Below are 46656 nucleotides of genomic sequence, written 5' to 3'. Positions count from 1 at the left end.
GGTGTCCAGCGACCTGATGGAGGTGATGGGCATTTCCGACCGCATCCTGGTGCTGTGCGAAGGCGCCATGCGCGGCGAACAACTGCGCGAGCACGCGACTGAATCCAACCTGCTGCAGCTGGCCTTGCCGCGCGGCCTGGCGAACTGAGAGAAGACCATGACCATTCAAAACAACGCGCTGCCTTCGGCACGCAAACCCCTCGATATGCGCGCATTGCTCGACAACTGGGCGATGCTGTTGGCGGCGGTGGGCATCTTCGTGCTGTGCGCGCTGCTGATCGATAACTTCCTCTCGCCACTGAATATGCGCGGGCTGGGCTTGGCGATATCCACGGTGGGCATTGCTGCGTGCACCATGCTGTTCTGCCTGGCGTCGGGGCACTTCGACTTGTCGGTGGGCTCGGTGATCGCTTGTGCCGGTGTGGTGGCGGCGATTGTGATGCGCGATACCGACAGCGTGATGCTGGGCATCGGCGCTGCATTGTTGATGGGCCTGATGGTGGGGCTGATCAACGGCATCGTGATCGCCAAGCTGCGCGTCAATGCCTTGATCACCACCCTGGCGACCATGCAGATCGTGCGCGGCCTGGCGTACATCTTCGCCGACGGCAAAGCGGTGGGTGTGTCTCAGGAACAGTTCTTTGTGTTCGGCAACGGCCAGTTGTTCGGTGTGCCGGTGCCGATCCTGATCACCATCGTGTGCTTTCTGTTTTTTGGTTGGCTGCTCAACTACACCACTTACGGGCGCAACACCATGGCCATCGGCGGCAACCCGGAAGCTGCGTTGTTGGCGGGGGTGAACGTTGATCGCACCAAGATATTGATCTTCGCCGTGCACGGCCTGATCGGCGCCCTGGCTGGAGTGATCCTGGCGTCACGCATGACCTCGGGCCAGCCGATGATCGGCCAAGGCTTCGAGCTGACGGTGATCTCGGCATGCGTGCTGGGCGGAGTATCGCTGAGCGGCGGCATCGGCATGATCCGCCACGTGATCGCCGGGGTATTGATCCTGGCGATCATCGAGAACGCGATGAACCTGAAGAACATCGACACGTTTTACCAGTACGTGATTCGCGGCTCGATCCTGCTTTTGGCCGTCGTTATCGACCGCATGAAACAACGTTGATCCAAGCCATCGGGAGATCAAATGTGGAAGGGCCGGTGCAACGATTCGACTTGCCCCTCCCACATGTTCACCGAGCACGACCCATCCAGACGGGTGGGTGCCGAGGCCGTTACAAAATCAAGCTTGCCCCTGCCTGACCAAATCCACTGCCACGCTTCAAGCGACCAACGGGGGCTTGCGTCACCTCTGTTTAATTGTTAGCTTCTGGCAAAATGTTAACGATAACATTTGCTCTAACAATAAAAACAAAACAGAGACTCACGCCATGAAAATGCTCCCAAAAACCCTGTGTTTACTGGCTGTCGGCATCACCTTCGGTACTCAAGCCTTTGCCGCCACACCGCCCGCGCCCATTCGTATCGGCGCCTCCTTCCAGGAAATCAACAACCCCTATTTCGTCACCATGAAAAACGCTCTGGAAGAAGCCGGCGCGACCATCGGTGCGAAGCTGATCATCACCGACGCCCGCCACGACGTGTCCAAGCAGGTCAGTGACGTCGAAGACATGCTGCAAAAAGGCATCGATATCCTGCTGATCAACCCTACCGATTCGGTCGGCGTGCAGTCCGCCGTCAAGTCGGCCCACGCCGCAGGCGTCGTGGTGGTGGCGGTGGATGCCCAGGCGGACGGCCCGCTGGATTCGTTCGTGGGCTCGAAGAACTTCGACGCGGGCTTCCAGGCGTGTGAATACCTGGCGAAGACCATCGGTGGCAAAGGCAATATCGCCATCCTCGACGGCATCGCCGTGGTGCCGATTCTCGAACGTGTGCGCGGTTGCAAAGAGGCGGTGGCCAAGCACCCGGACATCAAGATCGTCAGCATCCAGAACGGCAAGCAGGAGCGCGACCAGGCGCTGACCGTGACCGAAAACATGCTGCAGGCCCAGCCGACCCTCAAGGGTATTTTCAGCGTGAATGACAACGGCTCCCTCGGTGCGCTCTCGGCCATCGAAGCCAGCGGCATGGACGTGAAACTGGTGAGCGTCGACGGTGCGCCGGAAGCGATCAAGGCGATCCAGAAATCCGGCAGCCATTTCATCGCCACCTCGGCCCAGTACCCCCGCGACCAGATCCGCCTCGCCCTGGGCATTGCCCTGGCCAAAAAGTGGGGCTCTCAAGTCCCGGCCAGCGTGCCGGTGGACATCACCTTGATCGACCAGGCCAAGGCCAGGGACTTCAGCTGGTAAACCCCCAGGCCCCACGCAAACCGTGGGGCCCAGGTCTTCCTTCTGAGCGCGAGGTCGGCGGTATGAGCAGTCTTCTGAAGCTGGAAAACATCTGTAAGCGTTACCCGGGGGTCCAGGCCCTCAAGTCCATCAACCTGCAAGTGGAGCGTGGCGAAATCCATGCCTTGCTGGGGGAAAATGGCGCGGGCAAATCCACCCTGATGAAGATCCTCGGCGGCGTCGAGCATCAGGACGAAGGGCAGATCCTCATTGACGGCCAGGCGCAGCAGTTCGCTACTTACCGCGATGCCATCGCCGCCGGTATCGGCATCGTGTTCCAGGAGTTCAGCCTGATTCCCTACCTCACGGCGGTGGAAAATATCTTCCTCGGCCATGAGTTGAGCAACCGCTTCGGCCTGTTGCGCAAGCGCGAAATGGTCGAGGCGGCGCAGGCGTTGTTCCAGCGTCTCGGGGTGAGTATCGACCTGTATTGCGCGGTCAAGCACCTGAGTGTGGCCGAGCAGCAGTTCGTCGAGATCGCCAAGGCCCTGGCCCTGGACGCACGCCTGCTGGTACTCGATGAACCCACCGCGACGCTGACGCCCAGCGAAGCCGAGCTGCTGTTCGAGATCATGCGCGAACTCAAGCGCCAGGGCGTGGCGGTGATTTTTATCTCGCACCATCTGGAAGAGATTTTCCAGGTGTGTGATCGCATCAGCGTGCTGCGCGACGGCGGCAATGTGGGCGTCACCGACGTGGCCGACAGCGATATCGACCGCCTGGTGGAGATGATGGTGGGGCGCCGCCTGGAGTGCAGTTTCCCGGCCAAGCCCACTTGCGAGCGCGGCCCGCTGTTGCTGGAGGTCAAAGACATCCAGCTGGTGCGCAATGGCCCACACAACAGCTTCCAACTGCACAAGGGCGAAATCCTGGGCTTTGCCGGGCTGGTGGGGTCGGGCCGTACCGAATTGGCCCTGGGCATGATGGGGGCGCTGCCGTCGGTGAGCAAAGAGGTGTGGCTGCGCGGCGAAAAAATCAGCCTTGACGACCCAGCCCAAGCCTTGGCGCACGGCATCGGCCTGCTGCCGGAAAGTCGCAAGAGCGAAGGGCTGATCACCGATTTCAGCATTCGCGAAAACATCTCCCTGAACAACCTGCCCAAATATCAGAACGCCTCGGGTTTGATCGACAAGGCCAAGGAGTGCGCCAGCGTCGAAGCTCTGATGCGCCAGCTGTCGATCAAGGCGCCCAGCGGCGAAAGTCGCGTGCTTAACCTCAGCGGCGGCAATCAGCAAAAAGTCGTGATCGCGCGCTGGATCAACCACCACTGCGAGGTGCTGGTGTTCGACGAGCCCACCCGCGGCATCGACGTCGGCGCCAAGGCGCAGATCTACGCGCTGATGCGCAGCCTCACCGAACAAGGCTACGCAATCATTATGATTTCCTCCGAATTGCCCGAAGTCATCGGCATGTGCGACCGCGTCGCCGTGTTCCACAAGGGCGCGATCGTCAAGGTCCTGGAAGCGTCCGCCGTCAATCCTCAAGAGGTCATGCGCCATGCAACAGGGGGCTCAAGTGAATACGTCCATTAACACCGCCGGCACCGGCCGGTTGCGCCTGAACCTGGCGCGGCTGCTGCGTTCGCCGGCGTTTTATCCCTTTGTCGGGCTGGTGGTGGTGACCCTGGTGATGATCCTCGCCAGTGACACCTTCCTCACCGCCAGCAACCTTTCCAATATCGCTCGCCAGGTATCTATCAACGCGATCATCGCGGTGGGCATGACCTGCGTGATTCTTACCGGTGGCATCGATTTGTCGGTGGGGCCGGTGATGGCGTTATCCGGCACGCTCACGGCAGGTTTGATGGTGGCCGGCGTGCCGCCCGGCCTGGCGATTGGCGCCGGGTTGCTGGTAGGCGTGGCGTTCGGCATCGGCAACGGGCTGTTCGTGGCTTACCTGCACATGCCACCGATCATCGTCACGCTGGCGACCATGGGCATCGCCCGTGGGTTCGGGCTGATGTACACCGACGGCTACCCGATTTCCGGGCTGCCGGAGTGGTTCGCCTTTTTCGGGCGCGGCAGCGTGTTCGGTATGCAGGTGCCGATCCTGATCATGTTGCTCACTTACCTGGCCGCCTATGTGTTGCTGCAACACACGCGTATAGGCCGCTACATCTACGCCATCGGCGGCAATGAAGAAGCGGTGCGTTTGTCCGGGGTGCGTGCGGCGCGCTTCAAGCTGCTGGTGTACGGCATCAGTGGCCTGACCGCGGCGATAGCCGGGCTGGTGCTCACCTCGCGGCTGATGAGCGGCCAGCCCAATGCCGGTGTGTCGTTCGAGCTTGATGCGATTGCCGCCGTGGTACTCGGCGGTGCATCGATCGCCGGCGGGCGCGGGGTGATCGTCGGCACCTTGCTCGGCGCCATGCTGCTGGGCGTGTTGAACAACGGCTTGAACATGCTTGGCGTATCGCCTTACGTACAGAGCGTGATCAAGGGCGGGATCATTTTGCTGGCGATCTTTATCAGCCGTCAGCGCCATCGATAAATACCTCACTACACAGGATCGAACACCATGGACAAGCACACCCACATGCAAGCCGTCGTCTGCCACGGCCCGAAAGACTACCGCCTGGAACGCATCGGCAAACCCCAGGCCCGCGCCAATGAGTTAGTGATTCGCATCGCTGCCTGCGGTATCTGCGCCAGTGATTGCAAGTGCCACTCCGGCGCTGCGATGTTCTGGGGCGGTGACAACCCCTGGGTCAAGGCGCCGGTGGTGCCGGGGCATGAATTTTTCGGCTACGTGGTGGAGGCGGGCGAGGGCGCCGAGGAACACTTCGAGGTCAAGGTCGGTGACAAGGTCATCGCCGAACAGATCGTGCCGTGCGGCAAGTGCCGTTTCTGCAAGTCGGGCAAATACTGGATGTGCGAAGTGCACAACATTTTCGGCTTCCAGCGTGAAGTGGCCGAAGGCGGTATGGCCCAGTACATGCGTATTCCCAAGACTGCCATCGTGCACAAGATCCCTGAGGCGGTGTCCCTGGAAGACTCGGCCCTGGTGGAGCCCATGGCCTGCTCGATCCACACCGTGAACCGCGGCGACATCCAGCTCGATGACGTGGTGGTGATTGCCGGTGCGGGCACCCTTGGCCTGTGCATGGTCCAGGTCGCCGCGTTGAAAACCCCGAAAAAGCTGGTGGTGATCGACATGGTCGACGCGCGCCTGGAACTGGCCAAGCAATTCGGCGCCGATGTGGTGATCAATCCCGCCCGTGACAACGCCCGCGAGATCATCAATGGCCTCACCGACAACTATGGTTGCGATGTCTACATCGAGACCACGGGGGTACCGGCCGGCGTCACCCAGGGCCTGGACCTGATCCGCAAGCTTGGGCGGTTTGTGGAGTTCAGCGTGTTTGGCGCCGAGACCAGCGTGGACTGGTCGATCATCGGCGACCGCAAGGAACTCGACGTACGCGGCGCGCACCTGGGGCCGTATTGCTACCCGATTGCCATCGACCTGTTCGAGCGTGGCCTGGTCACGTCCAAAGGCATCGTCACCCACGATTTCCCGCTGGACGACTGGGCCGAAGCGTTCGAACTGGCGAACTCGACCAAGTCGATCAAGGTGCTGTTGAAACCGGTGCTGCCCGCCCATGAGTAACAACATGAACTACGTCATGGGTGTCGACATCGGCACCCAGAGCACCAAGGCGCTGCTGGCGGATGCCCAAGGCACGATCATTGCCCAGCACAGCCAGGGCTATCGCGTGGATACCCCCAAAGTGCGCTGGGCCGAGCAATGGCCGCAGGTGTGGCTGGACGCTGTGCAAGCCTGCGTTGCCCAGTGCATGGCCAAGGCTGGCGTGCCGGCGGGGCAGGTCAAGGCGCTGTGCATCAGCAGCCTGTACGGCGGCTCGGGGATTGCCGTGGATGCGCAGATGACACCGTTGCACCCGTGCCTGATCTGGATGGACCGCCGCGCTGGCGAGCAGGTCGAGTGGGTGCGTGAGCATGTGGATCTGGAGCGGCTGTTCGCGGTCACCGGTAACTCGGTGGACAGCTACTACGGTTTCACGAAAATGCTCTGGCTCAAGCAGCATCAACCGCAAGTGTGGGCGAACACTCGCTACTTGCTGCCGCCCAACAGCTACATCAACTGGTGCCTGACCGGTGAGTTGGCGGTGGACCACAGCAGCGCCGGCAATATCGGCGGTGTCTACGATGTGGCGGCGCGCAACTGGTCAGGCGAGATGCTGGATGCGCTGGGTATCGCGCGGTCGATGATGCCCGAGCGCTTGGTGTATTCCGGTGAGGTGGTGGGTGGTTTGCTCGCAGACTGGGCCACTCGCCTGGGCTTGCAGGCGGGCACGCCCATCCTGGCCGGTGGCGTTGACGCGGCCATGGCGACCCTGGCCGCAGGCGTGACTCAGCCGGGCAACCATGTGGCGATGATCGGCACCAGCATGTGCTGGGGCTACCTCAACCAGCAGGTGGATGCCCGCCATGGCTTGGTCAGCATGCCCCACGTCTACAACGGCCATCGCGACCTGTACATCTTCGGCGGTGCGATCACCGCCGGAGCGTCGGTCAGCTGGTTTCGCGAGCAGTTCTGCCAGGCCGAAGAGCAGCAGGCCCAGGCAACCGGGCAAGACAGCCTGGTGCTGCTGGAGCAGAGTGCCAGGAAGATCCCGGCGGGCAGTGAAGGCGTGGTGTTCCTGCCGTACCTGATGGGCGAGCGCAGCCCGGTATGGGACGACCGCGCCAGCGGCAGTTTTGTCGGGCTGAACCTGTATCACAGCCGCATTCACCTGTACCGCGCGGTGCTGGAGGGTGTGAGTTTTGCCCTGCGCCACAATATCGAAGCGGGCACCCAGGGCGCGCATTCCCTTGACCCGCGTTTGATCGTGGTGGGTGGGGCGAGCCATTCGGATTTGTGGATGCAGATCATTGCCGATGTCACCCGCTACCCGGTGTACACCATTGTCCAGGAGGTTGAAGCGGCTCTGGGCGCGGCGTTGCTGGCGGCGCATACGGTGGGGTTGGTCAGTGATGAGGCGATGGACACAGGCTGGGTGCAACTGGAGCAACGGGCGCAGCCCAAGCGCGAGAATGTCATGGCCTATGACCGGGCGTTTACCGAGTACCTGAAGCTGTATCCGGCCCTGAAACCGATCATGCACAACCTGCAAGCTACCTGACTCAACACGGTTAAAAATGTGGGAGGGGGCTTGCTCCCGATGGCGGTGTATCAGTCAGCTTATCTGTAGCTGACACACCGCCATCGGGAGCAAGCCCCCTCCCACAGTGGATCTTCATTGTTCTTGAGATTTTATCTATGAACGCAGTCTTCAACTTCACCCACCAGCGCATCCTCGTCACTGGCGCCAGCAGTGGTATCGGTCGCGAAATCGCCCGGCAGCTGATCAACAGCGGCGCCGAAGTCTTTGCCCTTGGTCGCGACGCCCAAGCCTTGGCCGAACTGGGCTGCTACTCCCTCTGTGTGGACATTGCCGACAGCGCAGCCCTCGATAAAGCGCTGCAAGACCTGCCGCCCCTGCACGGCCTGGTCAACTGCGCCGGCATCTCGCGCCTGGAGCCCGCCGCCGCGATCAGCGCCGAGGCTTTCGACCAGGTAATGAACGTTAACGCCCGTGCCGCGGCCCAGGTGGCCAGTCGTGTCGCGGCAAAGATGATCGCGGCGAACGTCGCCGGCAGTATCGTCAACGTCTCAAGTCAGGCGTCGTTGGTGGCGCTGGATGACCATCTTGGTTACTGCGCCTCCAAGGCTGCGCTGGATGCGATCACCCGTGTGCAGTGCGCTGAGTGGGGCCGTTTTGGTATCCGCGTCAATGGCGTCAACCCTACGGTGACCTTGACGCCGATGGCAACCATGGCCTGGTCCGACCCGGCCAAGCGCGACCCGGCGCTGGCGGCGATCCCCTTGGGGCGTTTTGCGCAACCGGCGGAAGTGGCGTTGCCGGTGCTGTTCCTGCTGAGCGACGCAGCCAGCATGATCAGTGGTGTGAGCTTGCCTATCGACGGCGGCTATACCAGCCGTTAGCCGTTTTCCAATTGCCCGGCGATGACTACCTTGTCCCGTGGCTTGTAAGGGTCTTCAAGCCGATCGAGCAGCAGGCGTACCGCGCTGCTGCCAGCCAGTGACGCGTCGTGGGCCACGCAGGCGATCGGCACGCCGAAGATATCGGCGAAGGGCAGGCGGTCGATGCCGCAGATGGTCAGGCTGTCATGGGGGATGTTGTGCATGCGCAGTGCGCGCAGGGCGCCGAGGGTGATCAACTGGTTAAAACCCATGATCGCGTCCGGCGCCGAATGTTCGGCGAGGTAGTCCAGGGTGTGCAGGTAGGATGGCATCAGCGTGTAGTCGCCCGCCTGCACTTCAACGTGCACCTGGGGATGCTCGGCCAGCACTTCGCGCAAGCCTTTGAGGCGCTCCACGGTGATGCGCGAGTGCTCGGGGCCGGTCAGCACCAGCAGGCGCTTGAGGTGCGGCGTCTGGCGCAACAAGTAGTGCGCGGCCTGGATGCCGCTGTGGTAGTTGTCGAGCACCACGCGGCTGAACGGGCTGTCGTGGATCGTGCGATCCAGCAGCACCACAGGGGTCTTGCCGTTACCCAGGCGTTCCAGGTAGTCGGGCTGGTAGTTCGGCTCATCGGAGACCGGCGACAGGATGATCCCCGCCACGCGGTAACCCAGCAGCGTATCGACCGCCTTGCTTTCCAGTTCTTCCAGTTCGTCGGTGTCCACCAGCATGATGGTGTAGCCGTGTTGTTTCGCCTCGCGGGAAATGGCCTTGATCATTTCGCTGTAGAACGGGTTGTCCACCGAGGCGGTGATCACGCCGATGATCAGGCTTTCACTGCGCTTGAGCCCGCGCGCGAAGGCGTTGGGCACGTAGTCGAGTTCGCGTGCCACTTCGAGGATGCGCGCCAGGGTGGCGGGTTTTACCAGGTCAGGTTTGCTCAGCGCCCGGGACACGGTGATGGTGGTCATGCCGACCCGTTTGGCAATGTCGCTGATGGTGACGGACTTTTTCTTGTTCATCGGTAAGGCTGCGAGAGGACACATCAGCAGGCTAGCATGTGTGCAGGCCCAGTGTGATTCAAATCAGCGGGTCCCAGCGTTGCGACCAGTCACCTTCAGCCTTGACCACCTCGCGCAGCAACGCCAGCGCCTGCTGCAACACCGCCGAATCCCGCGCCCGCGAATACACCAGGTAAGTCGGGAAACTGAACTCCGGCGCCTTGGGCACGCGCTGCATCACGCCACTGTCCAGATAGCTTTGCACCACCCGCGTGCGGAAATACCCGGCGCCGCCGTTTTCCAGGATGTACTGCAGCGCCAATGGGCCCAGGTTGAAACTCACGGCGGCACGTGCGCGGTCGGGCAGGGCGGCGTCATGCTGCTGGCGGAAACCCTGGCCCCAGTCGATATACACATAGGGCTCGGGTTTGCTCGCCAATTGCACCAGGATCAGTTTTTCTTCCAGCACTTGCTCTACCTGCAAACCTGGCCAGTACTGCGGCTGAAACACCAGCGCGGCATCGAGCACGCCCAACTCCAGTTGACGCAACAGGTACTCGCCCTCGCGAATTTCGGTACGCAGTGCATGTCCGGGAATATGCTCGCGCAGCGCCTTGGCCCAACCGAGCATCAGCGGGTTGCACAGGCTGACCTCACCGCCGATATGCAGCACATTGCGATAGCCATCGGGTAACGGCAGGTCACGGCGCGCCGCTTCCCAGGTTTGCAGCAGCTGGTTGGCGTACACCACAAAGGCCTCGCCATCGGCGGTCAGGCGTGCACCGGCACGGTTGCGGATAAACAGCGTGCTGCCCAACTGGCTCTCCAGGTTCTTGACCCGGGCGGTGATGGCGGTCTGGGTGACGTGCAGTTTCTCCGCCGCTGCGGCGAGGCTGCCGCAGCGGGTGATTTCGAGGAAGGTGCGTGCCAGTTCGATGTCCATGAAGCCCCCCGGAAGATGAATGGAGGGCATTGTAGTGGAATGCGGTAAAAACTGTGGGAGGGGGCATGCCTCCCACAGTTTCGATTGAATCTCAGCTCAGGGTTTCAGGTGCTTGCAAATGCTCGGTAGGGCAGGCTTTTGCATAGGCATGACACACCCTCAACACCTGCTCATCGGCAAACCGAGCAGCCACCACATGCAACCCCACCGGCAAACCATTGGCGGCCAACCCGCACGGCACCGACGCAGCCGGTTGCTGGGTGAGGTTGAAGGGGTAGCTGAACGGCGTCCATTCCATCCACTCGTTCATCCCCGAACCCGGCGGTACGTTGTGCCCGGCTTTGAACGCGGTAATCGGCATCATCGGCGACACCAGCACGTCGTAGTGCTCATGGAACGCCGCCATGCGCGCAACCAGTGCGGCGCGCGCTTCCAGGGCGGCGTTGAAGTCGTCCAGGCTCAGACGCTCGCCCCGTTGCGCAATACGCAGCAGCCCCGGGTCCAGCAGTTGCTTTTGCGCGTCGCTCATGGAGCCGGTCAGGCGTGCAGCGCCGGCGGCCCACAGGGTGCTGAACACCTCAAGCGGGTCGCTGAAACCCGGGTCGATCTGCTCGACATGGGCGCCCAATTGCACCAGGCGCTCCACCGCCTGGGCGACGACCTTGGCGACTTGCGGGTCGACATCCACATAGCCGAACGTGGGGCTATAAGCCACGCGCAAGCCCTTCAGATCCGCCCCTGGGGTGAGCCAGGGCGTGGTCCTTGGCGCCCCCATCAGGCCATCGCGCGCATCCATTTGTGCCACGGTCTGTAGCATCAGCACGCTGTCTTCCACCGTGCGGGTCATGGGCCCCAGGTGCGACAGGATGGTCATGGAGCTGGCCGGCCACTGCGGCACATAACCGAAGGTCGGCTTGATCCCGAACGTGCCGGTGAACGCACACGGGATGCGAATCGAACCGCCCGCATCGCTGCCCTGATGCAACACGCCGAGGTTCAACGCCGCCGCCGCCCCGGCGCCGCCGGACGAACCGCCCGCCGTGGTGCGGGTATCCCATGGGTTGCGGGTGATGCCGTACAGTGGGTTGTCGGTGACGCCTTTCCAGCCGAACTCGGGGGTGGTGGTCTTGCCCAGCAGCACCGCGCCAGCCTTGCGCATGAAGTGCGAGAAGGGCGCGTCCACATTCCAAGGCCCCTCGGCGGATGAGGTGCGCGAGCCCTTGCGCGTGGGCATGCCGAGGGTCAGCGTGAGGTCTTTTATCGACGCTGGTACGCCATCCAGGGCGCCGCAAGGGGCACTTTTTAACCAACGTTGTTCCGAGGCCCGCGCCGCGTTCAATGCACCCTCAGGATCGACATGGCAGTAGGCGTTCACCACCGGGTTGTAGCGTTCGATGCGCAGTAACGCATCTTCGGTGACCTCTACCGGTGACAAGCTCTTGTCGCGATAATGCTTGAGCAGTTGCACAGCCGTCAGTTGGCCGATCTCACTCATGCTTGAACTCCCTGCGCCGCATTGACCATGGCCCGCAGCAACACCGCGCAGCCAGCCGCCAGATCATCCGGCGCGGCGTTTTCGATTTCGTTATGGCTGATGCCGCCTTCGCATGGCACAAAGATCATCCCGGCCGGGCCCAGTTCGGCGACGAAAATCGCGTCATGCCCGGCGCCGCTGACGATGTCCATATGGCTCAAGCCCAAGGCTCTCGCGCCATCGCGCACGGCATTGACGCAGGCCGGGTTGAAGTCCAGCGGCGGGAAGTCGGCGGTGGGTGTCAGTTCAAAGGTCAAGCCGTGTCGGGCGGCCGTGGTTTCGATCACTGCGCGTACTTCATCGACCATGGCTTGCAGCTTGTCGGCATGCAGGTGGCGCAAGTCGAGGGTCATCTGCACCTGGCCGGGAATCACATTGCGCGAACCCGGGTGCAGGCTCAGGCAACCAACGGTGCCGCAGGCATGGGGCTGTTGTTGATGGGCGATACGGTTGACCGCGCTGACCACCTCGGCGGCGCCGACCAGGGCATCCTTGCGCAGGTGCATCGGTGTGGGGCCGGCGTGGGCTTCGACGCCGGTGAGGGTCAGGTCGAACCATTTCTGGCCCAGGCAGCCCATGACCACGCCGATAGTGGTGGCCTGGTCTTCCAGTACCGGGCCTTGCTCTATATGGGCTTCGAAGTAGGCGCCGACCGGATGGCCCAGAACCGCACGGGAACCGGCATAGCCAATGCGCTGTAATTCGGCACCTACCGACAGGCCCTGGTCGTCGCATTTGTCGAGGGTGTCCTGCAAGTCGAACTTCCCGGCAAACACCCCGGAACCCATCATGCACGGCGGGAAGCGCGAGCCTTCTTCGTTGGTCCACACCACCACTTCAATCGGCGCCTGGGTCTGGATCTGCAAGTCATTCAAGGTACGGATCACTTCCAGCCCGGCCATCACCCCGTAGCAGCCGTCGAACTTGCCGCCGGTGGGTTGGGTGTCGATGTGGCTGCCGGTCATCACCGGGGGCAGGGCGGGGTTACGTCCGGCACGACGCGCAAAGATATTGCCGATGGCGTCGACGGTAACGCTGCACCCGGCCGCTTCGCACCACTGCACGAACAGGTCACGGGCCTGGCGGTCCAGATCGGTGAGGGCCAGGCGGCACACGCCACCCTTGGCGGTGGCGCCGAGTCGGGCCAGGTCCATCAGCGATTGCCACAGGCGGTCGCGGTTGATCAGCGGGGCGTTGCTCTGGAGCGGTTGCGCAAAACTATTCATGGGCATTCTCCGGTCAGGCACTCAGGGCCAGATAGCGGTTCTTGATCGACGGGTCGGCACGGAAGTCAGCGGCGCTGCCTTCGTACACCACGCGGCCCTGTTCGAGTACGTAATGGCGGTCGGCGAGTTTGTCGCAGACCATCAGGTTCTGCTCCACCAGCAGCACCGGCAGGCCGTCGTCCTTGACCTTGCGCAGGATCTTCACCAGCTCGTCGACAATCACCGGGGCCAAGCCCTCGGTGGGTTCGTCGAGGATCAGCAGCTTGGGGTCGTTGAGCAGGGCGCGGGCGATGGCAAGCATTTGCTGTTCGCCGCCGGATAGCGCATGGCCGGCGTTTTTGCGCCGTTCCTTGAGGCGCGGGAACATGGCGTATACGTCGTCCAGTTGCCATCGGCTGCTTTTGCGCACGGCGATGCGCAGGTTTTCCTCGACGCTGAGCAGGCGGAAAATCCCGCGGTTCTCCGGCACCAGTGCCAAGCCCTGGCGTGCAATTTCAAAGATTTTCTGCCCCACCAGCGCCTGGCCATTGAAGTGAATCTGGCCCTGACGCGGGCAAATGATGCCGAGGATGCTGCGCAGGGTGGTGGTCTTGCCGGCGCCATTGCGACCCAGCAGGGTCACCAGTTCGCCAGGGTTGACGGTCAATGACACGCCCTCCAGCACATGGCTCTTGTCGTAGTAGGAGTGAATATTCTCGACGATCAGCATCAGGCGGCCTCCCCAAGGTATGCAGTGCGCACACGTTCATCGGCACGCACGAAATCTGGCGTGCCTTCTACCAGGATCTGGCCGTGGCTCATCACCGTGATGCGTTGGCTGATGGACATGACAATGCTCATGTTGTGTTCGATCAACAGCACCGTGTGGTCGCGGCCCAGGTCGCTGATCAATTGGGTCATGATCGGGATATCATCGATGCCCATGCCCGAGGTCGGTTCGTCGAGCATCAACAGTTTGGGTTTGGAGCAGATCGACATGCCCACCTCCAGCACCCTTTGCTGGCCGTGGGACAACTCGCCGGCCAGGGTGTCGGCGCGGGCAGTGAGTTGCAGGCGCTCAAGGACCTGGTCGGCCATCTCCAGGTGTTCGCGCTTGCTGTCCACTCGGCGCCAGAAGTTCAAGGCACGGGCGCCATCGCGGCCCTGGGCGGCCAGGCGCAGGTTTTCGCGCACGCTGAGGTTCTGGAACAGGCTGGTGAGCTGGAACGAACGCGCCATGCCCAGGCCGACGCGGGCATGGGCGGGCTTGCGCATCAGGTTGTTGCCGTCGAAATGGATCGCTCCGGCAGTGGCCTGGCGCTCACCTGTCAGGCAATGAAACAAGCTGGTCTTGCCAGCGCCATTGGGGCCGATAATGGTGTGGATAGTGCCGGCCTCGACCTTGAGGTTGACGCCATTGACCGCATGGAACGCGCCATAGGCCAGTTCCAGGTGTTGGGTTTCCAGCAGGATGCTCATAGCCCTTGCTCCTTGGCGACGACCGCGCTTTTGCGCGTGCCACGCAACTTCTCGAACAGCGAGGCGAGGCCGCCCCACAAACCGCCGCGCATGAAGATCACCACCAGGATCAGGATCACCCCCAGCAGCATCAGCCAGCGCGGCCACAGGTCGGAGAGGAAATCCCCCAGCAGCACAATGGAACCGGCGCCCAGCAATGAGCCGAACAACGAGCCAGTGCCGCCGACGATGGTCATGATCAGAATGTTCTCGGACATCGCCAGGTCAATATTGGACAGTGGCACAAAGTGCAGCAGCATGGCGTACAGCGCCCCGGCAATCCCGGTGACTGCCCCGGACAGCACGAACACCAGGATCTTGAAGTGCCGCGTGTCGTAGCCAATGGCCGAGGCACGTGTCTCGTTTTCACGGATCGCCATCAGCGTGCTGCCGAACGGCGAAGCGATCACCCGGCGAGCGCCGATAAAGATCAGCAGGAACAGCACCGCGACAAATCCATAGAAGGCACGGGCATCGGCCAAGGACAACAGCACGGTTTCACCCACACGGATTTCCGGGCGCGGCACGCTGAGCAGGCCGTTGTCGCCGCCGGTCCAGTCGCTCAGGGTGTAGGCGACGAAATAGGCCATCTGGCTGAACGCCAGCGTGAGCATCACGAAGTAAATGCCGGTGCGCCGAATCGCCAGGGCGCCCACCAGCAATGCCAGGAAACCGCCGGCGATGGCGGCACCCAGCAGTGCGGTGAACAACCCCAGTTGCAGGTGGATCATCAGCAACGCCGCGCAGTAGGCGCCGGCCCCGAAGAAGATGCCTTGGCCGAATGACAGCAAGCCGGTGTAGCCCAGCAACAGGTTGCAAGCCAGGGCGGCCATGGCAAAGATCAGGATCTCGGTGGCCAGGGTTGCCGAGGGCAGTATCAGCGGCAGGCCGATCAGCACCGCCAATACCCATAGCAGCATCGCTTTGGATTGGGTCTTGGCAAACGGCAGGGGGTTTTTCTCGCTCATTTCAGGCTCTCCCGAACAGGCCGTAGGGGCGGACCAGAATCACCACGGCCATCGCGCCGTAGATCATCAGGCTCGCACCCTGGGGCCAGAGTGTGGTCATCAGGCTTTGCACTACGCCTACCAGCAAACCGCCGACCAGCGCACCGCTGAACGAGCCCATGCCGCCAATCACCACCACCACGAACGCCACCCCGAGAATCTCCGGGCCGACAAAGGGCTGGGCACCACGCAACGGCGCGAACAACACCCCGGCGACACCGGCCAGGGCCACGCCGAGGGCGAAGGTCATGGAGAACAGGCGGAAAATATTGGTGCCCAGCAATGACACGGTTTCAGTGCTCTCACTGCCGGCGCGCACCAGGGCGCCGAAGCGCGTGCGTTCCAGCAGCAGCCACAGACCCAGGCCGATCAGCCCGGAAAACACGATGAGAAACAGGCGGTAGTAGGGATAGACAAAATCCCCCACCACCAGCACGCCGCGCAGCAACTCCGGTACGGCGACACTTTTGCCCACCGGGCCCCAGATCATCACGCTGGCTTCCTGGATAATCAGCGCGATCCCCAGGGTTACCAGAATCTGGAACATGTGCGGCAAGTGGTAGATCCGCTGGATCAGCACACGCTCGATCACCCAGGCCAGCGCAGCCACCACCAGCGGCGCGACGAGCAGCGCCAGCCAGAAGCTGCCGGTGAGGCTCACGGCGGTGTAGCAGATGTAGGCGCCCAGCAGGAAAAACGCGCCGTGGGCGAAGTTGACGAAGTTGAGCAGGCCGAAAATGATCGTCAGCCCGACCGCGATCAGGAAGTAGATCATCCCCAGCCCAAGGCCGTTGAGAATCTGGAACAGGTACAAATTGAGCATGCAGGAACCCTCTGCAGGCGGCCGCTTGCGCGGCCCTGCGCGACAAAAAGTAAGCAGTCAGCCGAGCGTGCAGCCCGTCGCCTCGACCGGTGGGAACGATTGGCCGGCGCTGAGCACCTTGGCCAGGTCGTCCTTGTCGGTCATGTCGCCGCTGGCCTTGCCGACCAGCAAGTAGTAATCCTTGATCACCTGATGGTCGCCGGCGCGGATCGACTCCTTGCCGGTCGGGCCTTCATAGCTCAAGCCTTGCATGGCCTTGGCCACGGTTGCGCCGTCGAAGCTGCCAGTGGCGATGACGGTGTCGAGCATGACCTTGGTGCTGATGTAGTCGGCGGCCAGCGGGTAGGTGGGGTTGATGCCGTATTTGGCCTGGGTCAGCTTGACCAGTTCGCGGTTGAGTGGCGTATCGACCTGATGCCAGTACTGCGCGCCGAGGTACACACCTTCGAGCACATCGCTGCCCAGTTCCTGGAATTGATCAAGGCCGGCCGACCATACCAGCAGCACCTTCATGCGTTCCTTGATGCCGAAGTTCACCGCCTGGCGCAGGGTGTTGGACGACTGGCTGCCGAAGTTGAGCAGTACCAGCACGTCGGGCCGGGTGGAAATGGCGTTGGTCAGGTAGCCGGAGAATTCCTGCTCCTGCAGCGAGTGGTAGCTGTTGCCGACATGCTCCAGGCCGTGTTCCTTGAGCACGTTCTTTGCGCCTTCGAGCAAGGCTTCGCCGAACACGTATTGCGGCGTGATGGTGTACCAGCGTTTGGCGTCCGGCAGCAGTTTGATCAGCGGCACCATGGTTTCGCGGATCGCGCCGTAGGTGGGCACTGACCAGCGGAAGGTCGCCTTGTTGCAATCCTTGCCGGTGACTTCATCAGCACCCACCGGGGTCATGAAAACGCCGCCGACTTTATCGACTTCCTTGGCCACCGCCAGGGCGGAAGACGACAGTGTGCAGCCCTGGAAGAACCGTGCGCCGTCCTGCGCGATTGCCTCCTGCACCTTGCGCACCGCTTTGCCGGCGTTGCCTTCGGTGTCTATGACCTTGTAGGTGAGCGGGCGGCCGAGGATCTCGTCATGCTGTTGCACGGCCAGGCGCGAACCCATGTCGGCAAATTTGCCATAGCTGGCAAACGCGCCAGACATGGACTTGAGGCCGTAAAAGGTAAAGGGCTCGGCGGCGAAGGCCGAACGCACGCTCAGCGGCAAGCTGAGGGCGGCGGCTGCGGTGAGGCTGGCTTTCAATAACGTACGACGCTGCATGGGGTGACTCCCTGGTTTAGTTATTGGCAGGAGCGGCAAGGGCGATACGGTGGTGCAAGGGCCTGTGGGCAGGCTTGTTATTGGGTAACTCGGTTCAACAGATGGACACGGTCAAATGTGGGAGCTGGCTTGCCTGCGATGCGGGCGCCTCGGTGTTACAGGGGGACCGAGTCGATGCCATCGCAGGCAAGCCAGCTCCCACATTGATCGGGTTTTGTTCCTAACGGTGATCAAACTCCAGAAGGAAGTGCGGGCTGACCTGGCCTTCCAGCGCAGTCATATGGTGTTCGGCATCGCACATATGCTCATGCATCAAACTGCGCACGGCGCTTTCATCCCCGGCACGAAAGGCGATCAGCAGTTGTTTGTGATAGTCGAGGTTGGCCGCGTCGAACTGCTTGCGCTTGGGCTTGTAGGCTTTCTTCAGTACCACCAGGTCGCGCAGCAGGTCGTTGAGAAACTGCGCCATAAAGCTCAGCAGCGGGTTGGGGCAAGCCCTTGCCAGCAGGTTGTGGAACTCCAGTTCCGCCAGACGCTGTTCGCGCTGGCCGGCTTCGCTGTCTTCGGGGGCGCTGCAAAAATCCACATTGGCTTGCAGGGCCTGGTAGTCGTCTTCGCTCAAGCGCCCGAGCACCGACAGCGCCAGTTCCACTTCGATGACCTTGCGCAACTGATACACCTGCTCGCCATCCAGATGCTGGAAGTGCAGGTAGTTGCGCAAGGCGCGGCTGGCAGGTTCAGTGCCGGCCTGGTTCAGATAAGCCCCGCCACTGGGGCCGGTGCGCGTATTGACCAACCCTTCGACCTCCAATGCCTTGAGCGCTTCGCGTGCCGAGCCCTTGGAGCACTGGAAGCTTTCCATCAGCTCGCGTTCGGTGGGCAAGCGGTCGCCGGGCTTCAAGGCATCGGTGACGATGGAGCGCTTGACCGACTCGACAATCACATCGGACAGCTTCTGACGTTTGCGGCGTAGCGGGCGAGTCAGCATGGGTTCGATTTATCGTATTAATGCGGATAAATAGCACTTAATAACGATTGCATCGGAGCGTCAACGCAGCGTGTCGTTTTCGATGGCAACAGGTCGCAAATGCGCCGGTTACTCCCAGGCACCCAGGTCAAGGCAGCGCGCGGAGGCTGGCGGCTGTTTGCCATAGGCGAGGAAATCCCCCAGCCAGCGGGTGACACAGCCGTCGGCGCCCGACTGCTTGGACTCCTTGAGCAATAACTGCTCGACGCCCACAGCGATGGGATCGCCCGGCGCCGCATTAATCAGCACCATGCGTGCGATGCGCTCGGGAAACAGCGTGCCGTAGCGGCTGCCAAGACGGGTCGCGGCGGCGCTGCCCAGGTAGTGCAGGCGCGCTTCGCCGAGCTGCCCGCGCACATATTCCATGTCCAGCACCGCCTGCTCGACTGCGTTTGACTGGCGCAGGTCGCGGGTGCTCAGTTCGATCACGTCATAACGGTCCACCAGCGTGCGATAAGCGCGGGTGGCGAGCGACTCCCAGTGGCTGGCCAGGTGCAGCACGAAAGGCGCGTTGGCGGGCTGGGGCGGTTCGCCGGCCTGGATGAACACCACGCCCTCGCGGTTGAGCGGTTGCCTTGCGCCCACACGCGTCACGCTCAGGCGTATACGACCGCGCCCGGGAGCAGCGTGGTCCCGTGGCACACTGACCAGGCCGCATTGGGTGCGCCCGACCACCTCAGGGTCCAGGCGCGCAGTGGTAGTGAGGGGGCAATCCAACAGCCAGTCGATTGCAGTGGGCACGATCAAGGGCTCAGCGCGCACTGCGTTTGCTATAAGCCAGCAGCTTATGCAGACCAGGCTTTTTACAAGAACGCTGGGTGTCATCACGAGGTCCCGGGCAGCCGTATGTAACAGCTTTTTTACCAAGGACCTGGGGGTGGAGAATGTAAGGCTAAGAAACAGTTTGTGTAAGAAATACCGATTTTGCTTATCAGCTATCGGTCTTCCATCCACCCCCTAATGCCTTGTACAGCGCGATACTGGCTTGCAGCCGCGACAGGCGCAGTTGCACGTTCAGGTCCTGGGCGGCATAGAGGGTGCGTTGGGTTTCCAGCACCGTAAGCAGGTCTTCGGCGCCGGCCTCGTAGCGGCTTTGCGCAATCTCAAAGGCCGTTTGCGCCTGCTGCAGTTCTTCGGTTTGCCATTGGCGTTGCTGGTCCAGGCGAGTCAGGCTGCTGAGGGCTTTTTCCACATCGGCAAAGCCGTTGATGATCGCCCCGCGGTAGGTCTGCAGCAGTTCATCCTGGCGCGCACGGGCTTTATCGCGCTCGGCACTCAGCCGACCGTTGTTGAAGATCGGTGCGATCAGGCCCGAGGTCAGGGTGTAGAACGGGCTGCGCAGAACATCTTCAGCCTTGTACGCACCCGAGCCGAGGGTTGCGCCCAATGTCACCGTGGGCAGCATGGCCGCACGGGCCACTGTGACGTCGGCATTGGCCGCCGCCAGCTGTGCCTCGGCCTGGGCGATGTCAGGGCGGCGACGCAACAACTGGCTAGGCACACCGGGGCCGATATTCGGCCAGGTCAGTGCCTGGAACGGCTCGCTGCCCAGCGCCAGGGCCTGTACCGGCTGGCCGAGCAAGGCGGCGAGGGTGATGCGCGATTCTTCGGCCGATTGCTGGATCAGCGGCAGTTGCCGTTGCTGGCCGGCCACCAGGCTCTTCTGTTGTGCCAACTCCAGGGCCGTGGCGGAACCGGCATCGTAGCGGGTTTGCACCAGGTCCAGCACATTGCGCGCATTGGCCAGGTTCAGCTCGGCGATCTGCAGGCGCTGGTGCGCGGCCAGGGTTTGCGCATAGCGGTCGGCGACATTGCTGAGCAAGGTCAACTCCACGTTGGCCTGATCGAACTCACTGGCGTGCAGGCTATGCACAGCGCTGTCTCGCGCAGCGGCGCGGCCACCCCAGAAGTCGATTTCGTAGCTGGCCGTGAGGTTGGCGTCATAGTTATTGACCGTCTTGTTGCTCTCGGTGGCGTCCAGATCCGAGTTGCCGCTGCCGCGCAACAGTCTTTGACGGCTGGCGCTGAGGTTGAACTTCACCTCGGGCAGTAACGGTGCGCCGGCAATCACCGCTGTCGCCTGGGCCTGCCGCACCCGCGCCATGGCCGCAGCCACATCAAAGCTGTCACGGCGGGCCTGATCGATCAGGCGGTTCAGCACAGGGCTGCCAAACTGCGTCCACCAACGCTGGTTGGTGGCCTGGTCGGCGTCGCGCTCGGCATATTGCCAGGCGGCCGGCGCGGCAATGCCGCTGTCAAGGGCAGGCGAGGTGCCGGCACAGGCATTGAGCAACAGGCACAGGCTGAGCGTCGACAGGTGCGGTGCGATGGATCGTTTATTCACTGGTCAATGCCTTAACCGGATCGAGCCGGGCAGCTTTACGGGCCGGCATAAAGCCGAATACGACGCCGGTGACCAGCGCACAGCCAAACGCGCCGAACACCGCCACCAGGGAAAACTGCACCGCCACTTCGGCCAGCACCAGCACGCCGCCCACCAGCAATGCCAGGGCGATTCCGAACAGACCGCCGACCACCGAGAGCATCACCGCCTCGGTGAGGAATTGGCGCAGGATGTCGCTCTGGCGCGCCCCGGTGGCCATGCGGATGCCGATTTCGCGGGTGCGTTCGCGCACGGTCATCAACATGATATTCATCACGCCGATACCGCCCACCAGCAGGGAAATGGCGGCAATCGAGCCGAGCATCAGCGACAGGGTGTTCTGGGTCCGCGCTTCGGCCTGGATCATCGCGGCGTCGTTCGTCAGGTGGAAGTCGCGTTTGCCGCCGTGCAGCGTTTGCATAAGCTGACTGATGGCTTGCTCGGCCTCTTGCACCTTGCGCGCATCGGCGGCGGCAATGGCAACATATTCGGGGTTATAGGTGCCGAACAGGCGCACGCTGGCGGCGGTATAGGGAATGGCGACACGGTCATCGCTGTCTTGCATGCCGGAGCTGGAGCCTTTTTCCGCCAACACGCCAATCACCTGGAAGGGCACGTTTTCGATCAGGATGTATTGGCCGATGGGGTCTAGCTGGCCTTTGAACAGCTTTTCGCGCACGCGATGACCGATCACCGCCACCGTGGCCCCGGCGCGCTCGTCGGCTTCGGTAAAGTAGCTACCCTCGGCCACTGGCCAGTTGAAGATGTCCGGGAAGTTGGTGTCGTTACCGCCCACATAGGCCATGTAATCGACGTTGCCGAAGCGAACACCGGCGTAGGTGCCGTTCACCGGCATGATGCGCTTGACCTGGGGCAATGTAGCCAATGCGGCCACATCATTGAGGGTCACGATACCTGGCGGTGTGCGCGGGTTAGGCGAAAAACCGCTCAGGTAGATGATGTTGGAGCCGAAGGCCGCCATCTGCGCCATGACCTGGCGCTTGCTGCCTTCGCCCACTGCCAGCATCACCACCACCGACGCCACGCCGATGATGATCCCCAGCAGCGTCAGCGCGGTGCGGAAGCGGTTGATCCACATCACCCGCCACGCCGCCTGCACCGCGTCCAGCAGCTCGGCTTTCCAGGCACCATTGTGTTCGGCGCCGTCGGCCAGGCGCTGGCGCAGGTCCACGGCTTGCAATGCGTCGCTGCCGGCCGTGACGGGCACGTGGGGGGGGCTCAACGCCGAATCGCTGATGATCAGGCCGTCGCTGATCTCGATGATGCGGTTGGCGTGCGCCGCGACTTCGCGGTCGTGGGTAATCAGGATAACCACGTGGCCCTGGCTTGCCAATTCATCCAGCAGCACCATCACCTCGGCACCGCTGTGGCTGTCGAGGGCACCGGTGGGTTCGTCGGCAAGGATGATATGCCCGCCGTTCATCAACGCACGGGCAATCGAGACGCGCTGCTGCTGACCACCGGAGAGCTGGTGCGGGCGGTTGTTGGTGCGATCGGCCAGGCCCAGGCGGGTCAGCAGAGCCTTGGCGCGGGCATGGCGTTCGGCAGCGCCGATGCCGGCATAGATCGCCGGCATCTCGACGTTTTCCTGGGCCGAGCCGGACGGGATCAGGTGGTAGCCCTGGAACACGAAACCAAAGGCTTCGCGGCGCAGCCAGGCCAGTGCGTCGCTGTCCAGGTGCGCGACGTTTTCCCCGGCGAACAGGTAGTCGCCCACGGTGGGGCGGTCGAGGCAACCGAGGATGTTCATCAGTGTGGATTTGCCGGAGCCCGAGGCGCCGACGATGGCAACGAACTCTCCTGCATGGATCGACAGGTCGATCCCGCGCAATACGTCGACCTGCGGGCTGTCGCCGCCGCCGTAGGATTTGCGGATGTTCTTGAGTTCGATCAGTGGCGTGGTCACATCAACCCCCGCTGCTGCTGGAGGGGCCGATCAACAGGTGATCGCCTTCGTCCAGGCCATCCAACACTTCAACTCGCAGGCGGTCACTGATACCCAGCTGTACTTCTCGCTTCTGGATGGCACCGTTTTTGGTCACGACCCGCGCGATCTGCTTGTCGGTGCCTTGGCTGCCGAGCAGCGCTGCGACCGGGATGGTGAGAGCGTCCTTGACCTGGCTGGCTACGAAAAACACCTGGGTGGTCATTTCGGCCATCAGTGCATTGTCAGTGTTGTCCACATCCAGCAGTACGGTGTACAGCACTACGCGGCCACTACCGGTCTTGCTCGTGCTACTGGGGCTGCCACTGCCCTGGCTGGTTTCATTCAGCGGCTTGGGCGGTATCGGCAGGATCTGGCGCACGGTGCTGCTCCAGCGCCGGTTGCCGCCGGCGAGGGTAGTGAAATAGGCGCTCATGCCCGGTTTGACGTGGCCGATATCGGCTTCGGACACTTCGGCCCATACGGTCATTGGTGACAATTTGGCGATGCGCAGGATCAACGGCGTTTGTTGTTGGGCGTTGAGGGTTTGGCCGACTCGCGCATCTACCGCCACCACGGTGCCGCTCATGGGCGCGTAAATCCGCGTATAGCCCAGTTCGGCCTCGTCACTGCGCAGGCTGGCCTGGGCTTGGCGGATCTGTGCCTGGAACATATCGACACGGGCTTGGGTGGCACTCAGTTCGGCTTTGGCGGTTTGCACATCTTCTTCGCGGGTGGCGTTGCCTGCAACCAAGCGTTGCTGGCGCTGGTATTTCTGGCGTGCGAGTTCGTGCTGGGCTTTCTGTTCCTGCAACTGCGCCTTGAGGTTTTCAATGGAATAGCGGCTGGCGTCGAGCTTGGCCTGTTGCGTGGCGGGATCGATTTCCACCAGCAGATCGCCTTCCTTGACTTGATCACCGGCCTCCACATGGATCTTGCGAATCTGTCCGGACGCCTGGGCACCCACGTCCACATAACGGCGCGGTTGCAGGGTGCCCAGTGACGTAACGCTATTTTCAATGTCGCCGCGGGTTACGGTGACCGTGGGTAGGCTGTCGCGGCCCGACGGCAGCACTTGCCAGGCAGCCACCACAAGGATGGGGAGCAGGCACGCCAGCACAAGCAGGGCGCGTCGGGCAGGTCGAGGGCGTTTCATGTCTTGGTTCCAGCCAGGAGGTGTTGACCGCAGGAGCGGGGAGTTGACAGTTATACGAGAAAAATGCTCGGGAATTTAGGTTGTTACACATGTGGTAACAGCTCGTGCGACGAAAAAAAATGCACCGTTGGTGCAAGACTCCTTTAAAAGTAGATGAGAATTACTATAAATTGCACGCACTCAAACTGCCATCATCGATGGGCTCGCTCCTACACGGGCTGGCATCGTTAGCACCACGGCCATGGGGCCAGGAGTCATGTTGGAAAACTACTATCGCGAGCTGGTGTGTTTCCTGAACGCCAAGCTGGGCAACCGTCAGGTGGCCGAAGATGTGGTGCATGACGCTTATGTTCGGGTGCTGGAGCGTTCCAGCGACATCCCGATCGAACAGCCCCGCGCCTTCCTGTACCGCACGGCCTTGAACCTGGTGATCGACGGCCACCGGCGCAACGCCTTGCGTCAGTCCGAGCCTCTTGAGGTGCTGGACAGCGAAGAACGCTTCGCCCCCTGTTCACCCCACGCCAGTCATGACCACAACCAGCGCCTGGAGATGCTTGAGCGCGCCCTGGCCGAGTTGCCGGCGGCGTGTCGCGACAGTTTCCTGCTGCGCAAGCTCGAGGGCCTGTCCCATGTGCAAATCGCCGAGCGCCTGGGGATTTCCCGCAGCCTGGTGGAAAAACACATCGTCAACGCCATGAAGCATTGCCGGGTGCGTATGCGTGAGTGGGAAGCGCACTGATCGCCAGTTGGTTAAATTTTATTTCACTGTCCTCGTTTCCTATCAACACACGGCCTGTTGTTCAGGCCATGAAGGTATTCCCGCCCCACCGCCAAGGGGCTTATCCAGAGGACACTGGAATGACACAGGCAATTGCTTCGCCCGCGGTTCACGACCTGATCGGTATCGGCTTCGGCCCTTCGAACCTGGCGCTGGCCATCGCCCTGCAGGAGCGTGAAAAGGCCCAGGGCAAGCTGGACGTGCTGTTTCTCGACAAACAGGCCGACTACCGCTGGCACGGCAATACGCTGGTGACCCAAAGTGAGCTGCAGATCTCTTTCCTCAAGGACCTGGTGACCCTGCGCAACCCCACGAGCCCGTACTCCTTCGTCAATTACCTCAAGGCTCACGATCGCCTGGTGGACTTCATCAACCTGGGCACCTTCTACCCCTGCCGTATGGAGTACAACGACTACCTGCGCTGGGTGGCCGGGCAGTTCCAGGCCCAGGCCAACTACGGTGAGGAAGTGCTGGCCATCGAACCGATCCTGCATCAGCAGCAGGTGGAGGCCTTGCGCGTCATTTCCCGCGATGCCCAGGGCGAGCAGCATGTGCGTACCACCCGCTCGGTGGTGGTCAGCGCCGGCGGCACTGCGCGCATCCCCGAAGCGTTCAAGGCGCTCAAGGGTGACAGCCGCGTGTTCCATCACTCCCAGTATCTGGAGCGCATGGCGAGCCAGCCTTGCGTGGATGGCAAGGCCATGCGCATCGCGGTGATCGGCGGCGGCCAGAGCGCGGCCGAAGCCTTTATCGACCTCAATGACAGCTTCCCGTCGGTGCAGGTCGATATGATCCTGCGCGGCTCGGCGCTCAAGCCGGCCGATGACAGCCCGTTCGTCAACGAAGTGTTCTCGCCGGCGTTTACCGACCTGGTGTTCCAGCAAGTGGGGGCCGAACGCGAGCGTTTGGTCGCCGAGTACCAGAACACCAACTATTCGGTGGTGGACCTGGACCTGATCGAGCGCATCTACGGGATTTTCTACCGTCAGAAAGTTTCCGGCATCGCCCGCCAGGCGTTCCGCACCATGACCGTGGTGGAGAAGGCCACGCCCGGGCCGCTGGGTATCGAACTGGTATTGCGCAACAACGCCACGGGCGAAACCAGCGTCAACCACTACGATGCCGTGATCCTCGCCACCGGCTATGAGCGCCAGATGCACCGCGAACTGTTGGCGCCGCTGCAAGCCTACATGGGCGACTTCGAAGTGGCCCGCGACTACCGCATCGTCACCGACGAGCGCTGCAAGGCGGGTATCTACATCCAGGGCTTCAGCCAGGCCAGCCATGGCTTGAGCGATACCTTGCTGTCGGTGCTGCCGATTCGGGCCGATGAGATTGCGGCGTCGTTGTATGAGAACGATCGAAACCGTGACAAGGGCCGTTCGGTGCAGGACCTGCTCCTGGCAACCGCCAGCTGATCTGCCCCTCCTACAGACGGCACTTGTGACAACGTGCGGCTATTGGTACTGTACAAAAAACCAGTATCGGTAGCCCGTCATGCAGTTGATCGAAAAACTCAGCATCCTCGCCGACGCCGCCAAGTACGACGCGTCGTGCGCCAGCAGCGGCGCGCCCAAGCGCAGCTCCGAGGGCAAGGCGGGGTTGGGTTCCACCGACGGCATGGGCATCTGCCACAGCTACACGCCCGATGGCCGTTGCGTGTCGCTGCTCAAGGTGTTGCTTACCAACTTCTGCCTTTACGACTGCCAGTATTGCGTCAACCGCCGTTCCAGCGACGTGCCCCGTGCGCGTTTCAGCCCGGAAGAGGTGGTCACCCTGACCCTGGATTTCTACAAGCGCAATTGCGTCAGCGGGCTGTTTCTCAGCTCCGGCATCATCCGTTCGTCGGACTACACCATGGAGCAATTGGTGCGGGTCGCCAAACTGCTGCGCGAAGAGCATGACTTTCGCGGCTATATCCACCTCAAGACCATTCCCGATGCGGATCCTGCATTGATTGCCGAGGCTGGTCGTTATGCCGATCGCCTGAGCGTGAATATCGAACTGCCCACCGAGGCCAGCCTGCAGACCCTGGCGCCGGAGAAGCAGATTGTGTCGATCAAGCAGGCGATGCAGACCATCTACACCGGCGAGCAGACGGTGTTCAACGAGCCTCGCGCCCCGCGTTTCGCCCCGGCCGGGCAGAGCACGCAGATGATCGTCGGCGCCGACGACACCGATGACAGCACCATCCTCCACGGTGCCGAGGCGTTGTATGGCAATTTCAAGCTGCGCCGCGTGTACTACTCGGCGTTCAGCCCCATCCCCAACAGCCCGAAAAGCGTGCCCCTGGCCGCGCCGCCGTTGATGCGCGAGCACCGCTTGTACCAGGCCGACTTCCTGCTGCGCAGCTACGGTTTCAGCGCCAGGGAGCTGTTTGCCGGCCCCGGCCACCTGGCCCTGGATATCGACCCCAAGCTGGCCTGGGCCCTGGAGCATCGCGAAGTATTCCCCCTGGACCTGAACCGCGCAGAGCCCACCCTGATTGCGCGCATCCCCGGTATTGGCCTGCGCACCACCCAACGCCTGGTGGACCTGCGCCGCGAGCGCAAGATCCGCTTCGAAGACCTGGCGCGCATGCGCTGCGTACTGGCCAAGGCCAAACCGTTCTTCATCACCAGTGACTACCACCCGCAACAGGCCGACAGCACCAGCGTGTTGCTGCGCGAGCAATTGCGCGACCGTCCGCAGCCGCAACAGATGGGGCTGTGGGGATGATCAGTCTGGAATGCGACAACCTGTTCAGCACCTGGCGCGAACAGGCGCGCTGGCTGCTCAGCCATCAGGTCGACCCCAGCCAGGTGAGCTGGGGCGAGGCACAAGCAGCTGACCTGTTCGCTACCGATGAGCCGATCCCGCCAGGGTTGGGGCCGTTCCAGGCACGGATTCCCAAGGCGCTGTTGGAGTTGCTGGAGTCTGCCGCCTGTTATCACGGTGATCAACGCTGGAGCCTGCTGTATGAAGTGCTGTGGCGGGTCAGCCACGGTGATCGCACTGCGATGCTGGCGGGGGACAAGCTGGGCAGCGAGTTGCAGCGACGCATCAAGCAAGTCAGCCGCGAGGCCCATCACCTGCATGCGTTTGTGCGCTTTATTGCCCTGCCGGCTGAGGCGGGGCCCGAACTTCCTGAATACGTGGCCTGGCATGAACCGGCCCACGACATTCTCAAAAGTGCCAGCCAGCACTTTGTCGGGCGCATGGGCCGCCATCGCTGGATGATCGCCACGCCACTGGACGGGGTGTATTACGACGGCGAGCAGTTGATTCATCAGCGCCGCTGCCCCGAGGCGTGGCAGCAACTGGCGCAGAATGTTGACGACCCCCACAGTGCGATGTGGCTGACCTACTACAGTCACATCTTCAACCCGGCGCGGCTGAATCCCAAGGTGATGGAAGGGCACTTGCCCAGCCGCTTCTGGAAGAATTTGCCGGAGGGCAAGTTGATCCCGGGGCTGATCAGCGAGGCGCGTACGGGCAAGCAGAAGGATGGGCAGGCGAAGCTGGTGGGGGCCAAGCCAGGCAAAAGAATTGCAAACCCGGTCAATGTGGGAGCTGGCTTGCCTGCGATAGCGGTCGACCAGTCAGATGTGGGGTGACTGATGCACCGCTATCGCAGGCAAGCCAGCTCCCACATTTGGTTTTCGCAGCCTGGGGGAGTGGGTATCAGGCCAGTTCGGTCGCAGTGTTCTTGACTACTGCCAACTCTGGATGGGCCACCAACTTATCAATGTGCAACTCATCATTGTTCAACCAGATCTCCGTCAGCACCCGGTAATGCTCCATATCCCGGCAGCGCATACGCAGGCTGTAGTCGAACGGCCCGCTGATCAACTGGCATTCGAACACCTGCGGGCAGGCTTTGACGCAGGCTTCGAAGGCCTTTTGCGCCGAGCGCCCGCTCTGGTTGGACAAGGCCACCAGCACCAGCAGCGACAGCCCTGGTGAGACCATCTGCACATCAATGATCGCCCCATACCCACGGATCACCCCGCGTCGCTCCAACTTGCGCACCCGCTCCAGGCATGGCCTGGGGGTCAGGTGCACCAGCGACGAGAGTTTTTCATAGGTGATGCGCCCCTGGTGCCTGAGCACGTCGATGATCGCCTCGTCGATGCGATCCAGCGCAGGGGAGGAGTGGGGTCCGTTGGCCTTGGTATCCATGAGTTCACTTCAAACGGTTGGAAAGAAATTGCTGCAAGCGTTCGCTGTTAGGGTGGTCGAGGATCTCGGCGCTGCCGTGTTCCTCGACTCGGCCCTGATGCAGGAACAGCACTTGGCTGGACACCTGGCGGGCAAAGCCCATTTCGTGGGTGACCATCAGCATGGTACGGCCTTCCTCGGCCAACGTCTGTATGACTTTGAGCACTTCGCCTACAAGTTCCGGGTCGAGGGCTGAGGTCGGTTCGTCGAACAGGATAATCTCCGGCTCCATCGCCAATGCCCGCGCAATCGCCACGCGTTGCTGCTGGCCACCCGAGAGGAACGCCGGGTATTGATCCGCCACGCGGCCTGGCAAGCCGACTTTGTCCAGGTACAGGCGCGCACGTTTTTCCGCCTCGGCGGCGCTCACATTCAGCACCCGGCGCGGGGCCATGGTGATGTTTTCCAGCACCGTCATGTGACTCCACAGGTTGAAGTGCTGGAACACCATGGCCAGGCGCGTGCGCAGGTTTTGCAGTTGTGCCTGGTGCGGCGCGCGGGTGCCGGCGCGGCCTTGCTGCATTTCGATGCTGATGCCGTCCAGGGTGATGACCCCGGCGTCCGGCTGTTCAAGAAAGTTGATGCAACGCAGCATGGTGCTTTTGCCCGAGCCGCTGGCGCCGATCAGGCTGATCACATCGCCTTGACGGGCATTGAGGGACACACCTTTGAGCACTTCGTGTTCGCCGTAGCGTTTGTGAATGCCTTCGACTTGAAGCTTGATGGCGGCAGTTGCAGTTTCGACAACCGGTACATCCACCGGATAAACGGCCAGGGCCTGCGCGGACTGATTCATGGGTTAGCCTCGGGTAGGAACAAGAAAACGCATCCAGCGACGTTCGGCCAGCCGAAACAGGCCCACCAGTGCAAAGGACAGCAGCATGTAGAGCAGGGCGGCGATACCAAACGCCTGAAAGGTCAGGAAGGTTTCGGCATTCGCATCGCGGGCGACCTTGAGGATGTCGGCAACGGTGGCGGTAAACGCCAGTGACGTGGCGTGCAGCATCAGGATCATTTCATTGCTGTAGGCCGGCAATGCGCGGCGCAATGCGGCGGGTACCACCACGAACAGATTCAGCCGCCAGCCGTGCAGGCCATAGGCGCGTGCGGCTTCGATTTCGCCGTGGGGAATATTGCGGATCGCCCCGGCGAAGATCTCCACGGTGTAGGCACAGGTGTTGAGCACAAACGCCAACAAGGTGCAGTTCAGCGCATTGCGGAAAAACTGGTTGAGCAGGGCGTTGTCCTGCACCACCTCCAGGCTGTACAGCCCGGTGTAGCAAATCAGCAACTGGATATACAGCGGCGTGCCGCGGAACAGGTAGGTGTAGACCTCCACCGGCCAGCGCAGCCAAACGTGCTGCGAAACCCGCGCCAGTGCCAGGGGGATCGACAGGCAAAAACCGAGCACCACCGAGATGATGAACAGCCACACGGTCATGGCGACGCCGGACAAGCCGCTGCCATCGCTGAACAGGTAGGCCAGGCCGTATTGCTGGAACAGTTCGATCATCGCGCCATCCCCTTGATGCCCAGGTTATAGCGCCGTTCGAGGCGCTTGAAGATGCGGTTGGAGAGGGTAGTGATCAGCAGGTACACCAGGCCCGCGAGGATCAGGAAGTACAGTGGCTCGCTGGTGGACTTGCCGGCGTTTTGCGCGGCCTTGACCAGGTCTGACAGGCCGATGATCGACACCAGCGCCGTGGACTTGAGCAGCACCAGCCAGTTATTGCCCAGGCCCGGCAGGGCAAAACGCATCAGTTGTGGGAACAGCACCAGGTGGAAGCGCTGCCAGGGGCTCAGGCCATAAGCCGTCGCGGCTTCCAACTGGCCCACCGGTACGCTGAGGATCGCGCCACGGAAGTTCTCGGTGAAATACGCGCCGTAGATAAATCCCAGGGTGACCACCCCGGCGGTGAACGGGTCGATTTCAAAGTACTCCCAGCCGAACACTTCAGTCAGGTCGTTGAGCCACAGTTGCAGGCTATAGAAGATCAGCAGTATCAACACCAGGTCCGGCACGCTGCGGATCAGCGTGGTGTAGAGCGTGGCCGGTACGCGCAGCCATCTGGCGCTGGATAGCTTGGCGCCGGCGGCGACCAGGCCCAGGGTTAGGCTCAGGGCCAGGGCGAGGAAGGCCAGCTTGAGCGTCATCCAGGCACCCTGGGCCAGCATCGGGCCGTAGCCTTGCAGGTTGAGGAGTTCGTTCATGGGAAGATCTCTAAAAGGCACACACACCATCTTTGTGGGGAACCGATTTGTGTGGGAGGGGGGGCTTGCTCCCGATAGCGGTGGTTCAGTCAATATTTTCAATGACTGACCACTGCTATCGGGAGCAAGCCCCCCTCCCACAAAAGCTGCATCCACAGGGAGGTCGATGGCTTAGTTATTCGTTGTAGATATCTTGATCGCCGAAGTATTTCTTCTGGATCTGCGCGTAAGTGCCATCGGCCTGGACGGCGGCGATGCCTTTATTGATCAGCTCACGCAGTGCCTGGTCGTTCTTGCGCAGGCCCATGGCGATGTCCAGCGGCAGGGTCGGGTCCTTGAAGGCCGGGCCGGTCTTGAAGTCGGCGCCTTCGGGCTTGGACAGGAAGTTGAGCTGGGCTTCGAGTTTGTCGGTCAGGGTGGCGTCGAGGCGCCCGTTTTGCAGGTCGGCGTAGTTCTGCTCTTGAGACTGGTACGCCTTGATCTGCGCACCCAGCCTGGCCAGGTGCGCTCGGGCGTAGGCTTCCTGCAGCGAGCCTTGCAGCACGCCGACCTGCTTGTCCTTGAGCGATTCCGGGGTATCGCCGAAGTCGGCGCCTTTGCGCGTGATCACCGAGGTGGGGCTGAGGAACAGGCGATCGGTAAAGTCGATGACTTTTTCGCGAGCCGGGGTCACGGCCATGGAGGACATGATGGCGTCGAACTTGCGCGCACGCAGGGCCGGGATCATGCCGTCGAATTCATTGTGCACCCAGGTGCATTTCACTTCGAGCTTGGCGCAGATGGCGTTGCCCAGTTCAATATCGAAGCCTTGCAGGCTGCCGTCGGCGGCCACGGATTCGAAGGGTGGGTATTCGGGGAACACGCCAAAACGGATTTCTTTCCAGTCCTGGGCGGGGGCGGCGGTGGCGCACAGAGGCAACAGCAACGCAGCGAAGAGTGATCGCAGTGGAGTCATGTGGAGGTCCCTATATTTTGTAATTGATGTCAGGGCAGTGAATAACTGGGAGCAGAGAATGCTTCATGATGGTGCGTTTTTTGTGTCGTTTACCCCCTGCACAAAGCGCAAATTGCGCTGTTAAAACCGACAATGCAGCGCAATCGGCTGTTGCACCCGCCGAATCGGCTTTTAATCCAGCAAAGTCCGGCCCGCCCTCGACGCAAAGCGGCAGGCCAGAGCGGTCTCAGGCGCGCTTTTTGTGCTGTGCGACCGGCTGCCGGGCCAGGCGGGCAAACAGGTCTTTGGGGTCAGCCAGGTCGGGTACCAGTTCCAGCTCGCTGCCCACGTCCAACGCCTTGGCGACGTCCAGTACATAGCGCAGGGCCGAGTAGTCTTCGATGGCAAAACCCACCGAGTCGAACAGAGTGATCTGGCGCGCATTCTCGCGGCCGGGCTTCTGGCCGTTGATCACTTGCCACAACTCGGTCACCGGCGAATCCTCAGGCATGTGCTGGATCTCACCTTCGATGCGGCTTTGCGGTTCGTACTCCACGATCACCCGGGCACGTTCGACGATGCGCCGGTCCAGCTCGGTCTTGCCCGGGCAATCGCCACCCACGGCATTGAGGTGCATACCCGGTTCGATCATCTCGTCGGTGAGGATGGTTGCATAAGCCTTGTCGGCAGTGACGGTGGTGACGATATCCGCGCCTTTGACCGCGTCGGCCACGCTGTCAGCCAGGATCACCTTGATCGCCGGGAACGCCTTGAGGTTGGCGGCGAGTTTGGCGGTGGCCTTGGCGTCGATATCGAACAGGCGAATTTCGTTAATGCCAAGCATGGCGTGGAAGGCCAGGGCCTGGAATTCGCTTTGGCAGCCGTTGCCGATCAACGCCATGCTGCGGCTGTTGTCGCGCGCCAGGTAGCGGGCGACCAGGGCCGAGGTGGCAGCGGTGCGGATGGCGGTAGTCAGGGTCATTTCCGCCAGCAGCACGGGTTTGCCGGTATCCACATCGCCCAAGGCGCCAAAGGCCATCACGGTCAGCATACCGGCCAGGGTGTTTTTCGGGTGGCCGTTGACGTATTTGAACGCATACAGCGAGGCGTCCGAGACGGGCATCAACTCGATCACGCCATCCGGTGAATGGTTGGCCAGGCGTGCGCATTTCTCGAAGTCCTGCCAGCGCAGGTAGTCGGCACGGATGTACTCGGCCATCTCGGTGATGCAGGTTTGCAAACCTTTTTGCGAAACCAGGTAGCTGAGGTCGTTGACGTCGATATAACGGGTCATGGCAAGACTCCTTATTGAAATGAGGGGCGGATCGGCAGATGCACTTCGGCCAACATGCAACGGGCACTGCCGCCGCCGATGCGTTCGATGTTGTCGATATTCACCACCACTGGTCGCGTATGGCGCTCCACCTGCTGGCGCTGCGCCGGTTGCAACGCGCGCCAGGCGCTGGCAGACATCACCAGCAATGGCTGGCCGTCACGGTCGTGGACTTCGAGCATGTTGCCGGCGAAGGCCTCCAACTGGTCGAAGTCGAGGGCGAGGATGTCCTTGCCGGTGTCGCGCAGTGAGCGTTCCAGGACCAGGCGCTCGCGCTCGTCGGGCAGGGCTTGCAGGCACACCACTGCGAGGTCGCGACCGACGCTCATCATCACGTTGCTGTGGTAGATCGGTGCGTGGTGGCGGTCCAGGGCGTGGAACACGCAGAGTTGGTAGTCCAGACGTTCGGCAAACTGGTGCAGCGCCGCGTGATGGGTGCGCCCGGAGTGGCAGGCGTAGCTGATGCGGTGCTGGCGGTCGAGCACCATGCTGCCGGTGCCTTCGAGGAAGATGTCCTGTTGTTCCAGGTGGCTGAGGTCGATGGTGGTGTTGATCGCAAAGCGCTGCTCCAGAACTTGCAGCACGCCCTTGTTGCGCTCCAGTCGTCGGTTCTGGCCTTGCATGGGGTAGAGCACCAGGCTGCCGTCGGCGTGGCTGCTCCACCAATTGTTGGGGAAGATCGAGTCCGGGGTGTGAGGGGCCGGAGTGTCCTGCACCACCAGCACCTCCACGCCGTGGCTGCGCAGGGTGTCGACATAGCCGTCGAATTCTTTCAGCGCTTTGTGCTGTGCACTGAGCGGGTCCGGCGGCGGGCGTTGAAAACGGTTGTTGATCGCGGTATCCGGGTTGAAGGCAAAACGCGCCGGGCGAATCATCAGGACGGTGTTGGTGGTTTGCATGGGGGCACGGGTCCATGGGGGATCTTGTGACGCTATTTTGTGCCATAGGGTGGGAGGATCCCGGCTGAAACAGCGGGGCGGCTCAGCCGGGAAAGCTGAAAAGGTGGATAAGGCAGCTGAATCGGCTGCCGGATTGAAATGTGCTCAGATGTGGGAGCATAGGTATCTACACATCTTTTGGTACGGCGCTGTACCTGTGGCGAGGGAGCTTGCTCCCGTGACGACCTGTTAGTCGCCGAATCTATATCTGATGTGCTTAGGTCCAAATGTGGGAGGAGTGGTGCGACGATTCGATTTGACCCCGAATGCGGCCTGACAGCCGGCCAGAATGTTGGACTTTGATCGAGTACATATCCGTTATTTAGGTAACGGCTGCTATGGGTTCCGCTTTTACAGCGGGTCACTTTCGAAAAGCGTGTACGGACCGGACACATGGTTGACGGGTGTGCGGGGACATGGTGGACACTTTTCGGCGAGCCAACTTCGCCGGAAAGCCATCATGCCTTGGAACACGAGAGATACCATGAGCCTGAAAGAAGAGTTCGTTGCCTTAGCACGGCAGCCCGGCAGTAATAAAAGAGAACTGTGTCGACGCTTCGGCATCAGCCCGCAAACGGCCTATAAATGGCTCAAACGATACGAGATGCAAGGGCAGTCGGGGCTGCAAGAAAAGTCCCGAAAACCAGCTACCAGTCCCAAACTGACCAATGCGGCCCTGGAGGCGGAGGTCGTAGCGCTCAGGCAGGAACATCCGGCCTGGGGCGGACGCACAATCAGCAGCATCTTGAAAAAGCAAATTGCTCCCAGCACAGTAACTAACGTGCTGCACCGACACGACCTGATTCAGCCCGTTCAGAAGGAACAGGAAGCAAAGCTGAGATTTGAACACGATGCGCCTAACGACCTTTGGCAGATGGACTTCAAAGGGCATTTCGCAACTCAAGAAGGTCGATGCCATCCCCTGACCTTGTTGGATGATCACTCGCGATTCAATTTAGCTATTCAGGCGTGTGATAACGAACGCGGGGGCACAGTGAAGGAGAAGATGATTGAGGTATTCCAACGCTTCGGATTGCCCGCTCGTATCAATGTTGATAACGGTCCTCCATGGGGATCGCCGCGCAACCCCGGTGAAATCACAGAGTTAAGTATCTGGTTGATTAGCTTGGGAATCCGGATCAGTTTCAGTCGCCCCTATCACCCTCAAACCAACGGAAAGATCGAGCGCTTTCATCGATCACTCAAGGCAGAGGTGCTTAATGGACGGCAATTTTCCACGATCAAGGAGGCTCAAACCGCATTTGATCAGTGGCGTGAGGTTTATAACCTGCAGCGTCCTCATCAAGCACTGGACTACAAGGTGCCCATGGACCGGTATCGGTCCAGCCCTTGGGCTTACCCGCAGCAGTTATCACCCTTCGAGTACGGGCCGGATGATGTGTCGATCAAGGCGTATCACAGCCGATTTCGTTTTCAGAAACGCTATTTCAGCATCGCCAAGGGCCTGAATGGTCATCACATCGGAATACGACCTAACCCTGAAAAAGACGGTCTCTTTGATGTTTACTTCTGCCATCACTTTCTAAGAACGATCGACCTGAGCAAACCTGACTATGGCCCATAATGTGTCAACCATGTCCCCGCACATGTGTCCACCATGTGTCCGGTCTATACACTCTTTATAGAAAGCACGAAGGCGACCCTAGGGTCGCCTTCAATCGTTTCGCAGAGCAAAACTGCGTCGATTTTTACTTTTTCTTACGGATGTACAGAACCAGATTATGGTCGACCAAATCGAAACCGTGCTCCTCAGCAATCTTATGCTGCAGCGCTTCGATTTCAGGGCTGGTGAACTCGATAACCTCATTGGTATCCAGATCAACCATGTGGTCATGGTGACCACCGTCAGCCAGTTCGAATACTGCATGACCGCCGTCGAAATTATGGCGAACCACCAGCCCTGCGGCTTCAAACTGGGTCAGTACACGGTAAACCGTGGCCAGGCCGACGTCCTCGTTAGACTCCATCAGCGCCTTGTAAACATCCTCGGCACTCATGTGGCGTTGCTCAGCAGAATCGAGCATTTGTAGAATCTTGACTCGTGGCAGAGTCACTTTGAGACCGGCTTTGCGTAGTTCGCTATTTTCAACCATGGTTAGCTTTCTCGCGGATGCTGCTTCGCAGCTTCTCTTAATACGGGTATGATCGGCGTTTACGTTGTCCCAGCCAAGATAGTGGAAGTCGCCCACCGATGCAAAACACCAAGCTCTTGCTAACCAGTTTCACCTTTGTGGGACTGCTCGCACTCGCCGGTTGTTCATTCCCCGGGGTTTACAAAATCGACATCCAGCAGGGCAATGTCGTCACGCAGGACATGATAGACCAGTTACGCCCGGGAATGACCCGACGGCAAGTACGGTTTATCATGGGTAACCCCCTGCTGACCGACACATTCCATGCCGATCGCTGGGATTATCTCTACAGCCTGCAGCCAGGTGGCGGTGAACGCCAACAGGAGCGCGTCAGTGTCATCTTCAATGGCAATGACCAGCTCGTGAGCCTGTCCGGTGACTTCATGCCCGGCGTAAGCCGCGATGAAGCCTTGCTGGGCAAGGACAGCGGCACCAACGTGACCGCGCCTGCGCAGGAAGCCGAAAAGCCGAAATCCGAGGTGCCGGCCAAGCCAGGCTCCTTGCTGGACCAGATCCAGAAAGACGTCGACGGCGTCGAAACTGTACCCGTCCCGACGCCACAGCCTCTGGACACCAGCCCGCAATAATTTTGCGGCGCTCGATAAAAAGCCCGGCATGCCGGGCTTTTTGTTGCCTGCCAATTGGCAAGCTCAGGTGTTCTGTCGCTTGAGCATCGCCGCCTTGGCCGCGCGCAGCCTGCGTATTTCCTTGGGGTCTGCCAGCAATGGCCGATAGATCTCGATCCGATCTCCCGCCTGCACGGCACGCACATCAGCGTCCGCCACCACCTTGCCGAAGATACCCAACGGGCAGTCCGCCAACGCCAACTGCGGAAAATGCTCTGCAATGCCCGACGCCAGCACTGCCGCCCTCAGGCTTGTGCCCACCGGTATCGCCACCTCCAGCAGAACCTGGCGACCCACATCGGCATACACTACTTCAATATCAACCATGCAATTGCTTGGCTCGCTGACAGAAAGCGTCCACCAAAGTATTTGCCGCCTGATTGAACAGTGGCCCCAACGTCGCCCGCACAATGGGGCCGGCGTAATCAAATGAAAGATCCAGACTGATCTTGCAGGCCTTATCTGTCAGCGCCTTGAACACCCACACGCCGTGCAGCTGGGTGAACGGCCCTTCCTGCAAATTCATTTCAATGGATTTGCCCGGCACCAGCACATTGCGCGTAACAAAATGCTGGCTGAGCCCCCCCTTGGCCACACCAACACTGGCGACCATGTGCTCATCACTGCTCTCCAAAACCTCGGCAGTCGAGCACCAAGGCAGGAATTCCGGGTAACGCGCCACGTCGTTGACCAGGTCATAGAGCGCCTGTGCCGGATAGGGCAGCAGGGCCGAACGTTGAATATGCGTCGTCATGTGAGCGTTACTTCCACTGCTTAAGGCAAACGTCGCGAAAGTACAGCCCGATCCGCGAGAGAAAAAAACCAAAGAACTGCCCGTATTGTCCGGGATTCGTCCAACACGCTCAAGCACGCAGGTTGACCGTAGCCGACACGCTCGCAACTCCCTATAATGCCGCCCCTATGGCTAAACAAAAGAAACACCCCACAGGGACCATCGCGCAAAATAAAAAGGCGCGACACGATTACTTCATCGAACATCGGTTCGAGGCTGGTCTGGTCCTGGCCGGCTGGGAAGTAAAAAGTCTGCGTGCCAGCAAACTGCAGCTGGTCGACAGCTATGTGCTGCTCAAGGATGGCGAGGCGTGGCTGCTCGGCAGTCATATCACCCCGCTGACCACCGCGAGCACCCACGTGATTGCCGACCCGGTGCGCACGCGCAAGCTGTTGCTCAATGCCCGCGAACTCGAAAAGCTCGCCGCGGCCGTGCAGCAAAAAGGCTACGCGTGCGTCTGCCTGTCGTGGTACTGGAGCAAGCACCTGGTCAAGTGCGAAATCGCACTGGGCAAGGGCAAGAAGGAATACGACAAGCGCGACACCGAACGCGAGCGCGACTCCAATCGCGAACTGCATCGCGCCGTGCGCAACAAGGGCAAGGAAGACTAACCCTTGTGATGATGTAGCCGCGGGCAACCCCCGTGGCTACATGCCCTTACGTCGCTCCGCCCGCGCTACCCGCTGAACCTCCTGCCGCACTTCCTCCAACACTTCCTGCACGTACAACAGGTGACGTGTTGAAACGTCACGCGCCTGCTCGGCCCGCCCCTCGATAATCGCCAGGTACAAGTCCCGGTGCTGACTGATCAGCATGTCGCGGGTCTCGGTGCGCTGCTGATACATACCGCCAATATTGGTCACCACGTTGCGCTTGAGCAGGTCGAACAACCCGCGAATGGTGTGCAGCAGCACCGCGTTATGACTGGCCTCGGCGATCGCCAAGTGAAACCTCGCATCCGCAGCGCCCTCCTCCACTCGGCTCACCTCGTCGGCTCGCGCATAGCAGTCCTGCAGCGCTTCGAACGCCGCCGTCAGTCGCTCACGGTCGACCTCGGTAGCACGCAATGCCGCGTAATAAGCACACGAAGCCTCCAGAGTCTGGCGAAACTCCAGAAGGTCGCGCTGCGCCTCGGGATTGTTTTCCAGCAGATGCAGCAGCGGATCACTGAAGGTCGAACCCAGGGAATCCACCACATAGTTGCCGCCGCCCTGTCGACTGACCAGCAACCCCTTGGCCGCCAATTTCTGGATCGCCTCACGCAATGAAGGGCGCGACACACCAAATTGTTCAGCCAAAGCGCGTTCGGCCGGCAAGCGCTCGCCCGACTTCAACGTGCCCTCAAGGATCATGCCCTCAAGCTGCTCGACAATATCGTCAGACAAACGGCGCTGACGCACCTGATCAAACCCCATAACTCACTCTCCACCATCCCGACCACTCGCCGGGGCCCCTATTCTGGCCTATCGCCGCGCTGGCAGCACCTATCAGAACACCTTCGATTTACCCGATCAGAACACTCGACAGCCACTCTCAGACCAAAGTTTGACGAGCGGCAAATTGACACCCCCCTGCCAAGGCTCTTAATCTAGCCCACAGCGACTGAAAATTGGTATTACCAATTATCCAAGCTGACCAAACAACAACAATCAGGGGCCACCCCATATGCAAACCTGGCAACAGCTCTACAGCCCTCTCGGCAGCCTCGGCCTGTCCGCACTGGCCGCCGTTATTCCAATCGTGTTCTTCTTCCTGGCCCTGGCCGTATTCCGCCTCAAAGGCCATGTGGCCGGCAGCATCACCCTGGCATTGTCGATCCTGGTCGCCATCTTCGCCTTCCAGATGCCGGTCGACATGGCCCTGGCAGCGGCTGGTTACGGGTTTGCCTATGGCTTGTGGCCGATCGCCTGGATCATCGTGGCGGCGGTATTTCTCTACAAACTGACGGTAAAGAGCGGGCAGTTCGAGATCATCCGCAGCTCCGTCTTGTCGATCACCGATGACCAGCGCCTGCAGGTGCTGCTGATCGGCTTCTGCTTTGGCGCCTTCCTGGAAGGCGCGGCCGGATTCGGCGCACCCGTGGCAATCACCGCCGCGTTGCTGGTGGGCCTGGGCTTCAACCCGCTGTACGCCGCGGGCCTGTGCCTGATTGCCAATACCGCGCCGGTGGCGTTCGGCGCACTGGGCATTCCGATCATCGTCGCAGGCCAGGTCACCGGCATTGATGCGTTCAAGATCGGCGCCATGACCGGCCGCCAACTGCCGCTGCTGTCACTGTTTGTGCCCTTCTGGCTGGTGTTCATGATGGACGGCCTGCGCGGCGTGCGTGAAACCTGGCCGGCGGCATTGGTGGCCGGCTTGAGCTTTGCCGTCACCCAGTACTTCACATCCAACTTCATTGGCCCGGAACTGCCGGACATTACCTCGGCACTCGCCAGCCTGATCTCCCTGACACTGTTCCTGAAAATCTGGCAACCCAAGCGTACCGCAGGCGCGCAGATTGCCGGTGCCACCTCCAGCGTAGCGGTCACCTCCAGCGCCGGCGGCTTTGGTTTGCCACGCAGCACAGTGGTTTCACCCTACAGCCTGGGGCAAATTTTCAAGGCCTGGTCGCCGTTTCTGATCCTGACCGTGCTGGTCACCATCTGGACCCTCAAACCCTTCAAGGCCATGTTCGCGGCCGGTGGTTCGATGTACAGCTGGGTGTTCAACTTCGCGATCCCCCACCTGGACCAACTGGTGATCAAAGTCGCACCCATCGTCACCAACCCCACCGCCATCCCCGCCGTCTTCAAGCTGGACCCGATTTCGGCCACCGGCACCGCGATCTTCTTCTCCGCGCTGATCTCGATGCTGGTGCTGAAAATCGATATCAAGACTGGTCTTACCACTTTAAAAGAGACCTTCTTTGAGCTGCGCTGGCCGATCCTGTCCATCGGCATGGTGCTGGCGTTCGCCTTCGTCACCAACTACTCCGGCATGTCCTCGACCATGGCCCTGGTACTGGCTGGCACCGGCGCCGCCTTCCCGTTCTTCTCGCCATTCCTCGGCTGGCTGGGGGTTTTCCTGACCGGCTCGGACACCTCATCCAACGCCCTATTCAGCTCGCTGCAAGCCACCACCGCCCACCAGATTGGTGTTAACGACACCCTGCTGGTAGCGGCGAACACCAGCGGCGGCGTGACCGGCAAAATGATCTCGCCGCAATCGATCGCCGTGGCCTGCGCAGCCACGGGCCTGGTGGGCAAGGAGTCCGATCTGTTCCGCTTTACCCTCAAGCACAGCCTGTTCTTTGCCACCATCGTCGGGCTGATCACCCTGGCGCAGGCGTACTGGTTCACCGGTATGCTGGTGCACTGAGACCTGCACGTAATAGGGTAAGAATCGACGCCGGACAACGATGCCGGCGTCTGCTATTTCTGGAGGACCGATGAGCCTGCCTGCTGCTTTTCTCAGCGACGTCGCACAACTGATCCCGCAAGATCGCCGCTTCGACGATCCACTTTCCACCCTCGCCTTCGGCACCGACGCCAGCTTCTACAGACTGATCCCACAGCTGGTGATCCGCGTGGAGTCAGAAGACGAAGTCGTCGCACTGCTGCAACTGGCCCAGCGCGATCACGTGCCGGTGACCTTCCGGGCCGCGGGCACCAGCCTGTCCGGCCAGGCGATCAGCGACTCGGTGCTGATTGTGCTCGGTGACAATTGGAACCACCGCGAAATTCGTGGGCAAGGCACACAGATCCGCCTGCAACCCGGCGTCATCGGCGCCCAGGCCAACGCCTGGCTCGCGCCGTTCGGGCGCAAGATCGGCCCGGACCCGGCGTCGATCAACGCCTGCAAAATTGGCGGCATCGTTGCCAACAATGCCAGCGGCATGTGCTGCGGTACGGCACAAAACACCTATCACACCCTGGCGGGCATTCGTTTGGTACTGGCCGATGGCAGCCGCCTGGACACCGAAGATGCCGCCAGCGTGCAAGCCTTCCGCCAAACCCACATTGCACTGCTTGAGCGCCTGGCCACGTTGGGCCGCGAGACACGCGCAAACGCTGAACTGGCTGCGAAGATTCGCCACAAATACCGTTTGAAAAACACCACCGGCCTGTCACTCAACGCCTTGGTGGATTTCGACGACCCGCTGGATATCCTCAGCCACCTGCTGGTCGGCTCCGAGGGCACCCTGGGGTTTATCAGTGCGGTCACCTACGACACGGTGATCGATCACCCGAACAAAGCCTCGGCGCTGATCGTGTTCCCGGATGTCGAGACATGCTGCAACGCAGTAACGGTGCTGAAAACCCAGCCGGTTTCCGCCGTTGAACTGCTGGACCGACGCAGTATGCGCTCGGTGCAAGACAAACCGGGTATGCCCGCATTCGTACAACACTTATCGGAAAATGCCTGCGCACTGCTGATCGAATCCCGCGCGGCCTCGCCGTCATTACTGCACCAACAACTAACGCTGATCATGGCCTCTCTGGCGGCGTTCCCCGTGGAGAAACAGGTCGACTTTACCGAAGACCCCGTGGAAAACGCCCGCCTGTGGGCAATCCGCAAAGACACCTTCCCCGCCGTAGGCGCCGTACGCAAAACCGGCACCACCGTGATCATCGAAGACGTCACCTTCCCCGTCGAACAACTGGCGATCGGCGTAAACCGCCTGATCGAACTGTTCGACAAACATCACTACGACGAAGCCATCCTTTTCGGACACGCCCTGGAAGGCAATCTGCACTTTGTATTCACCCAAGGCTTCAACAGCAGCGAAGAAGTCGCACGCTATCAAGCGTTCATGGACGACGTCGCACAACTGGTGGCGGTGGAGTTCGGTGGCTCGCTGAAGGCTGAACACGGCACCGGTCGCAATATGGCGCCGTTCGTTGAACTGGAATGGGGCAGCGACGCCTATCAATTGATGTGGCAACTCAAGCGCCTGCTCGACCCCAACGGCATCCTCAACCCGGATGTGGTGCTCAGCGAAGACCCACAAATCCACCTCAAACACCTCAAGCCCCTGCCCGCCGCCGATGAGCTTGTAGACAAGTGCATCGAGTGTGGCTTCTGCGAACCCGTGTGCCCCTCAAAAGGCCTGACTCTGAGCCCGCGCCAGCGCATTGTGATCTGGCGCGACATCCAGGCCAAACGCCGCGCAGGCGTAGACACCACCGAACTGGAAGCGGCCTACCACTATCAAGGCATCGACACCTGCGCCGCCACCGGGCTATGCGCCCAACGCTGCCCTGTAGGCATCAATACCGGCGACTTGGTGAAAAAGCTGCGCAGCCAAGAGGCCGACCGTACGAAAACCGCCGAATGGCTCGCCAGTCATTTCGCCACCGCACTTCAAGGTGCGCGCGTCACCCTGCACGTCGCCAATGGTGCACGCATGTTATTGGGTGCCCCGCGCCTGACAAAGTGGTCGGCCACCGTGACCAGACTGTCCAAAGGGCAAATCCCGCAGTGGACCAATGCCATGCCACAACCGGAAAAAGCCATTCGCTTCAGCCCGCCAGTTACAGATGAGCGCCCGCGGGTGGTCTACCTGGCCGCCTGCGTCTCACGCGCCATGGGCCCGGCAGCCGGTGATAAAGAACAGATGTCGCTGTATGACAAAACCCGCAACCTCCTGGAAAAAGCCGGTTACCAGGTCGTATTCCCCGACAATCAAGACAACCTGTGCTGCGGCCAGCCCTTCGCCTCCAAAGGCTATGCCGAGCAGGCCGAACACAAGCGCCAGGAATTGATCGGCGCCCTGCTCCACGCCAGCCGAGGCGGCCTCGACCCGATCTATTGCGACACCAGCCCCTGCACCCTGCGCCTGGTACAAGACCTCGGCGAAACCCGCCTGGACCTCTACGACCCGGTACGCTTTATCCGCACCCACCTGCTGGACCGCCTCGACTTCACGCCGCAGGAAGCCCCCATCGCCGTACACGTCACGTGCAGCACCCAGCACCTGGGCGAAAGCCAGGCCCTGATCGAACTGGCCCGGCGCTGTGCAAAAACCGTCGTCATCCCCGAAGGCATTCACTGCTGTGGCTTTGCCGGCGACAAAGGCTTCACCACCCCGCAACTCAACGCCCACGCCCTGCGCTCACTCAAGGATGCCGTGCAACATTGCAGCGAAGGCATCTCCACCAGCCGCACCTGCGAGATCGGCCTGAGCCAGCATGGCGGCATCGACTACCACGGCCTGGTCTACCTGGTAGACCGCGTCACCCGCGCCCGCGCCCACTGACCCCGCAAAAAAACCGAACCCTGGCGCACCAGCGCAGTCATCTGCATAGGCCTCGACAAACGAGGCCCATCAGTGATGTCGCTGGCAGCGGTTGCACGCCAGCAGCGTCGAGCCCTTTTGCGCAAGGAGACACCCTATGAAGCGTTCCGCTCTTGCTGGCTTGTTCATGACCGCTGCGATGCTCGCCTCCCCCGCCTTCGCTGCCGGTGACAAAGACCTGTGCCAGATCAACCTGGACAAAATCAACAACGGCAAAGCCCTGCTGGCCACCGACACCAGCGGCAAAAGTGGCGAAATAGACACCGCCGTCTCCCAGGCCAAGGCCGCCCACGCCGCCGGTGATGAGAAGAAGTGCATCGAAATCACCTCCAAGGCCCTGCAAGACCTGCAGAACAGCGAGAAAGGCGGCCAGTAAGCGAGAGGGCCAACCTTCGGGTTGGCCTTCGCCAAGCTTTTGGCGTACACTGCACAGGCTTGTCACTCACTAAGAAACAACGAGTTACAAGCACGGGGCCGTTTAGGATTCGACGCCGGTCGCGAAACTTTAGGTGCATGCCGAGTTGGTAACAGAACTCGTAAATCCACTGTTGCAACTTCTTATAGTTGCCAATGACGAAAACTACGGCCAGGAATTCGCTCTCGCTGCGTAAGCAGCCTTAGCCCTGAGCTTCTGGTACCTTCGGGTCCAGCAATCACCAGGGGATGTCTGTAAACCCAAAGTGATTGTCATATAGAACAGAATCGCCGTGCAGTACGTTGTGGACGAAGCGGCTAAAACTTACACAACTCGCCCAAAGCACCCTGCCCTTCGGGTCGCTGAGGGTTAACTTAATAGAAACGGCTACGCATGTAGTACCGACAGCGGAGTACTGGCGGACGGGGGTTCAAATCCCCCCGGCTCCACCATTTAGTCTTCCCAGGAAGACCCAGAAAAGCCGTAAAGACTAGAGAAATCAAAGCTTTACGGCTTTTTTCTTGCCCGCGTTTTCCCACCTAATCCCAGGGCATCCCACGGTTGACGGGGGCATATATGGGGGCATAAAACGCTCATCAGCTCGCTCGGAGAGGATGTGCCCCCAATGCCCCTAAAAGACACCAACTGCCGCAACGCCAAGCCCCAGGACAAGCCGTACCGCCTGTATGACGAACAAGGTTTGTACCTGGAAGTGCAGCCCAACGGAGGCCGTTACTGGCGGTTGAAGTATCGCTTTCTGGGCAAGGAAAAACGCCTGGCTCTTGGCGTTTACCCAGAGGTAGGCCTGCAGGAGGCGCGGCGAAAACGCGATGATGCTCGTGTCCAGCTCGCCAGCGGCCAAGACCCTTCACTGCAAAGACGCATGGCTAAGGTGGTCAGCCAGCTTGATCACCAGCACACCTTTGAGTCGGTTGCCACGCAATGGCTGAGTATTCGCGAGTCCTCCTGGGACCCGGAGTACAACCGCACGGTGCGGCAGCGTCTTGAGCTCAATGCCTACCCCTGGCTGGGAAAACTCCCGATCAGCAGCATCAGCACGCCCATGCTGGTCGAAAACCTGCAGCGCATCATCAAACGCGGTGCTCGCGAGACGGCACGTCGTGTAGCTCAAATCTACAAACAGATTTTCGAGTTCGCCGAAGCTGCCGGTATCACCCCGCCCAATCAGATAGGGAATCTCTCACGGACGCTCCCAGCCAAGCGGGTGAAACACTTTGCTGCCGTGACCGATCCTGAAAAACTCGGTGCACTGCTCAAAGCACTGGATAGCTACACCGGCACACTGCCAGTTTGTTGTGCACTCAAACTGGCCCCGTTGCTGTTCTGCCGGCCCGGTGACCTGCGCCACATGGAGTGGTCGGAGGTCAATCTGGATGCAGGCGAGTGGTTGATTCCCGGCCACAAGATGAAAGGGCTCACTGCCACCAAACTGGATCGGCCGGATCATTTGGTTCCTCTCAGCCAACAAGCAGTCGCGGTTCTGCGCGAGCTGAAACCACTCACAAGCAGACATCGGTACGCCTTCCCCTCCGCACGAGGAGGCGACCGGCCGATGTCCAACAATGCAGTACTCAGTGCGTTACGCCGCATGGACATCAGCGGCGACGAAATGACAGGGCACGGCTTTCGTGCAACAGCGAGAACCATAGGTGCGGAGGTGTTGGGGTTTCGCCCCGACCTCCTGGAGCATCAGCTTGCTCACACGGTAAAAAATCCGCTGGGACGTGCGTACGATCGAACCACCTTCTTGCCGGAGCGCCGCGAAATGATGCAGACATGGGCTGAATCGCCCCGGGTTTCGTAGACACCTCTTTGCCTTAAACTGAGGCCAAT

At 61.1% G+C, this 46656-nt stretch carries 43 protein-coding genes and 1 other RNA gene; 19 read left to right on the top strand and 25 right to left on the bottom strand.

The features are described 5' to 3' along the window. Positions 1–157: 157 nt before the first annotated feature. From araH to E4P01_RS07290, 7 genes are all read left to right on the top strand, one after another. On the top strand, positions 158–1126 hold the full coding sequence (gene araH, locus E4P01_RS07320; protein ID WP_005787495.1) for an L-arabinose ABC transporter permease AraH: 969 nt from the start codon (positions 158–160) through the stop codon (positions 1124–1126). A 265-nt stretch (positions 1127–1391) separates the two neighbouring features. Then, positions 1392–2312 (top strand): substrate-binding domain-containing protein, encoded by a 921-nt coding sequence (locus E4P01_RS07315; RefSeq protein WP_078821055.1) that lies wholly within the window; start codon positions 1392–1394, stop codon positions 2310–2312. A 62-nt stretch (positions 2313–2374) separates the two neighbouring features. Beyond that, positions 2375–3883 (top strand): sugar ABC transporter ATP-binding protein, encoded by a 1509-nt coding sequence (locus E4P01_RS07310; protein WP_216091191.1) that lies wholly within the window; start codon positions 2375–2377, stop codon positions 3881–3883. After that, complete coding sequence (locus tag E4P01_RS07305) at positions 3849–4841, top strand: ribose ABC transporter permease (RefSeq protein ID WP_148854168.1); 993 nt, start codon at positions 3849–3851, stop codon at positions 4839–4841. The genes E4P01_RS07310 and E4P01_RS07305 overlap by 35 nt, the downstream gene beginning before the upstream one ends. Positions 4842–4868: 27 nt before the next feature. Further along, positions 4869–5960: an alcohol dehydrogenase catalytic domain-containing protein gene (locus E4P01_RS07300; RefSeq protein ID WP_032876446.1), complete on the top strand. Its 1092-nt coding sequence runs from the start codon at positions 4869–4871 to the stop codon at positions 5958–5960. 4 nt (positions 5961–5964) lie between these two features. Next, positions 5965–7497, top strand: a complete 1533-nt coding sequence (locus tag E4P01_RS07295; RefSeq protein WP_216091192.1) for an FGGY-family carbohydrate kinase — start codon at positions 5965–5967, stop codon at positions 7495–7497. Positions 7498–7634: 137 nt separating this feature from the next. Continuing rightward, on the top strand, positions 7635–8360 hold the full coding sequence (locus E4P01_RS07290) for an SDR family oxidoreductase (protein ID WP_078821058.1): 726 nt from the start codon (positions 7635–7637) through the stop codon (positions 8358–8360). Here E4P01_RS07290 and E4P01_RS07285 read toward each other — a convergent pair. The 14 genes from E4P01_RS07285 to E4P01_RS07220 form a co-directional block, all read right to left on the bottom strand. Beyond that, positions 8357–9361, bottom strand: coding sequence for a LacI family DNA-binding transcriptional regulator (locus tag E4P01_RS07285; protein WP_078821059.1), 1005 nt, complete (start codon positions 9359–9361; stop codon positions 8357–8359). The two genes, E4P01_RS07290 and E4P01_RS07285, sit on opposite strands and share 4 nt — an antisense overlap. A 58-nt stretch (positions 9362–9419) precedes the next feature. Further along, positions 9420–10283: a LysR family transcriptional regulator gene (locus E4P01_RS07280; protein WP_005787511.1), complete on the bottom strand. Its 864-nt coding sequence runs from the start codon at positions 10281–10283 to the stop codon at positions 9420–9422. A 91-nt stretch (positions 10284–10374) separates the two neighbouring features. Further along, positions 10375–11778: an amidase gene (locus E4P01_RS07275; RefSeq protein WP_216091193.1), complete on the bottom strand. Its 1404-nt coding sequence runs from the start codon at positions 11776–11778 to the stop codon at positions 10375–10377. Further along, positions 11775–13043 carry a Zn-dependent hydrolase gene (locus tag E4P01_RS07270; protein WP_216091194.1) on the bottom strand — a complete coding sequence of 423 codons (1269 nt, stop codon included), beginning with the start codon at positions 13041–13043 and terminating at the stop codon, positions 11775–11777. Before E4P01_RS07270 ends, E4P01_RS07275 begins: the two co-directional genes overlap by 4 nt. A 13-nt stretch (positions 13044–13056) precedes the next feature. After that, on the bottom strand, positions 13057–13752 hold the full coding sequence (locus tag E4P01_RS07265) for an ABC transporter ATP-binding protein (protein WP_005787517.1): 696 nt from the start codon (positions 13750–13752) through the stop codon (positions 13057–13059). Beyond that, positions 13752–14501 carry an ABC transporter ATP-binding protein gene (locus E4P01_RS07260; RefSeq protein WP_148854173.1) on the bottom strand — a complete coding sequence of 250 codons (750 nt, stop codon included), beginning with the start codon at positions 14499–14501 and terminating at the stop codon, positions 13752–13754. The genes E4P01_RS07265 and E4P01_RS07260 overlap by 1 nt, the downstream gene beginning before the upstream one ends. Continuing rightward, entirely contained in the window at positions 14498–15508 is a 1011-nt protein-coding gene (locus E4P01_RS07255; protein WP_078821063.1) for a branched-chain amino acid ABC transporter permease, read from the bottom strand. The genes E4P01_RS07260 and E4P01_RS07255 overlap by 4 nt, the downstream gene beginning before the upstream one ends. Position 15509: 1 nt before the next feature. Then, the gene (locus tag E4P01_RS07250) at positions 15510–16370 is read right to left on the bottom strand and encodes a branched-chain amino acid ABC transporter permease (protein WP_216091195.1); all 861 of its coding nucleotides are present in this window, start codon (positions 16368–16370) and stop codon (positions 15510–15512) included. A gap of 57 nt (positions 16371–16427) precedes the next feature. Then, on the bottom strand, positions 16428–17630 hold the full coding sequence (locus E4P01_RS07245; protein WP_078821064.1) for an ABC transporter substrate-binding protein: 1203 nt from the start codon (positions 17628–17630) through the stop codon (positions 16428–16430). A gap of 220 nt (positions 17631–17850) precedes the next feature. Beyond that, positions 17851–18618 carry an FCD domain-containing protein gene (locus E4P01_RS07240; protein WP_005787529.1) on the bottom strand — a complete coding sequence of 256 codons (768 nt, stop codon included), beginning with the start codon at positions 18616–18618 and terminating at the stop codon, positions 17851–17853. A gap of 108 nt (positions 18619–18726) precedes the next feature. After that, positions 18727–19482, bottom strand: coding sequence for an alpha/beta hydrolase (locus E4P01_RS07235; protein ID WP_216091196.1), 756 nt, complete (start codon positions 19480–19482; stop codon positions 18727–18729). Between the two features lie 106 nt (positions 19483–19588). Next, a complete protein-coding gene (locus tag E4P01_RS07230; protein WP_216091197.1) occupies positions 19589–21001 on the bottom strand; it encodes an efflux transporter outer membrane subunit in 1413 nt (470 codons plus the stop codon). Further along, on the bottom strand, positions 20994–22967 hold the full coding sequence (locus tag E4P01_RS07225) for a MacB family efflux pump subunit (RefSeq protein WP_078821068.1): 1974 nt from the start codon (positions 22965–22967) through the stop codon (positions 20994–20996). Before E4P01_RS07225 ends, E4P01_RS07230 begins: the two co-directional genes overlap by 8 nt. Before the next feature lies 1 nt (position 22968). Continuing rightward, positions 22969–24141 (bottom strand): efflux RND transporter periplasmic adaptor subunit, encoded by a 1173-nt coding sequence (locus E4P01_RS07220; RefSeq protein ID WP_216091198.1) that lies wholly within the window; start codon positions 24139–24141, stop codon positions 22969–22971. Between the two features lie 256 nt (positions 24142–24397). Between E4P01_RS07220 and E4P01_RS07215 the strand changes: the two genes are divergently transcribed. The 4 genes from E4P01_RS07215 to E4P01_RS07200 all read left to right on the top strand — a co-directional run bounded on the left by E4P01_RS07215 (position 24398) and on the right by E4P01_RS07200 (position 28515). Further along, positions 24398–24880, top strand: coding sequence for a sigma-70 family RNA polymerase sigma factor (locus E4P01_RS07215; RefSeq protein ID WP_005787538.1), 483 nt, complete (start codon positions 24398–24400; stop codon positions 24878–24880). A gap of 119 nt (positions 24881–24999) precedes the next feature. Further along, positions 25000–26337, top strand: a complete 1338-nt coding sequence (locus E4P01_RS07210) for a SidA/IucD/PvdA family monooxygenase (RefSeq protein WP_032876406.1) — start codon at positions 25000–25002, stop codon at positions 26335–26337. 79 nt (positions 26338–26416) lie between these two features. Continuing rightward, positions 26417–27637, top strand: a complete 1221-nt coding sequence (locus E4P01_RS07205; protein WP_005787541.1) for a putative DNA modification/repair radical SAM protein — start codon at positions 26417–26419, stop codon at positions 27635–27637. Continuing rightward, on the top strand, positions 27634–28515 hold the full coding sequence (locus tag E4P01_RS07200) for a TIGR03915 family putative DNA repair protein (protein ID WP_216091199.1): 882 nt from the start codon (positions 27634–27636) through the stop codon (positions 28513–28515). Before E4P01_RS07205 ends, E4P01_RS07200 begins: the two co-directional genes overlap by 4 nt. Positions 28516–28582: 67 nt before the next feature. Here E4P01_RS07200 and E4P01_RS07195 read toward each other — a convergent pair whose 3' ends face one another. From E4P01_RS07195 to E4P01_RS07165, 7 genes are all read right to left on the bottom strand, one after another. Continuing rightward, the gene (locus tag E4P01_RS07195) at positions 28583–29080 is read right to left on the bottom strand and encodes an Lrp/AsnC family transcriptional regulator (RefSeq protein WP_005787545.1); all 498 of its coding nucleotides are present in this window, start codon (positions 29078–29080) and stop codon (positions 28583–28585) included. Positions 29081–29084: 4 nt separating this feature from the next. Next, positions 29085–29915: an ATP-binding cassette domain-containing protein gene (locus E4P01_RS07190; RefSeq protein WP_248129959.1), complete on the bottom strand. Its 831-nt coding sequence runs from the start codon at positions 29913–29915 to the stop codon at positions 29085–29087. Between the two features lie 3 nt (positions 29916–29918). Further along, positions 29919–30632 carry an ABC transporter permease gene (locus tag E4P01_RS07185; RefSeq protein WP_078821072.1) on the bottom strand — a complete coding sequence of 238 codons (714 nt, stop codon included), beginning with the start codon at positions 30630–30632 and terminating at the stop codon, positions 29919–29921. After that, complete coding sequence (locus tag E4P01_RS07180) at positions 30629–31330, bottom strand: ABC transporter permease (protein WP_216091200.1); 702 nt, start codon at positions 31328–31330, stop codon at positions 30629–30631. Before E4P01_RS07180 ends, E4P01_RS07185 begins: the two co-directional genes overlap by 4 nt. Positions 31331–31505: 175 nt before the next feature. Beyond that, on the bottom strand, positions 31506–32285 hold the full coding sequence (locus tag E4P01_RS07175) for an ABC transporter substrate-binding protein (RefSeq protein ID WP_216091201.1): 780 nt from the start codon (positions 32283–32285) through the stop codon (positions 31506–31508). Between the two features lie 226 nt (positions 32286–32511). Then, positions 32512–33558 (bottom strand): ornithine cyclodeaminase, encoded by a 1047-nt coding sequence (locus E4P01_RS07170; protein WP_078821073.1) that lies wholly within the window; start codon positions 33556–33558, stop codon positions 32512–32514. An 11-nt stretch (positions 33559–33569) separates the two neighbouring features. Then, a complete protein-coding gene (locus tag E4P01_RS07165; protein ID WP_216091202.1) occupies positions 33570–34496 on the bottom strand; it encodes an arginine deiminase-related protein in 927 nt (308 codons plus the stop codon). A gap of 499 nt (positions 34497–34995) precedes the next feature. Here E4P01_RS07165 and E4P01_RS07160 point away from each other — a divergent pair, with 499 nt between their 5' ends. After that, positions 34996–36120: an IS481 family transposase gene (locus E4P01_RS07160; RefSeq protein ID WP_216091764.1), complete on the top strand. Its 1125-nt coding sequence runs from the start codon at positions 34996–34998 to the stop codon at positions 36118–36120. 124 nt (positions 36121–36244) lie between these two features. On the opposite strand, the gene fur is transcribed toward E4P01_RS07160, so the two are convergent. Then, positions 36245–36649 carry a ferric iron uptake transcriptional regulator gene (gene fur, locus E4P01_RS07155; RefSeq protein WP_003194220.1) on the bottom strand — a complete coding sequence of 135 codons (405 nt, stop codon included), beginning with the start codon at positions 36647–36649 and terminating at the stop codon, positions 36245–36247. Between the two features lie 98 nt (positions 36650–36747). On the opposite strand from fur, the gene E4P01_RS07150 reads away from it, so the two are divergent. After that, positions 36748–37275 (top strand): outer membrane protein assembly factor BamE, encoded by a 528-nt coding sequence (locus E4P01_RS07150; protein ID WP_005791510.1) that lies wholly within the window; start codon positions 36748–36750, stop codon positions 37273–37275. 63 nt (positions 37276–37338) lie between these two features. Here the strand turns inward: E4P01_RS07150 and E4P01_RS07145 are convergent, their stop codons facing one another. Both E4P01_RS07145 and E4P01_RS07140 read right to left on the bottom strand, forming a co-directional pair. Next, positions 37339–37641, bottom strand: coding sequence for an RnfH family protein (locus E4P01_RS07145; RefSeq protein WP_216092109.1), 303 nt, complete (start codon positions 37639–37641; stop codon positions 37339–37341). Beyond that, positions 37634–38068, bottom strand: coding sequence for a type II toxin-antitoxin system RatA family toxin (locus tag E4P01_RS07140; RefSeq protein ID WP_005791512.1), 435 nt, complete (start codon positions 38066–38068; stop codon positions 37634–37636). The genes E4P01_RS07145 and E4P01_RS07140 overlap by 8 nt, the downstream gene beginning before the upstream one ends. Before the next feature lie 167 nt (positions 38069–38235). Here E4P01_RS07140 and smpB point away from each other — a divergent pair, with 167 nt between their 5' ends. Next, positions 38236–38718: an SsrA-binding protein SmpB gene (gene smpB, locus E4P01_RS07135; protein ID WP_005791513.1), complete on the top strand. Its 483-nt coding sequence runs from the start codon at positions 38236–38238 to the stop codon at positions 38716–38718. Between the two features lie 36 nt (positions 38719–38754). Here the strand turns inward: smpB and E4P01_RS07130 are convergent, their stop codons facing one another. Continuing rightward, positions 38755–39522 (bottom strand): GntR family transcriptional regulator, encoded by a 768-nt coding sequence (locus tag E4P01_RS07130; RefSeq protein WP_005791515.1) that lies wholly within the window; start codon positions 39520–39522, stop codon positions 38755–38757. Between the two features lie 250 nt (positions 39523–39772). On the opposite strand from E4P01_RS07130, the gene E4P01_RS07125 reads away from it, so the two are divergent. The 5 genes from E4P01_RS07125 to E4P01_RS07105 all read left to right on the top strand — a co-directional run bounded on the left by E4P01_RS07125 (position 39773) and on the right by E4P01_RS07105 (position 46627). Continuing rightward, positions 39773–41467 (top strand): lactate permease LctP family transporter, encoded by a 1695-nt coding sequence (locus tag E4P01_RS07125; protein WP_216092110.1) that lies wholly within the window; start codon positions 39773–39775, stop codon positions 41465–41467. Between the two features lie 70 nt (positions 41468–41537). Next, a complete protein-coding gene (locus E4P01_RS07120; protein ID WP_216092111.1) occupies positions 41538–44348 on the top strand; it encodes an FAD-binding and (Fe-S)-binding domain-containing protein in 2811 nt (936 codons plus the stop codon). 136 nt (positions 44349–44484) lie between these two features. Further along, positions 44485–44763, top strand: coding sequence for a hypothetical protein (locus tag E4P01_RS07115; protein ID WP_020301768.1), 279 nt, complete (start codon positions 44485–44487; stop codon positions 44761–44763). A 94-nt stretch (positions 44764–44857) separates the two neighbouring features. Continuing rightward, positions 44858–45254: a transfer-messenger RNA gene (gene ssrA, locus E4P01_RS07110) on the top strand. Positions 45255–45427: 173 nt separating this feature from the next. After that, a complete protein-coding gene (locus tag E4P01_RS07105; RefSeq protein WP_216092112.1) occupies positions 45428–46627 on the top strand; it encodes an integrase arm-type DNA-binding domain-containing protein in 1200 nt (399 codons plus the stop codon). Positions 46628–46656 lie beyond the last annotated feature (29 nt).

Origin of the sequence: Pseudomonas sp. NCIMB 10586, assembly GCF_023127895.1 — a bacterium.
GTDB classification, from domain to species: domain Bacteria; phylum Pseudomonadota; class Gammaproteobacteria; order Pseudomonadales; family Pseudomonadaceae; genus Aquipseudomonas; species Aquipseudomonas synxantha_A.
The sequence above is the reverse complement of the archived record's forward strand: the minus strand, read 5'-3'. Positions and strand labels throughout refer to the sequence as shown.

Bases quoted from the DNA above. Each gene is read 5' to 3' on its own strand.
- araH (WP_005787495.1), top strand. From the start codon at position 158: ATGACCATTCAAAACAACGCGCTGCCTTCGGCACGCAAACCCCTCGAT.
- E4P01_RS07315 (WP_078821055.1), top strand. From the start codon at position 1,392: ATGAAAATGCTCCCAAAAACCCTGTGTTTACTGGCTGTCGGCATCACC.
- E4P01_RS07310 (WP_216091191.1), top strand. From the start codon at position 2,375: ATGAGCAGTCTTCTGAAGCTGGAAAACATCTGTAAGCGTTACCCGGGG.
- E4P01_RS07305 (WP_148854168.1), top strand. From the start codon at position 3,849: ATGCAACAGGGGGCTCAAGTGAATACGTCCATTAACACCGCCGGCACC.
- E4P01_RS07300 (WP_032876446.1), top strand. From the start codon at position 4,869: ATGGACAAGCACACCCACATGCAAGCCGTCGTCTGCCACGGCCCGAAA.
- E4P01_RS07295 (WP_216091192.1), top strand. From the start codon at position 5,965: ATGAACTACGTCATGGGTGTCGACATCGGCACCCAGAGCACCAAGGCG.
- E4P01_RS07290 (WP_078821058.1), top strand. From the start codon at position 7,635: ATGAACGCAGTCTTCAACTTCACCCACCAGCGCATCCTCGTCACTGGC.
- E4P01_RS07285 (WP_078821059.1), bottom strand. From the start codon at position 9,361: ATGAACAAGAAAAAGTCCGTCACCATCAGCGACATTGCCAAACGGGTC.
- E4P01_RS07280 (WP_005787511.1), bottom strand. From the start codon at position 10,283: ATGGACATCGAACTGGCACGCACCTTCCTCGAAATCACCCGCTGCGGC.
- E4P01_RS07275 (WP_216091193.1), bottom strand. From the start codon at position 11,778: ATGAGTGAGATCGGCCAACTGACGGCTGTGCAACTGCTCAAGCATTAT.
- E4P01_RS07270 (WP_216091194.1), bottom strand. From the start codon at position 13,043: ATGAATAGTTTTGCGCAACCGCTCCAGAGCAACGCCCCGCTGATCAAC.
- E4P01_RS07265 (WP_005787517.1), bottom strand. From the start codon at position 13,752: ATGCTGATCGTCGAGAATATTCACTCCTACTACGACAAGAGCCATGTG.
- E4P01_RS07260 (WP_148854173.1), bottom strand. From the start codon at position 14,501: ATGAGCATCCTGCTGGAAACCCAACACCTGGAACTGGCCTATGGCGCG.
- E4P01_RS07255 (WP_078821063.1), bottom strand. From the start codon at position 15,508: ATGAGCGAGAAAAACCCCCTGCCGTTTGCCAAGACCCAATCCAAAGCG.
- E4P01_RS07250 (WP_216091195.1), bottom strand. From the start codon at position 16,370: ATGCTCAATTTGTACCTGTTCCAGATTCTCAACGGCCTTGGGCTGGGG.
- E4P01_RS07245 (WP_078821064.1), bottom strand. From the start codon at position 17,630: ATGCAGCGTCGTACGTTATTGAAAGCCAGCCTCACCGCAGCCGCCGCC.
- E4P01_RS07240 (WP_005787529.1), bottom strand. From the start codon at position 18,618: ATGCTGACTCGCCCGCTACGCCGCAAACGTCAGAAGCTGTCCGATGTG.
- E4P01_RS07235 (WP_216091196.1), bottom strand. From the start codon at position 19,482: ATGACACCCAGCGTTCTTGTAAAAAGCCTGGTCTGCATAAGCTGCTGG.
- E4P01_RS07220 (WP_216091198.1), bottom strand. From the start codon at position 24,141: ATGAAACGCCCTCGACCTGCCCGACGCGCCCTGCTTGTGCTGGCGTGC.
- E4P01_RS07215 (WP_005787538.1), top strand. From the start codon at position 24,398: ATGTTGGAAAACTACTATCGCGAGCTGGTGTGTTTCCTGAACGCCAAG.
- E4P01_RS07210 (WP_032876406.1), top strand. From the start codon at position 25,000: ATGACACAGGCAATTGCTTCGCCCGCGGTTCACGACCTGATCGGTATC.
- E4P01_RS07205 (WP_005787541.1), top strand. From the start codon at position 26,417: ATGCAGTTGATCGAAAAACTCAGCATCCTCGCCGACGCCGCCAAGTAC.
- E4P01_RS07200 (WP_216091199.1), top strand. From the start codon at position 27,634: ATGATCAGTCTGGAATGCGACAACCTGTTCAGCACCTGGCGCGAACAG.
- E4P01_RS07195 (WP_005787545.1), bottom strand. From the start codon at position 29,080: ATGGATACCAAGGCCAACGGACCCCACTCCTCCCCTGCGCTGGATCGC.
- E4P01_RS07190 (WP_248129959.1), bottom strand. From the start codon at position 29,915: ATGAATCAGTCCGCGCAGGCCCTGGCCGTTTATCCGGTGGATGTACCG.
- E4P01_RS07185 (WP_078821072.1), bottom strand. From the start codon at position 30,632: ATGATCGAACTGTTCCAGCAATACGGCCTGGCCTACCTGTTCAGCGAT.
- E4P01_RS07180 (WP_216091200.1), bottom strand. From the start codon at position 31,330: ATGAACGAACTCCTCAACCTGCAAGGCTACGGCCCGATGCTGGCCCAG.
- E4P01_RS07175 (WP_216091201.1), bottom strand. From the start codon at position 32,285: ATGACTCCACTGCGATCACTCTTCGCTGCGTTGCTGTTGCCTCTGTGC.
- E4P01_RS07170 (WP_078821073.1), bottom strand. From the start codon at position 33,558: ATGACCCGTTATATCGACGTCAACGACCTCAGCTACCTGGTTTCGCAA.
- E4P01_RS07165 (WP_216091202.1), bottom strand. From the start codon at position 34,496: ATGCAAACCACCAACACCGTCCTGATGATTCGCCCGGCGCGTTTTGCC.
- E4P01_RS07160 (WP_216091764.1), top strand. From the start codon at position 34,996: ATGCCTTGGAACACGAGAGATACCATGAGCCTGAAAGAAGAGTTCGTT.
- fur (WP_003194220.1), bottom strand. From the start codon at position 36,649: ATGGTTGAAAATAGCGAACTACGCAAAGCCGGTCTCAAAGTGACTCTG.
- E4P01_RS07150 (WP_005791510.1), top strand. From the start codon at position 36,748: ATGCAAAACACCAAGCTCTTGCTAACCAGTTTCACCTTTGTGGGACTG.
- E4P01_RS07145 (WP_216092109.1), bottom strand. From the start codon at position 37,641: ATGGTTGATATTGAAGTAGTGTATGCCGATGTGGGTCGCCAGGTTCTG.
- E4P01_RS07140 (WP_005791512.1), bottom strand. From the start codon at position 38,068: ATGACGACGCATATTCAACGTTCGGCCCTGCTGCCCTATCCGGCACAG.
- smpB (WP_005791513.1), top strand. From the start codon at position 38,236: ATGGCTAAACAAAAGAAACACCCCACAGGGACCATCGCGCAAAATAAA.
- E4P01_RS07130 (WP_005791515.1), bottom strand. From the start codon at position 39,522: ATGGGGTTTGATCAGGTGCGTCAGCGCCGTTTGTCTGACGATATTGTC.
- E4P01_RS07125 (WP_216092110.1), top strand. From the start codon at position 39,773: ATGCAAACCTGGCAACAGCTCTACAGCCCTCTCGGCAGCCTCGGCCTG.
- E4P01_RS07120 (WP_216092111.1), top strand. From the start codon at position 41,538: ATGAGCCTGCCTGCTGCTTTTCTCAGCGACGTCGCACAACTGATCCCG.
- E4P01_RS07115 (WP_020301768.1), top strand. From the start codon at position 44,485: ATGAAGCGTTCCGCTCTTGCTGGCTTGTTCATGACCGCTGCGATGCTC.
- E4P01_RS07105 (WP_216092112.1), top strand. From the start codon at position 45,428: ATGCCCCTAAAAGACACCAACTGCCGCAACGCCAAGCCCCAGGACAAG.